Source organism: Pseudophaeobacter sp. C1-32P7, from assembly GCF_041008775.1.
Lineage (GTDB): Bacteria > Pseudomonadota > Alphaproteobacteria > Rhodobacterales > Rhodobacteraceae > Phycobacter > Phycobacter gallaeciensis_A.
On the sequence record NZ_JAXGFR010000003.1, the window covers coordinates 114,170 to 171,520 of the forward strand.

The following is a 57,351-nucleotide window of genomic DNA, read 5'->3' on the forward strand; positions in this document are numbered from 1 at the left end:
CTCGGGCGTCTGTTGCGCGGCGCGGGGCTGCTCCGGCATCACGGCGGCGGGCTGCGGTGCCTCCACCCCCACGGCGAGATTGGCAAAGGCGCTGCCTTCGGCAGCCAGCGCGGTTTCACCGCCCGCCTGCTCCACCGGTGCGGTATCGGTGAACACCACCGCACCAGCATGGGCCACGGCGGCCATGGTCAGCGCCAGAAGCGCGGCAAGGCGGGATTGGGGCACCCGGCTCATTGCAGCGCCCGTTCCGAAATCAGGATGACGCGCTTGGCGCCTGCCGCCCGCAGATCATTGCCGATGGACACCAGTTTCTTCGCCGGTAGGTCCCGGTCCGGCAGCACCCGCAGCGCGGCGCGCTGTTCCTCGGGCAGCTCAGCAACAAATGATGCCGCATCTGCTACCGGAGCGCCCCGATAGCTAAGCCGCCCGTCGGCGTGGATCACCAATGTATCCGGCGGCGCGCTGCCCTCCAGATCGGCAGTCTTGATCAGCGTTAGATCGCGGTCCAGCGGCGGCGCCAGGGTGCCTGCGATCATGAAGAAGACCAGCATCAGAAAGACGATATTGATCAGCGCGATGGTCGGCTCGCGCTCGCTCGGGATATGCCGCGTGATCCGCATCAGCCCAGCACCACCGTCTGCAGTCCCTCGACCTGCCGCAGGGCGGTCAGAAGATCCACCAGCCGCTGCGCGCTGGCCGTGTCATCGGGGCTGATCAGCACCAGATGGCCGCCGCCGTCCTGTGGCTGCAGCCGCACCAGATCGGCAATGCGGGCCAGATCCGCCTGTTGCCCGTTCAGCATCAGACGCTCGGCGCCGAGGGTCACAAACAGCTTCTGCCGGTCCTGGGCCTTAGCGCCCTGCCCGGCCGCCATCAGCTCCACCTCGCCGTATTTGGAGAAGGTCGAGGTCAGCATGAAGAACAGCAGCAGCAGAAAGATCACATCGATGAGAGAGGTCATCGACAGCCGTCTGCGCCGTTGTCCCTGCAACTTAACCGCCATGAGAAGCCTCAGCCTGTTCGGAGGGGCAGAACAGCACCCGCAGGGCACGGTTGGCAAAGACCCGTTCGCGCTGCATCCGCGCCGTCAGCCAGCTCAGCACCAACGAGGTCGGCATCGCCACGGCAAGCCCCGCCGCCGTGGTCAGAAGCGCCACCCAGATACCACCGGCCAGCAGCGCCGGATCCACCGAAGAGCCTGCGTTCTGCAATTTCTGGAAGGCTTCGATCATGCCGATCACGGTGCCGAAAAGCCCCATCAGCGGCGCCAATTGCGACACCATATCAAGCGCCCCAAGCCCCCGTTCGAGCCGGGCAAAGCAATCCTCGGCCTCGGCATCGGCGCGGTCGGACAGGGCCACATCCGCCGCAGTTCCGGGACCGGCGGCCAGCGCGAGGCGGAACACCGGCGCGAGATAGGATCGGCTGCTTTCCAGCTGCCGCAGGGCGCCATCGCGATCGCCATGGTCCCAGGCGGTGACAGCGGCGGACAGATGCGCGTGGCGGCCCACCCGCGCAGTGCGGTATTGCCAGATTTTGTAGAGCACCAGCGCCGCTGTCAGCACCGACACGCAGAGCAGCAGAAGAACCACCGGTCCGCCCAGATCCAGAACCCCAAGCAGCGCATCATGAAGCCACATCATCCCAGCAACTCCAGATCGGTGCGGCTGCTGAGCGTGATGCCCCTACTGCAGGCGGTCTCGGGCAGAGCAGCCCCGCCGGTGCAGGTGGTGGCTCCGTTGATTAGCACCCGACTGATGCCGTCGCAGGCATAGGGAAACTGGAACTGGCGCACCCGCATCCGCCCCGCAGGCAGGTCCTGGAAATCCAGCAACGTCAGCCGTGCCACCTGTCCTTTTGCATCGAACAGAACGGTTTCATAAACCGCCTGACCGATATCCTGCGCATGGCTGTTCTGCGCCACAAAGGACAGAAGGCAAGCCTCGCCGATCTGCTCTGCCGCGCTCAGCTCGATCGACACGGCCGGGTCTGCGGCCCGTGCCGCGCCACCCAACCCCGCCAGCAAAACCGCTGCCGGGGCCACCCATTTCCTGTTTACGCGTACCATATGGAACCTCTTCAATGTCCGTTGGGTCAGAAGGTTTTCGCCAGGGTCAGCTTGATGTTGCGCCCCGGTGCGGTGCGGGTCGCCAGCGCGGGCGTGTAGACTCTGTCAAAGGCGTTTTCGACGCCAAGCCGCACCTCGGCGCCACTGAGCGCGCCGGTCTGCACCCGGTAGGTGGCACGCAGGTTGCTGATGCCATACCCCTTGATCAGATCGCCGTTGTAATCGGTGAAGGATTTGCTGCCGACCAGTTCCCAGCTCAGATCCCAGGCCTCGCCGATCCGCTTGCCAAGGGTCAGGCGGGCGCTGTCGGCCGGAGTGTTGCGCCAGACGCCGCTGGCCCCGCCCGCCGAAACCGCGGTGTATTCGCCAACCGCCGCGTTGAAATCGGCGTAAAAACCGTTGTCCATGCTGTATGTGGCTTCGATCTCAATGCCTTCGCTGTTCACTTCGCGGATCGGGTTGAAATTGCTGTCCACGTAAGAGGTGATGTCCCAAAGCTTGCCTTTGAAAAGGTTCACCTTGGCCTGCAGGGCATCGCCCGCCGTGAACACGCCGCTTGAGGTATAGGAGGCGCCCAATTCAAAGGTATGGGACCGCTCCGGCTGGGTCATGTAGCGCGGCGTGCCAAGATCATCGATGATCGGCAGGTTCTCGGTATAGGCACCGCTGCCAAAGAGCGCCCAGCCAGAAGCGAATTCATAGCGCGCCGAAAGCCCGCCCATCAGCGCGGAGTTATCATAGGACGAGGATCCGTCGTGGGCCTCGATATCCTGGGTTTCAAACCGCATGGCTGGGGTAATGGTCCAGTGATCGCCGATACCGATGTCATCCACCGCGAACAAGGCCAGACGCCGGTCGGTGCCGCCGGGGGCCGAAGGTGCGTTCAGGCGCTCGCGCTGCATCACCTCAACCCCAAGCCGCAGATCGTGTGTCGCCATGCCGGTCACGAAATACATGCTGTTCTTCGCGGTCAGCTTGGTGATCTCGTAATCCTGATCCGCATCGGCCAGGGCAATGACGCCTGGCCCCGAAGAGGTGCCCTCCAGCGGGCTGGAACCGGGCACATAGGCGGTATCGATATGCTGTGTCGAGCGAGTCAGGTTAACGTCCAGATCGATCAGGTCATTGCCAACCGGGTTCCAGCGATAGCGCAGCCCGGCGACCTCGTTGCTGACCTTGCGGTCGACGTTGCCAAAGGAGCCGCCGGTGGTGCCGAAAGTATCGTAGGGGACGTCTTTTTCATCTGTTTCGGAATAGTTGTAGGAGGCGGTGATCGAATGATCGTTATTGTCGCCAAAGCTGTATTTCACCTTACCCAGATACGAGGGCATGCGGCTCTCGGTATTGGGCACGACCTGCCCGTTTCCGTCCTTGTAGGCGTCGACATCACGCAGGGTGTAATTGAACAGAACCTCCAGCCGCTCGGTAGGCTGCCAGGCCAGAATGGAGGACGTCACGAAGCCCTTTGCATTGCTCGAGGCGCCGATGGTCTGGCGAAACCGTAGACCGATCTCACCGCCGGTGAAATCCGCCGCATCCTTTGTATCAAGCTGTACCACGCCGCCGATAATGCCCGAGCCGTATTCGAAACTGCCGATGGTGCCCCGGATCACCGACACGCGTTTGTAGAGCTCGGGATCGGTGAACAGCTGCGTGCCGATCCGGTAAAGCTCCTCTGACCCGGTAGAGGCGCCGTCGATCATGATCTGCACCTTCTGGTCGGTGCCATAGCTGCTGGTGGCGCCAAAACCGCGGATATTGAGGCCCGATCCCTGCGGACGGCTGCCATTCACCAGCGTGACACCGGGCACCGAATCGATCAGCTCGGCCACGGATCCGGCCTGCCGGTCATCCAGCTCTTCCTGCGTGATTACCGTCTGCGGCGTCGCGGTTGCGGTCTGCACCTCGCGCTTGCCCTGCCCCAATTCAACGGTACCGAGAAAACCCTCGTCCTGCAGGTCCAGCGGCAGATCCTGCGCCTGCGCGCCCGCGTTCATTGTCAGCCCCAGCACTGACACCGTCCCCAACAGCCGCATAGACATACGCTGTTTGCCCATCACATTTTCCTTCGCATCTATTCGTATTCGAACCGAAGGCTTGCGTGGGGGCTGGCACGGTATTTCAGGATTGATCTTTGGCGAAATTCAAAATTCCGCTTGAGCCTGTTAGTAAAGATGATAAAAACAGTCAACATAAATTCCGACCCGCTGATCCCTCAGCCGCCAGCGTGATCTGCCCCGACCGGCAGCCACAGCCAGCCCTTTCCAAACGATATGCAGACCGCCTCCGAAAGGGCCCGACATGACCACTCCGACTCCTGTCTCCGCAGAGCAGATCCGCGCCGAACGTGCTGACCATGCGCAGCTGCGCGACCGCGATTTTGCTGACAAGTTCAACATCACCGAGGCGCAGCTTGTCGCCGCCTTCAGTGGCGCGGGTGTGACCCGCATTGAAGCGAACCCCGATGTCGTCTTTCCCCGGCTGGAAGAGCTGGGCGAGGTCATGGCGCTGACCCGAAACGATTCCTGCGTGATCGAAAAGGTCGGGCGTTACAGCCACTATCAGGGTGGCGTTCACGCCTCTCTGGTGCTGACCGAGGAAATCGACCTGCGCCTGTTCCCGCGCCATTTCGTCACTGCCTTTGCGGTGGAACGTGAAGGCAAAAACGGCACCGCCCGCTCGCTGCAGTTCTTTGATGCCGCTGGAGACGCGGTGCACAAGATCCACTTGCGCGAAGCCTCCGACCTGGCGGCCTGGGACCGGATCGTCGCCGATCTGGCGCTGCCGGAACAATCCGACACGCTGGAAGTCGCGCCCCGTACCCCGCCCGAGGGTGCCAAATCAGACCCGGACAAGGTCGATGTCCTGCGCGCCGAATGGGCCAAGATGACCGACACCCACCAGTTCCTGCGCCTGTGCTCGAAACTGAAGATGAACCGTCTGGGCGCCTATCGCATCGCCGGGGAGCCTCTGGCCCGTAAGCTGCCGACAGACACCGTCACCCCGATGCTGGAGGCCGTGCGCGAGCAGGAGATCGAAGTGATGATCTTTGTCGGCAACCGCGGCTGCATCGAAATCCACGGCGGCCCGGTCCGGAATCTGCGCGAAATGGGGCCTTGGCAGAACATCCTCGACCCCGGTTTCGACCTGCACCTGCGCCTTGACCACGTGGCCGAGGTCTGGGCCGTCAACAAGCCGACCAAGCGGGGCGATGCGGTGTCTTATGAGGCCTTTGATGCCGATGGCACCATCCTGTTCCAGGTCTTTGGCCGCCGCACCGACGACAACGACAGCCGCCCGGCATGGGATGCAATTGTTGCCGCGCTTCCCTCGCTCCAGGCTGAAACCCGGGCCGAGCCGGAGACCGTGTGATGTCTCTGCTCTCCCGTCTTTCCAAAGGCGCTGGCCTGTTCCTGCTCGGCACTCTTGCCGGGCAGATAGCCTGCGCCACCCCGGCAGAACGCGTTGTCAGCGTCGGCGGATCGGTCACCGAGATCGTCTATGCTCTGGGTGAAGGCCATCGTCTGGTGGCCCGCGACAGCACCTCCAGCTACCCGGCAGAGGCCGAGGCGCTGCCCAATATCGGTTATGCCCGCGCCCTATCGCCGGAAGGTGTCCTGTCGGTATCGCCCGATCTGATCATCGCCAGCGCCGGGGCCGGTCCGGTGGAAACGCTGGATGTGTTGAAACAGGCCGATATCGCCTATACCGAGGTGCCCGAGGTCTACTCTCCTGCTGGCGTGATCGCGAAGATCGAAACCGTGGCCGCCGCCCTTGGCGCCGAGGACAAGGCCAAGGCCCTGCTGGGTGACATTGCCCCCGATCTGGAGGCGGCCCATGCAGAGGCGCAGGCGCGCGCAGGCGATGCGCCGGTGCGGGTGCTGTTCGTGCTGTCCACGCAAGGCGAGCGGATCATGGCCGGAGGTCGCAACACCGCCGCCGATGGCATCATCCGCCTGTCGGGCGGCATCAACGCCATCGATGCCTTCGAGGGCTACAAACCGATGACGGATGAAGCGGTTTCCGCCACCGCCCCGGATGTGATTCTGGCAATGGACCGGGGCGGCGACCACGGCGTCGCGATGGAGCAGCTGGCCAGCCTGCCTGCGCTGATCCCCACACCAGCGGCACAGAACGGGCGGCTGGTGCGCATGGACGGGCAATCCCTGCTGGGGTTTGGCCCGCGCACCGCTGACACGATCCGGACCCTGTCAGAAGCCTTCTACGAGGGTCACGCGAAATGAGCCTGGCAGCAGAGGCGACAACCCAGAACCGAAGTCAGGCTCAGGGTCGGTCCACCGGGGCGCCGGTGGACCGTCGCCATCAGGCCCGGCGGCTGACGCTGGCGCTCGCGGCTCTGCTGCTGGTCACTTCGGTGAGCTCTCTGACCTTCGGCGCAGCGGGCACGTCGGTCTGGTCCGCCCTTGGGGATCTGATCGCGGGGCGCGAGCTGTCACAACTGGACCGGATCATCCTGTTCGACATCCGCCTGCCGCGCCTGTGCCTTGGCATCCTCGTGGGGGCTGCGCTGGCGGTCTCCGGCGCGGTGATGCAGGGGCTCTTCCGCAATCCGCTGGCCGATCCCGGTATCGTCGGCGTCAGCGCCGGAGCGGGCCTTGCCGCGATCACCGCCATCGTGCTGGGCAGCCTGCTGCCAGCCGCCTTGCGCGACACATTGGGCAACGGCCTCGTTCCGGTCGCGGCCTTTTTCGGCGGCTGGGGATCGACGCTGATCCTTTATCGCACCGCCACGCGCGGCGGGCAGACCTCGGTTGCGACCATGCTGCTGGCCGGTATCGCCCTTGGCGCGCTGGCCGGGGCGCTGTCGGGCATCCTGGTCTACATGGCCGATGACAACCAACTGCGTGATCTGACCTTCTGGGGCATGGGGTCGCTTGCGGGCGCCACCTGGACCAAGGTTCTCGCCGCCCTGCCGGTGATCGCACTGGCCCTGTGTGCCGCGCCCTTCCTTGCGCGCGGTCTCAACGGGCTGGCGCTGGGAGAGGCCGCCGCCGGTCACATCGGCATCCCTGTGCAACGGGTGAAGAACATCGCGATCATGGCTGTCGCCGGCGCCACCGGCGCTGCTGTGGCGGTATCGGGTGGTATCGGCTTCATCGGCATCGTGGTGCCGCATCTGCTGCGTCTGGCCACCGGACCGGATCACCATCCGCTTTTGCCCAATGCCGCCCTTCTGGGGGCCACGCTTCTATTGGCCGCTGACATGATCGCGCGGGTGGTCATCGCCCCCGCAGAGCTGCCCATCGGGATCGTCACCGCCGTCCTTGGCGCGCCGGTCTTCCTGTGGATCCTTCTGAAACGCCGCGCGGGCCTTGGCCTTTGATCGGACTAATACATGCAAGCCTTTGACATCACCGTAAAGCTAGGACAGCGCACCATCCTGCACGGGGTGGATTTTGCCGCTGAACCGGGACGCGTCACCGCCATCGTCGGCCCCAATGGATCGGGCAAGACCACGCTCTTGCGCGCCATGACCGGCGAGATCGCGCATACAGGCCGGGTGCTGCTCAATGGGCAGGACACCACCACACTGAAACCCTGGGAGCTGGCCGCGATCCGCGCGGTGCAGCCGCAAAGCACCAGCATCGCCTTTCCCTTTACCGTGCTGGAGATCGTGCGGCTGGGGCTCAGCGCCGGTCTGTCGGCGGGCGAAACCGACCTGCCGATGCAGGCGCTGGAGGCGGTGGATCTGGGGGGGGGTGCCGGGCGGTATTATCAGGACCTGTCGGGGGGCGAGCAGCAGCGCGTGCAACTGGCCCGCGTTCTGACGCAGGTCTGGCAGCCGGTGGTCGATGACACCCCGCGCTGGCTGATCCTGGATGAACCGGTAGCGAGCCTTGATATCGGCCACCAGTTCACGGTGATGGATCTGGCGCGGCGCTATGCGGCGGCGGGCGGCGGCGTGGTTGCGGTGATGCATGATCTGAACCTCACCGCCATGTTCGCCGATCACGTGGTGCTGATGCAGGCGGGCCGCATCGCTGCAACAGGCACCCCGACAGAGGTGCTGACGGACCAGGCGCTCGCCGAGGTGTACGGTTGCCCGGTGCCGGTCAATACCACCCCGTCCGGTGGTATACCCTTCCTGCTGCCACAGGCACGAAAGGCGCCGGTTTTTGCCTGAGAGCAAGGCCCTGCCAAAATCAGGTCAGACCGAAACCCCCTCCAGCAGGGCGTCACGCTCGACCGCGCCCTTGCGGCCCTCCAGCACCACCTCGCCCCGGCGCAGGACGACGAAACGATCAGCCAGCTCATAGGCGAAATCGAAGAACTGCTCGACCAGGATGATCGCCATGTCACCCTGCCCGCGCAGCAGTTTGATGACCTCGCCGATCTGCTTGATGATATTGGGCTGGATGCCTTCGGTCGGCTCGTCCAGCACCAGAAGTTTCGGCTTGGTGATCAGGGCGCGGGCAATGGCCAGCTGCTGTTGCTGCCCGCCGGACAGGTCACCGCCGCGCCGGGCGAGAAAATCCTTCAGGATCGGGAACAGCTCGTAAATGTGGTCAGGGATGAAATGCTCTTCCTTCGGCAGACAGGCAAAGCCCGTCTCAAGGTTCTCCTTCACCGTCAGAAGCGGGAAGATATCGCGCCCCTGCGGTACATAGGCGATGCCCGCACGCGCCAGTTGATGCGCAGGCACCACGCCGATTTCCTGCCCGTCAAACGTCATGCTGCCGCCCGACCGCGGGTGGGTGCCGGTGACCGCCTTCATCAGGCTGGTTTTGCCGACGCCATTACAGCCCATCACGCAGGTGACCTCGCCCAGATCGGCCTGCATGGAAATGCCATTCAGGATGCGGCTGCGGCCATAGTGGAGGGTGATATCTTTCAGATCCAGCATCGCTCAGCGCCCCAGATAAACATCGATAACTTCGGGATCGGATGTGACATGATCCAATCCCCCTTCGGCCAGCACCGCGCCTTCGTGCAGCACCGTGACCTTGCAGTTGAGGCGGCGTACGAACTCCATATCATGTTCGACGACGACCACCGCGCGGGTCTTGGCCGCCTCGACCAGCAGGTCTGTGGTGTGTTCGCGTTCCTCGGGCGTCATGCCCGCTGCCGGTTCATCCACCAAGAGAAGCCGCGGCTCCTGCGCCAGAAGCATGCCGATCTCAAGCCACTGCTTCTGGCCATGGGACAGCTCACCGGCGATCCGGTCCAGCTGGTCCGCAAGGCCAACCTCTGCCGCCAGTTCCTCGACCCGGGTATCGTCCGCGTCTGATGCCCGGAACAGCAAGACGGCGATGACCCAGCGATCCTTTTTCAGGGCCATCATCAGGTTGTCGCGCACCGACTGGTCCTCGAACACCGTGGGCTTCTGGAACTTGCGCCCAATCCCCTGCCGCGCGATCTGCGCCTCGTCCATGTCGAGGAGGGACAGGGATTTTTCGCCCCAGATCACCCGGCCTTCGTCCGGACGTGTCTTGCCGGTGACGATATCCATAAAGGTGGTCTTGCCCGCGCCATTGGGTCCGATCACCGCGCGCAGCTCGGCCTCGGCGATCTGGAACGACAGGTTGTTGATCGCCTTGAACCCGTCAAAGCTGACGGAGACGCCGGAGACTTCGAGAAGCGTGCTCATGTCCGGTCCTTTCGCTGCAAGAGGTCAAAGAGGCCACCGATGCCTTTCGGCGCGAACAGCGTCACCAGAACGAAGGAGAGGCCTAGGATCACCTGCCACCAGTCGACCCATTTGATGGTGTAGAATCCCAGCGGAATGTCAGGCGCCTGCCCGCCGGTGAACCATGTGGACACAAGCGAAACGAAGGCCGCACCGATCACCGCGCCGTAAAGCCGCCCGCGCCCGCCGATGGCGACCCAGACCGCCAGATAGATCGAGGCAACGGGGGCCATTTCCGCCGGGTTGATGATCCCCGCCTGCGGATAATAAAGCGCGCCCGCGATGGCGGCGATGCAGGCAGTGAGGGTGAACACCGCCAGTTTGAAGGTCTCAACCGGGTAGCCAAGGAAACGCACGCGGGCCTCGTTGTCGCGGATGCCGCGAATGACCGATCCGAACTTGCCCGAGACCACCCAGGCCGCCAGCATATAGCCAAGACCCAGTGCCAGCGCCGAGGCCCAGAAGAACCACATCGAGACCTCTGCCTGCGGTGCCTCGACACCCGGCAGGTTTTGCAGGCCCGACAGACCGTTGTTGCCGCGCAGGCCGGAATCGTTCTGAAAGAGGTAAAGCGCCAGCGCCAGCGTCATCGCCTGCGTCAGGATCGAGAGATAGACACCCGTGACCCGGCTGCGGAAGGCGAGCCAGCCAAAGATGGCCGCCAGAATGCCCGGCACCAGCACCACCAGCATCAGTTGCAGCACCAGACTGTCGGCGAACATCCAGACCACGGGGAATTCGCTGCTGCCGACCACGCCGAAGATCTGGCTGCCGATGCCATCGACCACCTCGGCCTCGGTCGGGGGGATGTCGCCCTGCGCCAGCGCCTCGGTGACGATCAGGCGGGTGCGTTCATACATCAGCCACATGCCGATCATGTAGCCACCAAGCCCGAAGAAGGCGAAATGGCCCAGCGAAAGGATACCGGTGTAGCCCCAGATCAGATCCATCGCGATGGCGATCAGACACAGGCACAGGGTCTTGCCCAGTGTTTTCACAAAACTCGTCGGGATCAGCCCAGCCCCCGGCCCTTCGGCAAACACAGTCACCAAGAGGGTGAACAGCGCGAGGATAGACAGGAAGACCAGAACCGAAGGGTTCTTTGCAATGAATGACTGTCGCATGGGTCAATCCCCCGCCGCGCGGCCCTTGAGGGCGATGATCCCTCGTGGGCGGAACTGAATGAAGATGATGATGAAGATGATCATGTAGGTCTGCGCCGCCAGCGTGTTGGATGGGTTCAGCCACTCGATCCCCTTTTGCAGGGAGCCGATCATCGCCGCACCGGCCAGGGTGCCGAAGATATTGCCGACACCGCCCACGACCACGGTCATGAAGCTTTGCACGATGTAATCCTGTCCAAGTTCCGACGTGACCTTGGCGAACAACCCAATGGCGACACCCGCGATCCCGGCAATGCCCGATCCCAGACCAAAGGTCAGCATGTTCACCCGTCCCGGATTGATCCCCATCGACGACGCCATGCGCGGGTTCTGCGTCACCGCGCGGGTCTCAAGCCCCAGCCGCGTGCGCCGCATGATGAAGAGGAACAGCGCCAGAAAGATCAGCGCCAGTACGAAGATCGCGATGCGGATATAGCTGATCGACACCACGTCGTTGATCATCCAGGCCCCATCTAGCCAACCGGGCGCCGTCAAGGGGCGGGCCTGCGTGCCGAAAATGTTCTTGGCCAGCTGCTGCAAAGCGATGGAAATCCCGAAGGTCGCCAGCAGGGTCTCAAGCGGGCGGTTATAGAGATGCCGGATCACCAGCCGCTCCATCGCGACACCGGCGGCAAATGTCACCGCAAAAGCCAGCGGGATGGCGACAAGGATCGAAACCGTATGATTGGGAATGATCTGCTGCACCACATAACCCGTGTAGGCGCCCATCATGATGAACTCGCCATGGGCCATGTTGATGACCCCCATCAGGCCAAATGTGATGGCAAGCCCGATAGCCGCAAGGAAATAGATCGAGGCGAGCGAGACCGCATCCAGCCCCAGATCCACCGCCTGGTTGAGCGCAACCTTGGTGCCGATCGTCTCCAGCGCCTGTTCGGCGGCATCGGTCACGGCGGCAGAGGGTTCGGCGTAGGTTTCAAAGAACACATAATGGCTGAGGGCGATGGTAATCGTCTCTTCGCCCACGAAAGGGTCCACCTTCCCGTCCGAGGCGAGGCTGTCGTATACCTTTTGCCGGATCATCTCGTTTGACAGCTGCGCCAGCGGCACGCCCGCGACGCGTCCACCCTCGATATGCTCGGCGAGGGTCTGGCGCAGGGCATCGGCAGTGGTGCGCGCGGGCACGTGGCCAGCGGTAACCAACATGTCATAGGCGTCGTTGCGGGATATACCATCTTCGCCGGGCGTCAGGGTGCGGGCGATATTGCGGTCCTCGGGCAGCTCCTCGGCAACCTCCACAGTAACCGCCACCAGCGGATTGAGGGCGGCGCGCACATCGACGCTGAGATCGTTTGAGACACCTTTGATCGCGTCGATCCGCTCTGCCTCATCGGCACCATAGGCGATGGTCAAAAGCCGCTCCAGCCGAGTCTTGCGGGCCTTCAGCGCCGGATCCTCCTCCCCCGGGATCGAGGCGCGCAGCGGCGCCAGCAGATCGGCGCCGGGGGCGCGTTCGATGGCCAGCAGTCCCTCGGCGCGGGTGGCAGGGTCAGGGTCGCTCAGTTGGAACTGCACCAGCGCGGTGGCGATCAGCGCCCGCACGCCACTGTTGGGTTTCAGCTGTTTCAATTCTTTCTTGGGATATTCTCCGGCAAGAGTGCCGTCATCCGGGCTGCTGAGGGCATAGGTCCGTTTGGCGACTTCCTCGCCCACAAAGAACAGACCGTCCTCCTTGCGTTGCCAGATGTCCTTGTTCTGCCAGGCCTCCAGAAACCCGCGGGCCTGCGGCAGGCCACTGTCGGCAATCGCGGTGATCACCGGTCCGATGGAGGTGCGGGAACTTTTCTCGATCAGCGCCCGGTTTTCCTGCAGCAGCTGCTGCAGCGGCCCGTCCCCCGCCGGGGTCTGGGCAAGGGCGATCTGACACGCGCAGAACAGCGCGAGGCACGCAAGGAATAGTCGTTTCATATCGTTGAGATCCGCTCTGAAAGATCCGCCTTGCGTGACCCACATGGGCAGGCCGCGCGGCGCGTCTGCCGAGGCGGGAACCCAACAAGGGCCCCCGCCGCGACTCTGTCTTCAAAGGTAAGAAGATCAGTAGTTCGAAAGCGTCTGAACGCAGGTCTCGGTCTCGGTGTTGTACATACCGCAGCCAAGATCCTTCCAGTCGGACTTCAGAACCGCCGATTCCGGCAGGAAGTCGGTCCATGCATCGCCCGGCACCGGATCGGTGGCGGAGATGATGTCGAACTGGCCGTCCTCCTGGATTTCACCGATCAGCACCGGCTTGGCCAGATGGTGGTTCGGCAGCATCACGGCGGTGCCGCCGGTCAGGTTCGGGAATTCCTGCCCGTACATGGCGGCGCGCACGGCATCGACATCAGCGCTGCCTGCTTCGGTCACGGCGTTCGCCCACATGTTAAAGCCGATATAATGCGCTTCCATCGGGTCATTGGTGACGCGCTCTTCGCCCATCAGCTCTTTCCACTTGGCGACGAAGGCTTCGTTGGCTTCGGTGTCCGCCGACTGGAAGTAGTTCCAGGCCGCAAGGTGGCCGACCAGGTTCGAGGTATCGAGACCCGAGAGTTCTTCCTCACCGACCGAGAAGGCCACGACCGGGATGTCATCGGCAGAGATGCCTGCCGCTGCCAGTTCCTTGTAGAAGCCGATGTTGGCGTCACCGTTGATGGTGGAGATCACACCGACCTTCTTACCGTCGGCGCCAAGCGCCACCACGTCGGCGACGATCTTGGACCAGTCGGAATGACCAAAGGGCGTGTAGTTCACGAAGATATCGCTGTCAGCGATGCCTTTGCCCTTGAGATAGCTTTCAAGGATGTTGTTGGTCGTGCGCGGGTAGACATAGTCGGTGCCCAGCAGCGCGAATTTCTCGACGCCCAGTTCCTCAAGGAAATAATCCGTGGCCGGGATCGCCTGCTGGTTCGGCGCAGCGCCGGTGTAGAAGACGTTCTTGGAGCTTTCCTCGCCCTCGTACTGGACGGGGTAGAACAGCAGGCCGTTCAGCTCTTCGATGACGGGCAGGACGGATTTCCGGCTCACGGAGGTCCAGTTGCCAAAAATCACGTCCACATCATGCACGGTCAGCAGCTCGCGCGCCTTTTCGGCAAACAGCGGCCAGTCGGAAGCGGGGTCAACAACGACCGCTTCCAGTTCGCAGCCCAGAAGTCCGCCTTTTTCGTTTTGATCGGCCACCAGCATCAGCATGGTGTCCTTCAGCGTGGTTTCGGAAATCGCCATGGTGCCGGACAGCGAGTGCAGAACGCCCACCTTGATGGTGCAATCCTCAGCAAGACCGGCGCTTGCGCTCAGGCCCAGTGCCAGCACGCTGGCCGCAGTTTTATTCAAGAAACTCATACTTCCCTCCAGACAGGGTCAGGCCCGTGCCATCTCTTCCCTTGCGAAAGAAGGGCGGCAGCACTAGGTCAGCCCCGCAACTGTTGTTGCAAATCGTGTGGCGGTCTAACCGAGGTCCAAATCGTATGGCCGCCACACTCCCACAGCCGATGCAGGTCTTGCGCCTCGGCCTCACTCAGGTTTCTGCACCGCGGCAAACTTGGCAAACGCTAGCCGCGGCGCATCCCTGCGGAATCCCCAAATGCACAAAAAGCAGGCGACCTTTTGCGGGATCGCCCATTTTTTGATCCTGAATGCTGGCGCTCCGCCCTTTTAGCGCCTGCAAAATGGTCATTGCGCCCGGCAAAGCGCACTCTTTGGGGCAGACGACAGCGTTCCGCCATGCGTCAGGGAGTGTCAAAGATCACCGAGGCCGCCATCATATCGCGCCAGACCGCCACCCCGGTTCCGACCGCACAGCCGCGCGCCGTGGGCCGCGCGCGGGTCTCGGTCCACCACAAGGACGGTGCGGTGCGCCTGAAGGATCTGCATCAGGCGGGCGCGATGAAGCTGCTGTTTCCGCAGGGCCGCCCGCACCCCGAGGCGGTGATGGTCAATACGGCAGGCGGAATCACCGGCGGTGACCGGTTTTCGGTTGCGGCCGCCGCACTGGACAACAGCCGCCTGACGGTCACCACCCAGGCCGCCGAACGCGCCTATCGCGCCCAGCCGGACGAGACCGGACGCATGGAAACCCGGCTTGAGGTCGCTGCAGGCGCCCGCCTCAACTGGCTGCCGCAGGAAACCATCCTGTTCAACGGCAGCCGCTTTGCCCGCCGCCTGCGCGTGGATCTGGCCGCTGATGCGCGCTTTTTGATGGTCGAACCCGTGGTGTTTGGCCGTCTCGCCATGGGTGAGGCGCTGACCTCGGCCCGGTTCAGCGACCGGGTAGAGATCCGCCGCGACGGTCAGATGATCTATTATGACGGGGTCGAGCTGCGCGATGACATCACCGCCACCCTGGACCGCCCTGCCGTGGCCGGGGGCGCCCGCGCCATGGCAGCGCTGGTCCTGGCCCATCCCCGGGCCGAAAGCTGGCTGGAGCCGCTGCGCGCGATGCTGCCGGGCACCGGTGGCGTGTCGCTGCTGGCCGAGGATCTGCTGGTGCTGCGGCTGCTGGCAGCGGATGGCTTCGACCTGCGCCAAACCCTTGTTCCCATTCTGGACCGCTTGCTGCCCGATGGCCTGCCGCGTGCCTGGAGACTGTGACAGAGAGACTGTGAGCCGATGAACCTGACCCCCCGTGAAAAAGACAAGCTGCTGGTGGCCATGGCCGCCGAAGTTGCCCGCAAGCGCCTGGCGCGCGGCGTCAAGCTGAACCACCCCGAAGCCATCGCCCTGATCACCGATGCGGTGGTCGAAGGAGCCCGCGACGGGCGCCCGGTTGCCGAGATGATGGAGGCCGGCGCCGCCGTCGTCTCACGCGATCAATGCATGGAGGGCGTGCCCGAGATGATTCACGAGGTTCAGGTCGAAGCAACCTTTCCCGATGGCACCAAGCTGGTGACCGTCCACAACCCGATCCGATAACACCCGACAGGAGAAACAGCATGAAACACCTGCCCGCTCTCGCATCCGCCATCGCGCTCACCGCTGGTCCGGCTCTGGCCCATGGCGGGGCACACCTGCATCCGCACGGCTCGGAAAGCTGGCTGCCCGTGATCCTGGCCGCGCTCACCGTTGGCGGCGCTGCCGCTCTGGCCTACGTGCGGTCGCGCAAATGATCCCCGGTGAGCTGTTTCCTGCGGCGGGGGAGCTGATCCTGAACGATGGCACCGAAGCGGTGACGCTGATGGTTGCCAATACCGGCGACCGCCCGGTGCAGGTCGGCAGCCACTACCATTTCGCCGAGACCAATCCGGCGCTGGACTTTGACCGTACCGCGGCCCGGGGCATGCGTCTGGATATCGCTGCCGGCACCGCCGTGCGGTTCGAGCCGGGCCAGCGCCGCGATGTGGCACTGATCCCGATCAGCGGTGCCCGCCGGATCTATGGTTTCAACCAAGAGATCATGGGGGATCTGTGATGCAGGAGGAAGGGCCTCGGCTGACCCTGGGTGGGCGCTGCTTCACCCGCCTATTCCCGCTCCCGCGCGTCACATCGCAGGTCTCGCGCTGTCCGAAACGTCGCAAACGCGCCCTCCCGTGGGGAGGGTCGGGCGCGGCCCGGCCTTGCGACCGGGCAGTCCCGTCAGCTCCTGAGATACGAGATTAACCGAGTCACCGCAGCGCGTGACCACCCGACCGGATAGGAACACCCATCATGCCCGCAAAACTTTCCCGCGCCGATTATGCCGCCATGTATGGCCCCACCACCGGGGACCGGCTGCGGCTTGCCGATACCGACCTGATCATCGAGGTGGAGCGTGACCTGATCACCGAAAACGCGGGCGAGAATGCGCCGCGCTATGGGGAAGAGGTGAAATTCGGCGGCGGCAAGGTAATCCGCGACGGCATGGGACAATCCCAGGCCACCCGCGCGGCAGGCGCCGTGGACACGGTGATCACCAATGCGCTGATCGTCGATCACACCGGCATCTACAAGGCCGACGTCGGCCTGCGGGACGGGCGTATTCACAAGATCGGCAAGGCCGGCAATCCGGACACCCAGCCCGGCGTCGATATCATCGTCGGCCCCGGCACCGAGGTGATCGCGGGCGAAGGGCGGATCCTGACGGCGGGCGGCTTTGACAGCCATATCCATTACATCTGCCCGCAGCAGATCGAAGACGCGCTGCATTCCGGCCTCACCACCATGCTCGGCGGCGGCACCGGGCCGGCCCACGGGACATTGGCCACCACCTGCACCCCCGGTGCCTGGCACCTGGGCCGCATGATGCAGGCAGCGGATGCCTTTCCGATGAACCTGGCCTTTGCGGGCAAGGGCAACGCCTCGCAACCTGCGGCGCTGGAAGAACAGGTGCTGGCCGGGGCCTGCGCCCTGAAACTGCATGAGGATTGGGGCACCACGCCGGCCGCCATCGATTGCTGCCTTGGCGTGGCAGATGCCATGGATGTGCAGGTGATGATCCACACCGATACGCTGAATGAGTCCGGTTTCGTCGAACATACCGTCGCCGCCATGAAGGGCCGTACGATCCACGCCTTCCACACTGAAGGCGCCGGCGGAGGCCATGCGCCGGATATCATCAAGATCTGCGGCGAAGAGCATGTGCTGCCCTCTTCGACCAATCCGACGCGACCCTTCACCGTCAACACCATCGAAGAACACCTCGACATGCTGATGGTCTGTCACCACCTCGACAAATCCATCCCCGAAGATGTCGCCTTTGCCGAAAGCCGCATCCGCCGCGAAACCATCGCCGCCGAGGATATCCTGCATGACATGGGCGCCTTTTCGATCATCGCCTCCGACAGTCAGGCGATGGGCCGGGTGGGCGAGGTGCTGATCCGCACCTGGCAGACCGCCGACAAGATGAAGAAACAGCGCGGCCGCCTGCCCGAGGAGACCGGCGACAACGACAATTTCCGCGTCCGCCGCTATATCGCAAAATACACCATCAACCCGGCCATCGCCCATGGGATCAGCCACGAAATCGGCAGCATCGAGGAAGGCAAGCGCGCCGATCTGGTGCTGTGGAACCCCGCCTTTTTCGGGGTGAAGCCTGAGATGGTGCTGATGGCAGGCACCATCGTCTGCGCCCAGATGGGCGATCCCAACGCCTCGATCCCGACACCGCAGCCGGTCTATTCGCGGCCCATGTGGGGCGCCTATGGGCGGTCGGTGGAAAACTCCGCCGTGACCTTTGTCTCTGAAGCCGCCCAGGCCAGCGGGCTGCGCGAAAAGCTGGGACTGGCAAAGCAGACCGTCGCTGTCACCGGCACCCGCGATATCGGCAAATCCGATCTGCGGCTCAACGCCGCCACGCCAAAGATCGAGGTGAACCCGGAGACCTACGAAGTGCGCGCCGACGGCGAATTGCTGACCTGCGCCCCCGCAACCGAGCTGCCGATGGCACAACGCTACTTTTTGTACTAAGGAGCGCAAAAAATGAGCATTTTCAGAACGTTGCACAGAGCGCATGGCAGCCATTCCAACTGGGGCCTAGCTAGGTCAGCATTCATGCCCTACCTTGGGTGTCACTGGGAGGAGATCACAACTCAAAAAGGAGTGACCTCCAATGGCATATGCCGCACAACACACCACCGCCTCCGCCAGCGAGAAATCCGTTCTGGCGATTCTGGCAGCACCCTTCGTCGCCTTTGGTCGCGTGATGATCGCGCTGGGCGAAGCCAACGCCCGCAGCCAGAAAGTTCAGCGCCTGATGGCCATGAGCGATGCAGAGCTGGCAGAGCGTGGCCTGACCCGCGACAAGATCGTTCATCACGTCTTCTCGGACGTCTACTACATCTGATTCCCGGCACCGCCGGTCTACAATCGCCGCGCCGGGGGCTGTCATGACCGCCCCCGCGCAGCTGCCCAACCTGATCGCACGCCAGTATCATGGCCACAGCCATCAGCCAGAGCCCCAGGACCGAGTGGTTCTGGATTACGAAGCGCGGTTCCTGCGCCGCAAGGTTCTGAGCACCGAAACCGGTGCCCGGCTGCTGGTGGACCTGCCGCAGACGACCTCGCTCGATCACGGCGGGGTTCTGATTCTCGAAGACGGCGGAGAGATCGCCGTCACCGCCGCCGCCGAGGCACTGCTGGAAGTGACAGCAGGCAACACGAGCGGCGCGGAACTGGTTCGGCTTGCCTGGCATATCGGCAACCGCCACACCCCCTGTCAGATCCAGCCCGAGCGCCTGCTAATTCAGCGCGATCACGTCATCCGCGCCATGCTGGAACGCCTTGGCGCCGATGTGCGAGAGGTTGAAGAGCCCTTCACGCCCGAAGGCGGCGCCTATGGGCACGGGCGCACCCATTCTCACGATCACGGTCATACGCATGATCATGGACATTCCCACGATCACAGCCACGGGCATGAGCATGATCACGGGCACAGCCATTCCCATAGCCACGATCACGCAGGCGGGCAGGCCCATGAGCATTGAACCCGGCGCCGTCCTTCTGATGCAGTGGCTCTCCCCGGCCTACCCGGTGGGCGCTTTTGCCTATTCGCACGGGCTGGAGGCTGCCTGCACCACCGGCCAGGTTACCGACGGGACCGGACTGGCGGACTGGCTGGGCGATCTGCTGCTCTACGGCAGCGGGCGCAGCGATCCGATCATTCTATCAGCTGCTTACCGCGCAGCGGATGATGTGGCCCTGTCCGAGGTGGACATGCAGGCGCGGGCCTTTGCCCCGTCGCGCGAACGCCTGGCCGAGAGCCTCAATCAGGGGCGTGCCTTTTGCCAGACCACATCCGGTGTCTGGGGCGATACCCTGCCTGACCTCACCTATCCCAGCGCCATTGGCCGTGCGGCGCGCCTGCACGGGCTGTCGCTGGAACTGACGGCGCATATGTTCGTGCATGCCTTTGTCTCGAACCTTGTGGCGGCCGGGCAGCGGCTGTTGCCAGTGGGCCAGCTGCAAGGTCAGCAGATCCTGACGGATCTCGGCCCGCTGATCCGGGAGGCCGCACAAAACGCCTGCGAGACTGATCTGGCGGCGCTGGCCGGGGCCAGCTTCGCCTCGGACATCGCCTCGATGACCCATGAAACCCAATACTCAAGGATCTTCCGCTCATGAGCAGTTTCAACGGACCTTTGCGCGTTGGCATCGGTGGGCCGGTCGGCGCTGGCAAGACCACGCTGACGGCGCAGCTGGCGCGCGCGCTGTCGCCGCATCACTCGATCGGGGTGATCACCAATGACATCTACACGCAGGAAGACGCCGAGGCGCTAATGCGCATGCAGGTGCTGCCGCAGGACCGGGTGATCGGCGTCGAAACCGGCGGTTGCCCACATACGGCGATCCGCGAGGATGCCTCGATCAACCTGGCCGCCGTCGCCGAAATGCAAGAGCGCCACGCGGATCTGGAGATCGTGCTGATCGAGAGCGGCGGCGACAATCTGTCGGCGACCTTCAGCCCCGAGCTGGCCGATGTGACGCTTTATGTGATCGATGTGGCCGCAGGCGAGGAAATCCCGCGCAAGGGCGGCCCCGCCATCACCCGCTCGGACCTCTTGGTGATCAACAAGACCGACCTTGCGCCCTATGTGGGGGCCTCGCTTGAGGTGATGGAACGAGACGCCGCGCGGATGCGGGGGGCGTTGCCCTTCGTCTTTGCCAGCCTGCGCCATGACAAGGGCGTGGCGGATATCGTCGCGCATCTGTGCAGCATCGGCGGCGTCCAGTCACCGCTGCTGTTGCAAGAAACCGCATGATCCGGGCGCGCAGGACAGAAGCTCCCGCGCCTGACCTCGCCTTTGAAAAAGGCGCGTTCCGTCTTGGGCCGGGCGCCGCGCTTTTGCGCGGCGCCCGGCCCAACTGCGAGGAGTTATTCAAGAATACCCCGCAGCAGGCGGGAGCATCCGCCGCGCCACCTGCAACACAAAGAGACCGATCCAATCTGCCGAATTGACGCAGCCACGGTGGCCTGAGATAACCCGTCCGAACCTATTGCGTGCGGACATATTTACGACTATCAACGTTAGCGCTAACGATTTGTGCAATTCGCATATGCCAGGACCGCGCCGGGAACAAGATCAGACTCTAATCAGACCACTTGCAAGGAACCTGTTGGAATGAGTGATATCTGGGCACAGCTGGCCCGACACAGAGCCGAAACCGCCAATACGCCGTTGCTTTCGCTGTTCGATGACGCGGGCCGGTTCGATGCTTTCTCTGCCGACAGTGATGACCTTCTCCTCGACTATTCCAAGACCTCGCTGGACCAAACGGCCCTGTCCCTGCTGATCGATCTCGCAAAGGAAACCGGTCTACCGGATCATATCGACGCCATGTTCCGCGGCGAGCGGATCAACGCGACCGAGGGCCGGGCCGTTCTGCACACCGCCCTGCGCGCACCCGCGGATCAGAAGATCCTGGTGGATGGCACAGACGTGATGCCTCAGGTGCAGGAGACCCTGCGCCGGATGGAAGCCTTTGCCGGAGCGCTGCGCAGCGGCGAGACGAAAACCGCGACGGGCGCGGCATTCACCGATGTGGTCAATATCGGCATTGGGGGCTCCGACCTTGGCCCGGCAATGGCAACGCTGGCCCTTGCGCCTTATCACGATGGTCCGCGCTGCCATTTCGTCTCCAACGTCGATGGCGCCCATATTGCCGATACGCTGAAGGATCTCGATCCTGAAACGACGCTGATCGTCATCGCCTCCAAAACCTTCACCACCACCGAAACCATGGCCAATGCCGAAACCGCACTGACTTGGCTGCGCGCGGCCCTGGGGGATGGCGCCACCGCGCATCTGGCGGCGGTCTCCTCGGCGCTGGACAAGACTGCCGCCTTTGGCATCCCGCCCGAGCGTGTGTTTGGCTTTGCCGATTGGGTTGGCGGGCGCTATTCCATGTGGGGGCCGGTCGGCCTGCCGATCCTGATCGCCGTGGGCCCAGACAATTTCCGCACCCTTCTAAGCGGCGCCGCAGCCATGGATGCGCATTTTCAGACTGCCCCGCTAGAGCAGAACCTGCCGGTCCTGCTGGGGCTGATCGGGATCTGGCACAACAACATCTGCGGCTATGACAGCCGCGCGGTGCTGCCCTATGACCAGCGCCTGTCGCGCCTGCCCGCCTATCTTCAGCAGCTCGACATGGAAAGCAACGGCAAGGGTGTGACCCTTGATGGCGAGCTGCTGACCCGCCACTCTGGCCCCGTGGTCTGGGGCGAGCCCGGGACCAATGGACAACACGCCTTCTATCAGCTGCTGCATCAGGGCACCCGCGTGGTGCCTGCAGAATTCCTGATCGCAGCCGAAGGGCACGAGCCCGAGCTTGCCCATCAGCACCGGATGCTGGTGGCCAATTGCCTGGCCCAGTCCGAGGCGCTGATGCGCGGCCGCAGCCCAGAGGAGGCGCGCCAACTGGCCGCCGAACGTGGCTTCGAAGGCGGCGATCTCAAACGGATGACCGCACATCTGACTTTTCCCGGCAACCGCCCGTCGGTCACTATCGCTTACCCCCGGCTGACGCCCTTTGTGCTGGGGCAGATCATCGCGCTCTTTGAACACCGGGTCTTCACCGAAGGCGCGATCTGGGGGATCAACTCCTTTGATCAATGGGGCGTGGAATTGGGCAAGGAACTGGCGCTCAGCCTGATGCCGATGCTCGACGGCGCCGACCCCACCGGCAAGGACGGCTCGACCCGGGGCCTGCTGGCAAAACTGACCTGACGACCGGTCCGACATCAACCCGACCCGCTGCAAGGATCTGACAGACACATGGTTTCCCGCGTTATCCCCGTTCAGCCGTTCGACCTGGTCCTGTTTGGTGCCACCGGAGATCTGGCCCGCCGCAAGATCCTGCCGAGCCTGTTTCACCGCTTCCAGATCGGTCAGTTCAGCGAAGACACCCGCATCATCGGCTCTTCGCGTGCCGATCTGGACCGGCCCGAGTTTCAGGAGCTGACCGCCGCCGCGATCCGCGAATTTGGCCAGCCCGGCGAGACCAACGAGGCGGATATCGCCGCCTTTATCAAGCTTCTGGATTATGTCGCGGTGGATGCGCGCGGCGATGGCGGCTGGGCCGAACTGGGCCAGCACCTGCGCGGTGATGTCACCCGCGCCTTCTACCTGTCGGTCGCCCCCAGCCTATTCACCGATATCGCAGACCGGCTCAGCGCCAGCGGTATGGTCACAGCCGAGAGCCGCATCGTGCTGGAAAAACCCTTTGGTCACGATCTGGCCTCAGCGCGGGAGCTGAACCAGGCGCTGCGGGCGCATTTCCAGGAAGATCAGATCTACAGGATCGACCATTATCTGGGCAAGGAAACCGTGCAGAACCTGATGGCCCTGCGCTTTGCCAACTCCCTGTTCGAACCGCTATGGAATTCCTCCCATATCGACCACGTGCAGATCACCGTCGCCGAAAGCATCGGGGTCGAGGGGCGCGGCGAATATTACGACAGGTCCGGCGCCATGCGGGACATGGTGCAGAACCACCTGATGCAGCTGCTGTGCCTCACCGCCATGGAGCCGCCAGCGCGGTTCACCCCGAACGCGGTGCGCGACGAGAAGGTCAAGGTGATCGAAGCGCTGGATCCGGTGGCCCCGGATGATATCGCCCGCGGCCAGTATCGCGGCCGCAACGGCGACAGCTACCGCGAGCATGCGGGAAATCCCGGCAGCACCACCGAAAGCTTCATCGCGATGAAGGTGCAGGTGGCGAACTGGCGTTGGGCCGGAACGCCCTTTTACCTGCGCACCGGCAAATGCCTGCGCGAACGCGTTTCCGAAATCGCTGTCTATTTCCGCGACCCGCCGCACAATATCTTCGAAGGCGCCGCAGGGGTGCACGGCAACGTGCTGGTGATCCGCCTGCAACCGGACGAAGGCATCACCCTGCGCACCACCATCAAGGATCCCGGCCCCGGCGGCATGCGCCTGACCGGCGCCAACCTCGACATGACCTTTGCCGACAGCCTGCCCGATGCGGGCCGCCCGCAGGACGCTTATGAGCGGCTGATCATGGATGTGATCCGGGGTAACCAGACCCTGTTCATGCGCGGGGACGAGGTCGAAGCTGCCTGGGCCTGGGCTGATCCGATCATCGCCAGCTGGGCTGAAAGCGAAACCGCGCCGCAGCGCTATGATCAGGGTGGCTCCGGCCCCGAGGATTCGCTGCTGCTGATGCACCGGGACGGGCGCCGATGGCGTAGTATCGGAGATTGACGTCCCCGACGCCACCGCCCCACAGCCCGCCCCGCGCAAGCCATTCGAAAGGCATCTGACATGAGCTTGAACCAGACACTTAAAGAGGTCACCGAACGGATCATCGCCCGCAGCGCGGAGACCCGCAGCGCCTATCTGGCGCGGATGCGCGCGGCACAAGGCAAGGGTCCGGCGCGGGCACATCTGTCCTGCTCTGGTCAGGCCCATGCCTATGCGGCGACCGGTTCGGATCAGGGCACGCTGGCCAGTGGCAGCGCCGGACATCTAGGGATCGTCACCGCCTATAACGACATGCTGTCGGCGCATCAGCCGTTTGAAACCTACCCCACGCTGATCCGCGATGCGGTCCGCGCCAGCGGGGGCACCGCGCAGGTCGCGGGCGGCGTGCCTGCCATGTGCGATGGCGTCACCCAGGGCGAGGCAGGCATGGAACTGAGCCTGTTTTCCCGCGACACCATTGCGCTCGCGACCGGCGTTGCGCTCAGCCACAATGTCTTTGATGCGGCGGTCTATCTTGGCGTCTGTGACAAGATCGTGCCGGGTCTGGTGATCGGCGCGCAAACCTTCGGCCATCTTCCTGCAGCGTTCCTGCCTGCCGGGCCGATGACCAGCGGGCTGGCGAATGACGACAAGGCCAAGATCCGCCAGAAGTACGCCGCCGGAGAGATCGGCCGCGATGAACTTCTGAAGGCCGAGATGGCCGCTTATCACGGCCCCGGCACCTGCACCTTCTACGGCACCGCCAACACCAACCAGATGCTGATGGAGTTCATGGGGCTGCACCTGCCCGGCTCCTCCTTCGTCAATCCCGGCACCCCCCTGCGCGAGGCGCTGACGGTGGAGGGCGCAAAACGGGCGCTGTCGCTCAGCGCGCTTGGCAACAATTATACGCCGGTCTGCGATGTCCTGGACGAAAAGGCTTATGCCAACGGCATCGTCGGGCTGATGGCCACCGGTGGGTCGACCAACCTGCTGATCCATCTGATCGCCATGGCCCGCGCCGGAGGAGTGATCCTTGAGTGGCAGGACTTTGCGGATCTGTCGGATGTGGTGCCGCTCCTGGCGCGGGTCTATCCCAACGGTCTGGCCGACGTGAACCATTTCCACGCGGCGGGCGGGCTTGGCTACATGATCGGAGAGCTTCTGAACGCGGGCTTCCTGCATCCCGACACCAAGACCATCGCCGGCACCGGGCTGGAACACTACACGCAGGAACCCTTCCTGACCGAGGATGGCCTGACCTTCCGCCCCGGCACCAAAACATCGCTGAACGACGCGATCCTGCGCCCGGCAAAGGCTCCGTTCCAGCAGACCGGCGGTCTGAAACGTCTGACCGGCAGCCTGGGCACAGCGGTGATCAAGGTCTCCGCCGTGGCCGAGGAACACCACGTGATCGAGGCCCCCGCCCGCGTCTTTCACGATCAGGAGGAGGCCAAGGCCGCCTTCAAGGCAGGCGAGTTCACCGGCGATGTGATCGTCGTTGTGCGCTTCCAGGGCCCCAAGGCAAACGGCATGCCGGAACTACACAGCCTGACGCCCATGCTGGGCATTTTGCAGGGCAAGGGGCACAAGGTGGCGCTGGTCACCGACGGGCGCATGTCCGGGGCTTCGGGCAAGGTGCCCGCCGCCATCCACGTGGTGCCTGAGGCGCTGGACGGCGGCCCCATCGCCAAGATCAGGGACGGCGATGTGCTGCGGCTCGATGCCACCACGGGCACGCTCAACGTGCTCACCCCCGGCGCGCTGGACCGCGAGGCCGCTACGGCGGATCTGTCTGCCTATCAGCACGGCACCGGGCGCGAGCTGTTTTCCCTGTTCCGCCAGGCCGTCACATCCGCCGATACCGGCGCCAGCGTTTTCGGAGACTGATCCCATGTCAATTTCACCAAAGGCGGCCAGCACCCGCACCCGCGAGATCTGCCAGATGGCACCTATCGTTCCGGTTCTGGTGGTGCATGACGCCGCCCACGCCCGCCCGCTGGCCGAGGCGCTGGTGGCAGGCGGGCTGCCCGCACTGGAGGTCACCCTGCGCACTCCGGCGGCCCTTGATGTCATCCGCGAGATGGCAAAGGTGCCCGGTGGCGTGGTCGGCGCAGGCACATTGGTCACCCCCGATGACGTTGCAGCAGCGGTCGAGGCTGGCGCGCAATTTGGCGTCTCGCCCGGCGCCACCGATCAGATTCTGGACGCCTGTGAGGCCGCAGGCCTGCCGATGCTGCCCGGCGCCGCCACCGCCTCCGAAGCGATGCGCCTGCTGGAGCGCGGCTATGACATGCTGAAATTCTTCCCCGCCGAAGCCTCGGGCGGGGCGCCCGCGCTGAAAGCCATCGGCGCGCCGCTGCCGCAGATCTCCTTCTGCCCCACCGGCGGCGTCAGCCCGGGCAATGTCCGCACCTACCTGTCGCTGCCCAATGTGGTCTGCGCCGGGGGCAGCTGGGTCGCCCCGGCAGACCTGATCGAGGCGGGCGACTGGGCCGGGATCACCGAACTGGCCCGCGCCGCGCGGCAACTGGCAGGCTGAGCTCCAGAACACCCACCGACAAAACAAGGAACCGAGAGCACCGGCCTTGACAGCCGGGGCCCGTTCCGCGATGTATCGCAACCAATTTAGAATTGGTTGCGACCCTCATCTTGCCATATGATGACGGGCGCGCGGCCGGACTTCCGACAGCACCCGCCCTGTAGCGTTCACCACCCGAAAGACGATCTCTCATGTTTGAACTCGAAACCCTCCTCCCTCTGGTCGCCGTTGCAGCCGGCTCTGGCATCATCGGTGGTATCCTTGCCGGCCTTCTTGGCGTTGGCGGCGGAATCGTCATCGTGCCCGCGCTTTACTTCGCCCTGTCGCTGACCGGGATGGAACCCGCGCTGACCATGCAGGTGGCGGTGGGCACCTCGCTGTCGACCATCGTCTTTACCTCGCTGTCCTCGGGCTATGGCCACTACAAGAAAGGCGCCATCGACATGGCGTTGCTGCGGCTCTGGGCACCGTCGATCCTTGTGGGCGTGGTCATCGGCGGCGTGCTGGGCGGTATCGTTTCGGGGCAGGTGCTGATCGCGGTCTTTGCCACGGTGGCGGTGATCGTCGCGCTCGACATGATCCTGCGCAAGGCCCAAGACAGCGACACCCCGCGCAGCTTTTCCAAACCGGTCTGGGCCGGGCTTGGCGTCGTGGCCGGGTCGATTTCGGCGATGATGGGTATCGGCGGCGGCACAGTTTGCGTACCGATGCTGAACTTCCTTGGCTATGACATCCGCAAGGCCGTGGGCACCTCTGCCGCAATAGGCTTTATCATCGGGGTGCCGGGCGCACTGATCTACATGGCGACCGGTTTCGGCTCTGAAGGTCTGCCGCCCTTCTCGCTCGGCTATGTGAACCTTCTGCTTGCGGCGGTGATCATCCCGCTCAGCACGACCTTTGCTCGGGTTGGCGTCAAACTGGCCCATAGCATCCCGCGCCGGGCGCTGCGCCTGTCCTTTGGGCTGTTCCTGCTGATTACCTCTGCCCGGATGTTCAAAGACCTGTTTCTCGGTTGATCCGATGTTGAACAGAGGCTGATCCTGCCATGACACCGTCCCCTGCCCCGCCTTCGGATACCGAGATCGCTGCGCGTCTGCGCCGGGAGATCGCCGAAGGCGCGCCGCTGAAGGATGGCCGCCTGCCGCCCGAACGGGAGCTGGCCCAGCGCCATGGTATCAGCAGGGCGCGGCTGCGGCGGGTGCTCGATCTGCTGGCCGCCGATGGCACGATCTTCCGGCGCCGGGGACAGGGCACATTTGTGCTACCGCCCCCGGCCACCGATGCCGCACGCCTGAAACCGCTGGCGCGGCGAGTGACTCTGGCCGAGGTGATCGAGGTGCGCCTGTCACTGGAACCCCGCCTTGCGGCGCTGGCCGCGACCCGCGCCACCCCGCAGGAGCGCGCGCAATTCGCCCAGATCGCTGCGGCCACCCAATCGGCAGAAGATCAGAGCAGCTATGATGCGGCAGATGATATCTTTCACTACAAGATCGCGGAAATGGCCCATAACGCGCTGTTCCTGACCATGTACGAGGCGATCCGGAGCGTACGCCAGGAGGCCAGCTGGATCCGCCCGCGGGCCGAAACCTATTCTGGCGCGGTATTCGAGATGCTGGCGCAGCAACACCAGGCGCTGGCCACCGCGATCATCGAAGGCGATGCACCGCGCGCGGCAGAGACAATGAAGACCCACCTGCACAGCGTATCAGAAACCCTGTCGCGGGCCGATCCGGCACCCTGATCCGGGGCGTTTATCCAGCCTTTGCCAGCGCCGGACCAGCACCACGCCAGCCAGGCAGCGTCTGATCCAGATATGCGGTCACTTCGGTCAACCCTGCAGCATCCAGCGCCACCTGCATCTGGCGCAAGACGCGGGGCAGGAAGTGCAGGTAGCCGGGTTTACCGTCGCGCTGATGCAGGCGCAGGAACACACCGGCAATACGGGTATGGCGCTGCGCGCCCAACAAGTGATAGCGTCGGGTGATCGGATCAGCGCCCCCGGCGCTCTCCGGCGCGGCGGCGATGTAGCGGTTCAGCATTGCCTGCTCCAACCCCGGTTCCAGATCGCGGCGCGCATCCTGCAATAGCGATACAAGATCGTATTCCGCAGGACCGGTCACGCCGTCCTGAAAATCCAGCAGTCCGCAGCGGCGCACTCCGTCGCGGTCGCTGAGCTCCATCAGGTTGTCGACGTGAAAATCGCGCAGCACCAATGTGCGCGGACCAGACAGCGACAGGGTCAGCGGCTCCCGCCACAGATCGTGGAACTCCGCGTCGAACGCCTCCGTGTCGATGTCCGGGCGCAGCGTCGGCGCGAACCAGTGGGAGAAGATCGACAATTCCTCCAGCAAGGTCGCCAGATCATACGCTGGCACCTGCACCGATGCGGCCTGCGGATGATGGTGCAGGTGCAACAGAGCATCCACCGCGAGGGCATAGAGCATGCTCTCGTCTCGCCCGGCAGCCAGCTGCACGCTATAGGTCTGGGTCCCGAAATCTTCGATCAGGGCCAGGCCGGTGTCCGGATCGGCGCCATAGACCTGCGGCGCGCTCAGGCCCAGTTCTGTCAGATGCCGTGCGAGAGACACGAAACCGGCAAACCCCGCCGGATCACTCGGATCCTGCATCAGCATCCTGCCGCGCCCGTCCAGCCGCATATACCGCCGCGCCGAAGCATCGCCGGGCAAGGGCAACAGGGTTGCATCCGCCTCTCCCTGCTTGGCCAGAAAGTCGGCGATGGTGGGATCCTGCTGAACGGAGGCAGAGGGCGGGGAAGACATCATAGGCAGGGCACCTTGCAGCAACAAAGGACGTGGGCCACAGGTCTGGAGGATTTTCGCCGCCCCGTCCAGCCATGCCGCCCGGTATGTGTGGTCAACCCCTAGCCCTGTTTCACAAGCCCGGTCACAAAACGCCGCACCAGCGGCGCCACCACCAGCACCACGCAGAAGGCCACTGGCCAGCTATAGAGCCAGGAGGTCAGCCAGGTATCAAAGGCCTGCGCGCTGAAACCGCGCGTCCTGAGCGTTGCCACCATAATCACGATGCCCGACATGATCCCGGACAACAGGAAGCCAAACAGAACAGGCGCGAAACGGGCGGGCAGCATGGAAGACTCCTTGTTCACATTCCGGCAGGAATATGTGGCAGGGAGCAACCAATTGCCAGACCGGGGCGCGGGATCGTAATCCCGCGTGAACGTACCTGGAGAATTCTGGTCAAAAAACGCTCAGAGCATCCAGCCGAGACTGTCTTCGGTGCGCAGGGTCGAAGGCGTGTATTCCGCGCTGACCCAACCCTTGTAGCCGCTGTCGTCGATGGCGGCGAAAAGCTCTTCGAAGTCGACGGGACCGGTGCCCGGCTCACAGCGCCCGGGTGCGGCGCCGATCTGCACGTGCACCACATGCTCCTTGAAGGTCTCCCAGACCTTCAGCGCATCGCCGTGGATCATCTGGGCGTGATAGGCATCGTATTGCAGCCCCACGTTCGGGCGGTTCACCGCCTGCAGAACCTCAGCCGCCAGATTGTAGTCGTTCAGGAAGTAATTCGGCTGGTCCCCGACATTCAGCGGCTCGATGGTAAACTGCTGCGTCGGCGCGCGATCAGCGGCCCACTGCAGGTTCTGGATAAAGGTCTGTTTCGCCAGATCGCCCGTCGCATAACCGGCCATGATGTGAATGGCGCCGGGGCGCAGGATCTCGGCGTAGCGCAGCACCCGGCGGATATCGCGCTGATACCGTTCCCCGCCGCCCGGCAGCGCGGCATAGCCGGGCATACCGCCAGTGTAATTCGGCGGCGGCGCGTTCATCAGCAACAGTTCCAGCCCGTTCGACACCAGCGCCCGCTGGGTTTCCTTGGCCGCCAGTTCATAGGGAAACAGGATTTCAACCGCGTCGAACCCGGCCTTGGCCGCCGCTGCGAACCGTTCAAGATAGGGCAACTCAGCAAAGAGCATTGAGATATTCGCGGCAAACCTTGGCATCGGAGCTCCTGTCGTTTGCCGCAGATTTAAGGCCTCGCAGACTCGGCGCCAAGGGCGGGAAAACGGTGCATTAAACGCAACCGCCACAATATTGCCACAAAATCGACTCTATTTTACCCAAAATGCCAGAACCTGCTAACGATAGCTTAATTCGCTCCCTGCGACGCGCCGGAAAGGCGGGAGATCTGGGGCGGTTTCAGCCTTGATCCAGCTCTGCCGATGGGATGACCGGGAAGAATTCCCCAGATGACCACAGGCCGAACCACCCGTCATGATGGCTACCCAGTTCGACCAGCCGGTAAAAGCTCTTGCGGTCGATCAGCGCCTCAAGCCCGGCCCGGATCATCACGTAAGGCGACGGCTCGCCAGTCTCGGGATCCCGCACCACCCGGATCGGATGGTCCGGCCCGGCCACGGCGCTGTCGCCGACATGAGTGGTAAAGGTCAGCACCTGATCTTCTCCCGCGCCAGAGGCTTCGAAATCGACTGCCACGAAAGGCGCATCATCCACGGTGATTCCGACCTTTTCGACCGGCGTCACCAGGAAATACTTGTCGCCTTCGCGTTTCAGGATTGATGAAAACAACCGCACGAGCTCAAACCTGCCGATGGGAGTGCCAAGGTAGAACCACGTCCCGTCCCGGGCGATGCGCATGTCCAGATCGCCGCAAAACGGCGGGTTCCACAGGTGGACCGGCGGCAAACCCTTGCCTTTCTTGGCCGCAGTGGCTGCGGCTGCTATGCCGTCGGCTGTCGGTGTCACGATGTTTTGTCCGCTCATTGTTTTTGCCATTTCCGTTGGGCGAGATACACTAAGACCATATATGCGCCGTGAAAGGAAAGTCATGTCCGAACCCGATGATCTGCTGGCCGACATCGAAGCGCTCGAAGCCAAGCTGCAACAGGCGCGGGAGTCGATCACCCGCCGTTTTATCGGCCAGGAGCGGGTCGTGGACCTGACCCTTGCCACTCTTTTGTGCGGCGGTCACGGGCTGCTGGTCGGACTGCCCGGCCTCGGCAAGACCCGGCTGGTAGAAACCTTGTCGACGGTGATGGGGCTGGATGGCAACCGGATTCAGTTCACCCCTGACCTGATGCCGGCGGATATCCTTGGCTCTGAGGTGCTGGACACCGCCGCCGATGGCAGCCGCGCCTTCCGTTTCGTGCCGGGGCCGGTGTTCTGTCAGCTCCTGATGGCGGATGAGATCAACCGTGCCAGCCCCCGGACCCAATCGGCGCTGCTGCAGGCGATGCAGGAACGCACGGTGACCGTCGCGGGTGAAGACCGGTCGCTTGGCACGCCCTTTCACGTGCTGGCCACCCAGAACCCGATCGAGCAGGAAGGCACCTACCCCCTGCCCGAAGCGCAGCTGGACCGCTTTCTGTTCCAGATCGACGTGCAATACCCTGACCGCAAGACCGAGCGGGACATCCTGCTGGCCACCACTGGTGCAAGCGAGGCCGAGGCGCATCAGGTCTTTACCGCCGATGAGTTGATCGCCGCCCAAAACCTGCTGCGGCGCATGCCGGTGGGCGACTCGGTGGTCGAGATGATTCTGGACCTGGTCCGCGCCTTCCGCCCCGAAGAACCGGGCGCCTCGCAGCGCGTCGTCGATACGGTCGCTTGGGGTCCGGGGCCGCGCGCGGCGCAGGCCCTGATGCTGGCGGTGCGCGCCCGCGCCCTGCTGCAGGCCCGGCTGGCGCCCAATGCCGAGGATGTGATCGATATGGCCCGGCCGGTTCTGACCCACAGGATGCAGCTCAACTTCTCGGCCCGCGCGCGGGGTGACAGCCTAGCCGATCTGATCGACAGCACCGCTGCCGATCTGACCCGCACCGGAGCCGCCGCGTGACCCAACCCGCCGCCTCTGACGCGTCTTCTCCCGTCGCCCCGGCCGCAGATCTGCGCCACCGGGCCGAAGGGGAGGCCAGCGCCCTGCCGCCGCTTCTGGTCGATGCGCAGATGCTGGCAGGTGCTGTCCTTTTGGGGGAACACGGGCGGCGGCGCGCCGGAACCGGCGATGATTTCTGGCAATACCGTCCCCTGCAACAGGGCGACAGCCGCCGCATGATCGACCATCGGCGTTCGGCCAGGGGCGATGTGCAATTCGTGCGCGAACGGGAATGGCAGATCGCCCAGACGGTGCATGTCTGGACCGATCTTGGCGCCTCGATGCGGTTTTCCTCCAGCCCCGAATTGCCGCAAAAGATCGACCGCGCGCGCCTGCTGGCGCTGGCGGTGTCGGTCCTGATGCTACGCGGCGGCGAACGCGTGGGCCTCACTGGCGGTAGATTGCCCCCGCGCAGCGGCAAGGCCCAGATCCTGCGTCTGGCCGAGATGCTGAGCCGCGAGGACGACGCCGATTACGCACCACCCGAGCACCGCGCCATGGTGCCCCATGCCCGCGCCCTGTTCATCTCGGATTTCCTTGGCCCCTTTGACGAATTGCAGCTGGCGCTGAGCAAGGCCGCCGACCGCGGCGTGCGCGGGGTGCTGTTGCAGGTTCTGGACCCAAGCGAGGAAAGCTTTCCCTTTGCCGGGCGCACCCGGTTTCACAGCATGACCGGCGGGCTGGTGCATGAAACGCTGAAGGCCTCGGCCCTGCGCGACCGCTATCTGGACCGCATGGCCGAACGGCGCGACGCGCTGGAAGCGCTGTGCCGCACCGCAGGCTGGCGGCTGGGTCTGCATCACACGGGTGACAGTGCCCAGGCGGCGCTGATGTGGCTCTATCACGCGCTGGAAAGGTCCTCCGCATGACCCTGATTGCCGGTATCGGATTTGCCTATCCCTGGCTGCTGCTGGGCCTGCTGGCTCTGCCGATCCTGTGGCTGTTGCTGCGCGCTGTGCCGCCTGCACCGCGGCGGCAGGCCTTTCCCGCCGTGACCTTGCTCTTGGGCCTTGGCGATGACGAAAGCCTGTCCGACCGTACCCCTTGGTGGCTGCTGCTGCTGCGGATGCTGGCGCTGGCGGCAGCGATCATCGGTCTGGCCGGTCCGGTGCTGAACCCGGAAGAGCGCGACAGCGGCAGCGGACCGCTGCTGGTGGTGCTGGATGCCACCTGGGCCGGGTCTGATGGTTGGGAGGAGACCCGCGATCAAATCACCGCGCGGCTGGAGGAAGCCGGGCGCGGCGACCGCACCGTCGCCGTCCTGCGGCTGAGCGATCCGCAACCGCTGCAATTCCTTGCGGCCAGCGACTGGGCTCGGCAGGTCGCCGGCCTCACCCCCAATCCCTGGCAACCGGCCCCGGATCAGGTGGATCAGGCAATTACGCATATTACCGAAGCCACAGAAGACTTTGACACGCTCTGGTTCAGCGACGGATTGGACTATCCCGGGCGGGAGCGGCTGACCGAGGCGCTGGCAGCCCGCGGCGCCCTGCAGGTGCTGGAGCAGCCCGGCGCCGCCTTTGCGCTGGCACCGCCCAGCTATGCCGATGGCGCGCTGGAGCTGACGGTGGAGCGTAGCCTGCCCGGCCCGGCACGGGATATGCTAGTGCAGGCCCGGGGCCGCGATCCCGGCGGCACCCTGCGCAGCCTCGCTCAGGCCACCGCCCGTTTCGATGCAGGCGCCACAAACGCCAGCGTCCGCCTATCATTGCCGTCCGAGCTGCGCGCCCGGATTACCCGGTTTGAACTGGTAGGCCAGCGCAGCGCCGGGGCCGTGGCCCTGGCCGATGACGGGTTGCGCCGCCGCGAGGTCGCGCTGATCGCCTCGGAAAGCGAAGACGAGGGCCTCGCGCTGCTGTCGCCGCTGCACTACCTCCGTCAGGCACTGGCGCCCACGGCGGACCTGCTGGAAGGCGCGCTCAGCGATCTGCTGCCCGCCAACCCCGATGTGATCATCCTCGCCGATGTCGCACGCCTGCCCCCGGCGCAGGAACAAGCGGTGATCGACTGGGTCGAAGAGGGCGGGTTGCTGGTGCGCTTCGCCGGCCCACGGCTGGCCGCCAGCGATACCGCCCGCAGCGAGGAAGAACCGTTGATGCCAGTGCGTCTGCGCCTTGGCGGACGCAGCATCGGCGGCGCCATGAGCTGGGGTGAGCCAAAGACGCTGGCGCCTTTCGAGGATGACTCTCCCTTTGCCGGGCTGCGCACCCCAGAGGAAGTCACCGTATCAGCGCAGGTGGTAGCCCAGCCGGACCCATCCCTCGCCGACCGGGTGATCGCCGCCCTTGGCGATGGCACCCCGCTGGTCACCCGCAAGCCGCTGGGACAGGGGCAGGTGGTGCTGTTCCATGTCACCGCCAATGCCGAATGGAGCAGCCTGCCGCTCTCTGGCCTGTTCGTGCAGATGCTGGAACGGCTGGCGGTTTCCTCGGCTGTCGGCACGCCCGAGGCAACCAGCCTGGAAGGCACGGTCTGGCGACCTGTTTCGGTGCTGGATGGATTTGGCCGCAGCCGCGAGGCAGGCACCCTGCCCGGTGTGCAAGGTCCCGATCTGGTTGCCGCCCCGGCAGGCCCAGCGCTGCAGCCCGGCCTTTATGATGGTGGCAATCAGACCCTCGCGCGCAACGTGCTGCGCGCGGGCGATAGCCTGACGGCGGCGTCCTGGCCTGCCTCGGTTCCGGTTTCCGGCTACAGCACGGCGCAGGAACGCCCGCTTGGTGGTGCCTTGCTGGGGCTGGCCCTTGTGCTGCTGGCGCTGGATGTGCTGGCAACCCTGCTGGTCTCTGGCCAACTGGCGCAACTGCGGCGCAGCACCGCCCTTGTTCCCTTGCTGGCAGCAGCGGCTCTGGCACTTGGCGCCCTGTCGCCACGCCCAACCCTGGCGCAGGAAAGTGGCGCCGCCGATCCGGTCGCGCTTGCGGCCGAGCTGACCCTGGCGCATGTGCTGACCGGCAATGCAGAGGTAGACCGGATCGCCCGGGCCGGTCTGCAGGGCCTGTCGGACACGCTGTTCTTCCGCACCTCGGTCGAGCCATCAACGCCCGCAAGCGTCGATCTGGAACGGGACGAGCTGGCGTTCTTCCCGCTGCTTTACTGGCCGGTGACGGCGGATCAGAAAATGCCCTCGGCCGCGGCCTATACAAGGCTCAACGCCTACCTGCGCAGCGGTGGCATGATCCTGTTTGACACCCGCGACGCCGATCTGACCGCTGTCGGCGCCACCAGCCCCGAGGCGCGACGCCTGCAACAGCTTGCGCTGGGGCTGGATATTCCGCCGCTGGAGCCGCTGCCGCCGGACCACGTGCTGACCCGCACTTTCTACCTGCTACAGGACTTCCCCGGCCGCCATCCGCGCGGCCCGCTTTGGGTCGAAGCCGCGCCGCCCGATGCAGAGCAAGACGAAGGCATCCCCTTCCGCACGCTGAACGACGGGGTGACACCGGTGGTGATCGGCGGCAACGATTGGGCCTCAGCCTGGGCGGTGGACAGCAATGGCCGCCCGCTGCGCCCGGTCGGGCGCGGCTATGCCGGTGAGCGTCAGCGCGAGCTGTCGCTGCGCTTTGGCGTCAATCTGGTGATGCATGTGCTGACGGGCAATTACAAATCCGATCAGGTCCATGTTCCGGCGCTGCTGGAACGGCTGGGGCAATAGGGGCCACGACGATGACGCAGACGATCCTGTTCGACCCGCTGCTGCCCTGGCCCGTGATCTGGGCGCTCACCGCCGTGACGGTGCTGGGCCTAGCGCTGGCCATCTGGGCGCGGATGCGCGGCTGGCTGCTGCGCGCGGGCGCCGCCCTTGGCCTGCTGGCAATGCTCGCTGGACCAGTGGTGCAGAACGAAAACACCGCCCCCTTGAGCGATATCGTGGTGGTGGTCGCCGATAAAACCGCCAGCCAGAGCCTGCCTGCCCGGCCCGAGCAGATGGCCGAGGCCGAAGAAGAGCTGAGACAGGCTCTGGAGGCCCGCCCCAATACCGAAACGCGCTGGGTCACCCTGCCGGATGCCGCCGATGACAGCGGCACCGCCCTGATGCAGGCGGTTTCCGATGCGCTGGCCGATGCGCCGCGTGGCCGGATCGCTGGGATCATCGCCCTGTCGGACGGTCAGATCCACGATGCCGATCAGGCCCCCGAGCTGCCTGCGCCGCTGCACCTGTTGCTGACCGGCAAGGACAGCGACTGGGACCGCCGCCTTGTGGTGCGCAACGCGCCCGCTTTTGGCATCATCGGAGAACCCGTCACCCTGACGCTGCGGATCGAGGATCAGGGCGCCGCGCCCGACGCCGCCGCAACCGCGCCGCTGGAAATTGCGATCGATGGCGCCGAGCCGAAACGGTTCACCCTCCCGGTCGGTGTCGATTTCGAACTGCCCATCGCCCTGCCGCATGGCGGGCGCAACGTGATCGAATTCTCGGTGCCCGAAGCTGCCGGAGAGCTGACCACCCGCAACAACACGGCGCTGATCCAGATCAACGGCGTGCGGGACCGCCTGCGCGTGTTGCTGGTGTCAGGAGAGCCGCACCCCGGCGGGCGCACATGGCGCAACCTGCTGAAATCGGATAGCTCGGTGGACCTGGTGCATTTCACCATTCTGCGCCCACCGGAAAAGCAGGACGGGGTGCCGGTGGATGAGCTGAGCCTCATCGCCTTTCCCACGCGCGAATTGTTTCTGGAAAAGATCGACGATTTCGACCTGATCATCTTTGACCGCTACAAACGGCGCGGCATCCTGCCTGCGATCTATCTCGACAATGTGGCCGATTACGTGGCCAAGGGCGGCGCCGTGCTGATCGCGGCGGGGCCGGATTTCGCCAGCGCCGCCAGCATCTATCGCAGCCCCCTTTCGGCGGTCCTGCCCGCCAGCCCCACGGCGCGGGTCTTTGAACAGCCCTATCTGCCCCAGGTCACCGATCTTGGCGCCCGCCACCCTGTCACCTCGGGACTGAAACGAGAGAGCACAGACGGGACGTGGGGCCGCTGGCTGCGCCAGATCGATCTGCAGGAACCGCAGGGACATGTTCTGATGGAGGGTGTCGAGGACCGGCCGCTGCTGGTGTTGAACCGCGAAGGCGAGGGACGCGTGGCGCTGTTGGCCTCGGATCATGCCTGGCTCTGGAGCCGGGGCTATGAAGGCGGCGGGCCGCAGCTGGAACTGCTGCGCCGCCTGGCCCACTGGATGATGAAAGAGCCAGAGCTGGAGGAAGAGGTTCTGACCGCCGAGGCCACCGGCCAGAAGATGCAAATCACCCGGCGCACGCTGCAGGACAGCATCGGCGCCGTCACCATCACCGCGCCGGATGGGTCCGAGACGGTACTGGACCTGCAGGAACGGGCCCCCGGTGTCTGGCAGGGCAGCTATACAGGCGCCGAGATCGGCCTGTACCACCTCAGCGAAGGCGACGCCTCAGCCGTCATCGGGCTGGGTCCGGCGGCGCCCCGGGAGTTCGGCGAAACCGTCGCCACCGGCGAGGTGCTGCGCCCGGTGGTCGCCACAGCGCGGGGCGGTATCCTACGGCTGGAGGACGGTCTGCCGCGCCTGCGCGATGTGCGCGAGGGGCGCCCGGCCGCCGGACGTGGCTGGATCGGTCTGACCCCGCGCGAGGCCTATGAAACCCTGTCGGTGTCACAGCATCCACTGCTGCCTGCATGGCTGGTGCTGCTGGTTATTGCCGCGCTGATCACCGCAGGCTGGCTGCGCGAGGGACGCGGCTGACCCGGACCGCAGATCTGCTGTCAGTCGATTTCGATCGCGGCCCGGGCCGAGCGGCCCGCCGCATCAACCACCACCAGATCGGAAAAACCAAGGCCGGGACTGGGGATTTCGAACTCCCGCGCCTGCTGCCCCTGCAGCACCGGTTTTCCATCCGCCAGTACCACGAAAGGCGCAGTGCCGCCGCGCAATTTGACCGGCAGCCCGCCGCCCTCCAGCGCCAGCCGGGCGCCATTCGGGGGGAACAGCATCTGCGGCGCATTCTCTGCCGGTTCGAATACCGCGTCCCGTGCCCGGAAGCGGCGTAGCGGCGCGGGCAATTCCGCCGCCGACAGGATCAGGGTCGCGGCGGGCGGCGGTGGCAGCGCGTCAAAATCGGGTTTCAGCAGACCAAAGGCCTCGAACAGCACCGGCGCTGCCAGATCACCGCCAAAGGCCCCCGGCACCGGGGTGCCATCCGCCCGGCCCATCCAGACGCCGATCACATGGCGCCCGTCCCAGCCCAGCGCCCAGGCATCGCGGTGGCCATAGGACGTGCCGGTCTTATAGGCCAGAACACCGGCCCGTGCCCCGGGTGGCGGCGCCAGCCCGCGCAGCACATCGCCCAGCTGCCAGGCCGCAACGTCCGATATCATCCGGGGGCGATCCTGCTGCGACGCCCCCCGCAGCACCCGCAGCGCCGGTCCCTGCCCGCCCGCGGCCAGCCCGGTATAGATCTGCACCAAATCCTGCAACGAGGTGCCAAGCCCGCCGAGGCTGATCGCCAGCCCCGGTTTGCCACCGCCGGGCAATCGGGGGCTGGCACCGCCCCGGCGCAGGGCCGCCATCAGATGCGCCGCCCCCAGCTCGCGGGTCAGCTTTACCACCGGGATATTCAGGGACAGCTGCAACGCCTCGCGCACCCGCAGATCGCCACGAAAGACTCCATCAAAATTCTGCGGCGCGTAGCCGTCGAAATCCACCGGACCGTCATGGATCAGCGTCTCGGGGTGCACCAGCCCGCGATCAAAGGCCAGCCCGTAGACCAGCGGTTTAAGCGTCGAGCCCGGAGAGCGCAGCGCCTGTGTCATATCGACAAATCCCTGCCGCCCCTGATCGGCGTACCCGGGGGATCCGACCGAGGCGAGCACCTCTCCGCTCTGGTGATCCACTACCATCAGCGCCGCCGAGAGCCGCGCGCCGCTGCGCCGCGCCGCCGCCTGTACCAACTGCTCCATCCGCTGTTGCAGATCGGCCTGCACCGTCAGGGACAGGCGCCGGGCGCCGGGATTTGCGGACAGGGCGCGGTCGGCCAGATGCGGCGCCAGCCGGGGCATCGCAGCCATCTGCCGGGGCAGGCGCGCCTTGGTTGCGATCTTGGCGCTTTCGCTGTCCAGAACACCATCAGCAACCATCCGCGACAGCACCTGCGCGCGTGCTTGTCGCGCGGCCTCGGGCGCCCGATCCGGGCGGCGGCTTTCCGGGGATTGCGGCAGCGCCACCAGCAACGCCGCCTCTGCTGCCGTCAACCTTCGCGGTTCCTTGCCCAGCCAGACGTAACTGGCGGCCCGCAGCCCTTCGATATTGCCGCCATAGGGCGCATGGGTGAGATAGAGCGTCAGGATCTCAGCCTTGCTGAGGCGCCGCTCCAGCGCCAAGGCCACCCGGATCTGCCGCAGCTTGCCGGACCAGCGCCCGGTCGAGCCATCCTCCAGCAGACGCGCCAGCTGCATCGTCAGCGTCGAGCCGCCCGAAACCACCCGGCCATGCCACAGCGCCTGCGCACCCGCACGCATCAGCGCCAGAACATCCACCCCCGGATGCGACCAGAACCGGCGGTCCTCATAGGCGATAAGCATCTCGGTGAACCGGGGATCCACCTGATCGAGCTGCAGCGCCATGCGCCAGATGCCATCCCCAACCGGGTAGACCCGCAACAGGCGGTCCTCGCGGTCCATTACCTCGACAGAGGTTTCGGCAAGGGTCAGCGGCAACTCGGTATCGGCGACCCAATCGTCGAACAGACGCCAGCCGATGCCCAGCAGCAGTGCAAGCGCGGCAACGGCCCACAGACCCCGCCGCCAGAAGGTCGGACCACGGGCATATTCACCGCGCGCTGACCGAGTGGTAAGCGCGCGCAAGTATGCCCGCCAACTGCCGGTCACCGGATCTGCACGCGGCCTGCGGCGGTGCGGGCGCGGTAGGCCGGACGGTACATATCCTCGACCGAAGCTGCCGGGTGATGGAAGCTGCCCGGCGTCACAGCCCGCGTGACATAGGCCAGCGTCACGGTTTCGGTGCCGCCGATATCTACCGCTGCCAAGAAGCGGTCAGAGCGGAACTCTGCATGGGTTGCCTGATCCAGCTTCAGCCAATCGAGATCGCGCAGATCGCCCGAGCGCAACAGGTTCGGATTGTCGATCTCAAACCCCGCCGGAAGCGGATCATCCACCATTAGCCGGGCACCGGTGCCTTCATGCGGCACTACGCTCAGCACGGTCACGAAACGCGCCCCGGTTTCAAAGCTCAGCTCTGCGATTGGTTCGCCCTCCAGCGTGTAATAGCTGCGGTTCAGCGTGTAGCCATAGCCGCCCGCCTCGGGAGCGACTACGGGCACGCCAAGAGTGGTCAGGGTGATCTCGGTGCTGCGCCCCGAAGCTGCTGAAATGGATTTCCCCGTGGCTGCGGCGCTGCCATCCAGCACCTCGACGAAAGGTCCGGCAACGCTTTGACCATTGACCAGCAGACCGCTGTCTTCGGGGCTGGAGACCAACGCCTGCGCCGCCAGCAGAGTCCATGCGGCCTCCTGCGTGGACATCCGGCTGCCATCCTCGGTCACCCGGGCCATCAGGTATTCCTGACTGACCGCTGCGCTTCCGGCCTCACTTGCCAGCGCCAAGACCGCGGCGGCATCGCGGCGATGGGTGCCGTAGTCGACCCGCCAGACCGGGGTTTCTGCGCCGCTGCGGCCCAGCATCTGCGCCGCCCGCCCGAACATGCGGTCGGCGCGGGGTTGATCGCCATAGGCCGCCAGCGCAGCGCCCAGCTGCGCCGCCGCCAGCGGGGTGGCGAAATCGCCTGCCTTCACATCGGCATAATAGCGCAGATCGCCCATGGCGGCGGCCCCTTCGCGGGCCAGCACCATCAGCGCATAGGCAATGTCCTCGCCTCCATTGTCGAAATCGGGGGCGTAGTTGATCCGGTTGCGCAGATTGTCCATCGCCTGGGCAAAGGCCTGATCGGGCACCGCATAGCCCTGCGCCCGGGCGCGGGACAGGAAATCGCTGGCATAGGCATCAAGCCAGAAATCACCGCTTTCGGCGCGCCACAGGCCAAAGGCACCGTTGCTGGCCTGCCGCGTCAGCACCTTGCGGATCGCCGCATCAATGCGCGCCTTCACAGCCGGTCCATTGCCCAGCCCCGCCGCCTCGGCCACCGAAGAGAGATAAAGCAGCGGCATCGCCGTCGAGGTCACCTGCTCGGTGCAGCCATAGGGGTAACGATCCAGCTGCGCCAGAAGACCTGGCACGTCGAACTTGGCCAAAGGCCCGGCAGAAAGCACCGCCCGCGCCGAGCCGGGCCGCAGCCCGGCAAAGACGTCGGCGCTGAACTGGAAACTGTCGCCGCCCGATAGCCGGAAGCGTCGGGTCTGCGCCACGACGGGGTCATTGGCCCGCACCGGCATTCGCAGCCGCTGCACCAACGGCAGCCCAGCGGGCGTCGTAAGGGTTAGCTCGATCTCGGGATCGCCCACAGCCTGCGCCGTCAGCGGCAATTCGAGCACCGCCTTGCCCTGCTCGGCCAGCGTTACCGCGCCCGGAAGGGGGCCAAGCTCCAGCCCCGTGCCGATGGCACGCGCCGACAGGGCCATCTCGCCCGCCGGTCCATCCGCATGCACGATCTCGATCCGGGCGCGGCTGCTGTCGCCCGGCGCAAGGAAACGCGGCACGGTCGCGGTCACCACCACCGGATCACGCACCAGCATGTCTGCCTCGGCCTGCCCGACCGCACGCTTTGACCAGGCCACTGCCATCAGCCGTACGGTGCCGTTGAAGGCAGGCAGATCGACCGGGAACAGCGCCTCGCCATTGGCGTCCAGCTGCAAGGGGCCAGAGAAGACCGCCACCAGATCCTGCGTGGGCGGTGGCGATTGCATGCGCATGCCGTTATCCGCATCACCGCCCGAACGCACCTGCCCCATCGCGCCATTTCCGGGATCAATCAGACGCCCGTAAAGATCGCGCAGCTCCATCCCCAGCCGCCGCTGACCATGGTAATGCGCGGAGGGATCGGGGCTTTTGAAACCGGTGAGGTTGAGAATGCCGAGATCAACAGCGGCAACCGTTAGCCAGACCTCTTCTCCCGCTGCGGCCCCATCGACCCGGACCCGGGCCATTTCGGTGCCGCGCGGACGGGCGACCTCAGGCACATTGATAGCAACCGACAGCTCCTGCCCCGGCTGGCTCACACTGACATGCGCCAGACCCAGCGCCCGCGCCGGTGTCCGGCTAGCCTTGCCGGTAACGGGCTGCAGCACGGTTGCCGTCACATAGGCGCCGCTGCCCCAGGCTTCGGTCACAGTGAGGGGGATCGTGCTTTCGCCTGCGGGCACTTCGACGGCCATGCGGTCGATCAGATGGTTGGACACCACCGAGATCAGCGCCGTCCCTCCAGCCCGGGGTACGATACGCAGACGGGCGGTATCGCCGGGCTGATAGCTTTCCGCATTCAGCGACAGCTCCAGCCGGTCCGGGGTCGCGGCGCTATCCGCCGGGGCATACCAGCCCGCGTAGAAATCCAGCGCCGCCGTCACCGGCGTACCGTCCAGACGCTCGATCACCAACTCATACCGGCCCCACTCCACCTGCTCGGACAGGTTCACCGGTTCCTGCCCCAGCGTTGTCTCGCCGGTGGCGATGCGGGTGCGGCGGGTGGTCGGCTCCCAGTTCCAGTTGCCGTAAAGCTGATACCACTGATAGCGCGTTTCGACCCGGTTCAGGGTCCATTTCACCTGCATCGGCAGGGGGCTGAGGTCAGGGCTGAGGGCGATCACCTCGAACCCGGCCTCGCTGCCCTCGCCCACCACATCATCGAACAGGGGACGAATGCCGATCACCGGGGTTGCGGGCCGCACCGGCAAGGTCAGCTCGCGCTCGACCGGGCGGGCGGCGCCATCCATGACGCGGGTCACGATGGTCGCCTGCATCGGTTTGCCCATCGTCGCCGCCGCTGGCAGCGACACCACGACCGAGGCTTGCCCCGCCGTATCCGTTTTATCGCCGCCGAAATAAGCACGCTGCGGGCTGCCGGGCGCGTCATAGCGACCAAAGCGATAGCCGGGCCACGCCGCAACCGTGTCGCTGGCGCTGAGCCGCAGATCGCCGTCGATAGTCAATCCCGACCCCGGCGCGCCGAACAGGTAGCGGGCCGAGATATCAAGCTGCGCCGCCTCGCCCGGCACCAGTGCCGCAGCATTCGCGACAGTCTGTGTGAAGTCGATCCGTTCGGGCAGGAAATCCTCGACCAGGAGCTGCCGGGTGGCCAGCGCAGGGGCCTTGGGATCCGTTTTCAGGTCCAGACGCCAGGTGCCGCGCGGTGCGGACTGACCGATCGGTAGGTTGAACACATGCCCCCCGGCCTGTCCACCGTCTGATACCTGACGGCTGTACTCGACCCCATCGGGGCGGTGCAGGATTGCGGTCACCGGCAGGTCGGTGATGGCGCGGGCACCGCTGTCGCGGGTCAGGGCGGTGACATGGATCACCTCCCCGGCCCTGTAGGCACCACGATCCGTCGCCAGGAAGACATCCACCGGCCCCGGCGCGGGACGACCTTCGACCCCGCGATCCGACAGATCGAATGCTGCATCCTTTAGAGATAGAAAGGAAAAATCTTCTTCCCCCTGCTGCGCCATGACCATTGCCGGGGCAGCGGCGCCGCGCCCGCGCGACAGGCCCGGATCAAACCGGACATAGCCAGTGGCATCGGTCCGCGCCTTGGCCAGCACCGCGTTTGCATTTGAAATCAGCGTCACTTCGACATCCGCACGCGGCTTGGCGTCGGTGAGACCCTGCACCTGAACATGCAGCCCGTCCGCGCCGGACATGGTGCTGAGGCCCAAGTCCGTCAGCACAAACCACTGGGTCGCGCCGGGGTCCTCATACGGGTCGGCGCCGGGCACACGGGCCGTCAGCGCATAAATCCCTACCGGTCGGTCAGCCAACACATCGACAAGCGGAATCCGGGTGGTCATATCCTGGTTCAGCGCATCCTGAACGCTGGCCGTACCGGTCCAGACCTCCTGCCCGATGTCCGAGGCAAAGTATTCATCCTGCCAATGGGACAGCGGGCGGCCGAAATAGCCTTCCTGCAAGGTGCGCAGCAGGTTGCGGTCGCTGACCTGCCGCAGTTGCAGCGCGACTTCGCGCAGGTTCACGGTCTCCACCGGCAGCGCCACCTGATCAGATTTCGCCAGCACATAGGCCCGGCCCGGGAAACGGACCGATGGAGTTCTGTCGCGCACGTAATGGGTCAGTTCGACCTCTTTGCTCAGGACCTCACCACTGGCCGCAGGCAGACCGCGCCGCAAAGCGATTCGGTAACGCTCGCCATGTTCGGCGCCATCAAGGCAAAGCTGACGGCCACTGGCTTCGGCAGCCAGTTCGGCCCCGGCCCCCTTGACGTAATCGCCATAATCCACACCGCTGCGAGCCAGATCTTCGGAGAACTCCACGCAGATACGCGGCGCGGCGCTGTCGCTTTCTACCGTGCTGTCGGTGACGCGGAAGCCATATTTTCCGATAGCCTCATCCAGCAGCGCCGCAGTGTCGGCACGGGGCGCAAGATCCTGCGCCAGACGCAGCACCGAAATCATGTCGCGGCCACGCCCCAGACTTTCCAGCGCCCGCCCGGCCGTCACCAAAGCCTCCGCCTGCAAAGGTGCGGCCTCGGCCCGCAGGTATCCGTTCAAGGCCGCAGCCAGCGCCTGCTGGCGTTTGGCGTTCTTGTTCTGCTTGCTCTGGTCTGCGATTCGCAGCCACAGGGCGGAAACCTCGGTCCACAGGGCCGGATCATCGTTCACAGCGACTGCCGCGCTGAGCCAGCCAAGCGCGCTTTGCACCCCGCCTGACCGCGCCTGACCGCGCCCGGCGCGGATCATATCTTCCAGGGTTTCACCGCGGGATGGGTAGCGCAGACCAATCTCCCGGGCCTGCCGCAATGCCGCCTGCAGATCGGCGGGGCGCAGACGATCCAGCCGCCCTGCCCGTTGGGAGGCCGCCGCCTGCTGCGCCGCAGATATTGGGCGTTTCAGCGCCGAAATCGCACCGGTGTAGGGCGTGGCCTCTTTCATTTCGGACTTTGGAAAACAGGCGTTTGCCTTGTTGTTATAAGAAAATCCGGCACAGGCCTGCTGCGCGCTGCAGGCCCTTTGGCAAGCGTTCAGATCCGTATCGAACAGGGCCTGCAGATCGGATCCGTAATAGTCAGTATCCGCAAAGGACTGGTACCGCACCTGTGGCAAAACGGGATCCGGCCCCGCCTGCACCGACGCAGCAGAAAAACCGAGAAATGAAAGCAAAACAATAAGAAACCGATCCAACATGGCACCCTCCGAACTGAGGTTAAGCTTGCACGCACTTAACGCCATAGCAAGGTTTCCCGTCGTAACACCAATCATGGCCAATTTGCCGCCCGAGTTCAGGCTCGGAGTAAACACGCCATTTAATTGAGGATGGAGCTAGCAGGGATGAACCTTGCCGAGAAACTCGCTGAGGAACGCCGGGCACGCCTGGCGGCAGAGCGGCTGCTTGAACTGAAGCAGGCCGAGCTGACCGCAGCGAATCGCAAACTCGGGCGTCACGCGCTGGCTCTGACCCGGCAGATCGGCGTGACCCAGGCCGAAGTCGCCAACGTGCGCGACGAAAACGCCAAGGTGAAATCCGACCTCAGCATGGCCAACGAAAAGATCGAAAAGGCCGAACGTCGTCTGTGGCATTCGATCCAGGCCTTTCAGGACGGCTTTGCCTTCTTTGATTCCGACAGCAAGCTGATCGGCGCCAACACTGCCTATCTGAACATCTTTGACGGGCTGGAGGAAATCACTCCCGGAGTCTCCTATGTGCGGATCCTTCAAATCCTGACAGACGAAGGTCTGGTCAATACCGAAGAGCTCAAGCCGGATCACTGGCGGTCGATGATGACCGATCGCTGGATGTCTCTCAAACCAGAGCCCATCGTGATCCGGATGTGGGACGACCGTTATCTGCGGCTGTTCGATCAGCGCGGACAGGGCGGCGATGTGGTCAGCCTTGCGCTGGATATCACCTCCTCGGTCCGTTACGAGGAAGAGCTGCGGGCCGCCCGCGAACGCGCCGAATCCGCCAACCGCGCCAAATCCGCCTTCCTCGCCAATATGTCCCACGAGATCCGCACGCCGATGAATGGCGTCATCGGCATGGCCGAACTTCTCAGCGACACCGAGCTGAGCGAGGAGCAGCGTCTTTACGCCAATACGATCAAGAACTCAGGCGAGGCGCTGTTGGTCATCATCAACGACGTGCTCGATTATTCCAAGATCGAAGCGGACAAGTTGGCACTGCACCCCGAGGCCTTTGACCTGGAGCGCAGCATCCACGAGGTGGTCATGCTGCTGCAACCCACGGCCCGGGATAAAGGCCTGGCGATGCTGGTGGATTACGACATCTTCCTGCCGACCCGTTTCGTGGGCGATCCCGGCCGTATTCGTCAGGTTCTGACCAACCTGGCCGGCAATGCGCTCAAGTTCACCAAGGAAGGTCATGTCACCCTCCGGGTCACCGGTGTAACCAACCCGGACGAGAACCAGTGCTGGATTCATGTCACCATCGAAGACACCGGCATCGGCATTCCTGCAGAGAAGATCGAGCACATCTTTGGCGAGTTCAACCAGGTCGAGGATGAGCGCAACCGCAAATTTGAAGGCACCGGTCTGGGTCTTGCCATCTCCAAACGCCTGATCGGCATGATGCGCGGCGAGATCTGGGTTGAAAGCGAGGAAGGCCAGGGATCCTGTTTCGGTTTCCGCCTGCCGCTTCCGATTCCGCAAGGGGCGCATACCTCGGTTCCCGAGATGACACCCGGCCTGAAGCGGATCCTGCTGGTCGACGATCTGCAGCTCAACTGCGAAATTCTGCAACGCCAGCTGAAACTGCGTGGCATCGATGTGACCACCGCCCATACCATCGCTGACGCCATGGATGCGATGGCCGCGGACATCGATCTGGTGATCTGTGAACATGGCCTGCCTGGCGGTGGCGGCGTGCAACTGGCCCGTGATCTGCGCAACGGCAAATGGAACGACGTGCCCCTCCTACTCCTCAGCTCCAACCCGCACACGGTGCAGGACGCCGACGTAGAAGAGCTGAAGCTATATATTCTGCAAAAGCCCACGCCGCGGGATGAGCTGTTTGAAAAGCTAAACGAGATCGCGGCCGCCCTGCCCGGAGCGCAGCCTGCAGCGCCGGACGCGGAACCGGGTGCCGCTCCCGGGGAGTTGACCCTGGAAGAGGCCTATGCCGCCGACAACGCCAAGGTGGTGTCCCCCGACGGTGAAGGTGCTGTTCTGGACCAATCCGAAGATCTGGCCTCGGCCCCCCGGCAGATGCGGGTTCTGGCTGCCGAGGACAACAAGACCAACCAGCTGGTGTTCCGCAAGATGGTCAAACATATCAATATCGACCTGCGCTTTGCCAATAACGGGGTCGAGGCCGTTGCGGCCTATCAGGACTTCGAACCGGACCTGATCTTCATGGACATTTCCATGCCGGTGATGGATGGCAAGCAGGCCACCATGGAAATCCGCAAGATCGAAGAGGAAACAGGCCGTCACGTGCCCATCGTCGCCCTGACCGCGCATGCCATGGCTGGCGATTCCGAAGGCATCCTAGCGGCGGGCCTGGATCATTATCTGACCAAACCTCTGCGCAAGGCGCTGATCCTCGAACGTATCGGTGAATACGCCCCGCAGGATGCCCAGCCGATCGATCTAAGCCCAGCCGCCTGATCCACCTCCACGACAGCGCCATGTGCAGATACCTTGTAGCTGCGAACGGCTCTGGGGCGGCACAAATGGGGCGGGCGGAGCTCAGCCGCGCAGGAACACCGGCTTGTCCGGCTCCGACAGCTCCGGTTTGTAGACGTAACCTCCGGTGTCGAAATCCTTCAGCGCCTCGGCATCGTTCAAACGGTGCTGGATGATATAGCGCGCCATCGCACCGCGGGCCCGTTTGGCATAAAAACTGACGACCTTTGGCGTGTCGTTCTTCATCTCCATGAAGACAGGCGTGATCACCTTCGGCTTCAGCGCTTTCAGATCCACTGCGCCGAAATACTCCTGGCTGGCGCAGTTCACCAGAATATCGCTGCCGGTTTCTTCGGCCTGGCGGTTCAGGGCTTCGGCGATCTGGCTGCCCCAGTATTCATAAAGGTTCTTGCCGCGTTCGTTTTTCAGCCGCGATCCCATCTCTAGCCGGTAGGGTTGCATCCCGTCCATCGGCCGCAGCACCCCGTACAGCCCCGACAGAATGCGGAAATGATCCTGGGCCCAGGCCATTTCCTCGGCATCGAGCGATCCGGCCTCAAGCCCCTGATAAGTGTCGCCAGCAAAGGCCAACGCGGCGGGGCGCAGGGCCTCAGACGCCGGGGTTTCCTCAAAACTGCGGAAGCGGTCGTAGTTCAGCTTGGCCAGATCCTCGCTGATATGCATCAGCTTCATCAGCTCGGCCACCGACAGCTCCCGCGCCACGGCGTTGAGGCGCACCGCGTCCTCCTGAAAGGCAGGCGCGGTCATCTCCATGTCGCGTTCGGCCCAGTCCAGTTTTTTCGCAGGGGAAACCACAACCAGCATCTGTCATCCTCACTCTTTTAATCTGGGCCAGACTTAGCCCGCGCCGCGCAAGACGTCCAGAAACGCCGCCGCGAAACGTTCCGCGCGGCGCTCTCCCAGTAGCCGTTCCAGACCCGCCTCATCGCCCGGGCGCATCTGTGCCACCTTGGCCAGCAGCGAGGCCGAGCAGCTGAGCGGTTTCAGCGTGCCGCATTCCCCCCGCGCCAGCTGCCCCTGCGCCTCCAGCAGCGCATCGTACAAAGACCCCGCCCCGTCCCGTGTCGCCAGTTTGCGCCGCTGCGGGTGCATCTGTTCCACGGCGCCGGTGATCACGCTCAGGAATTCATCGCCATATCGGTCCAGCTTCTTGGCGCCGACACCGCTGATGCGGGCCATCTGATCCAGCGTTTCGGGCCGCTGTTCAGCCATCTCGATCAGGGTACGATCCGGGAAGATCACATAAGCAGGCACCTTCTGCGCCTCGGCCAGCGCCCGGCGCTTTGCCTTCAGCGCCGACAAGAGCGGCGCGTCCTCGTCCGAGACCAGCGCCTTCACGGCCGGGCGCCTGTCAGCGGTCTTGATGGTATCCTTGCGCAACTCGATCCCGGCCTCGCCGCGCAGCACCGGCAGGGCCGCATCGGTCATACGCAGCGCGCCGTGGCGCTCGGGGTCCGGGCGCACCAGATCGTGCCCCATCATCTGCCGGAACACCGCCTGCCACTGGCCCTTGGCGTATTCCTTGCCGCAGCCAAAGACCGACAGCTCATCATGGCGTTTGGCCCGCACCCGGTCGGTTTCGGTCCCGCGCAGGATGTCGATCAGATGCCCAGCGCCATAGGTTTCCTGCGTGCGCAGGATCGCCGACAGCGCCTTGCGCACCGCCGTGGTGCCGTCAAAGACCTCCACCGGGTTGTCGCAAAGATCGCAGTTGCCGCAGGGCTCTGCCGTTTCGCCGAAATAGGACAGAAGGTTTTGACGGCGGCATTTCAGCGCCTCGGCCAGCCCCAGCAGGGCGTTCAGCCGCGCATGATCCGCAGCGCGGCGTTCCGGCGGCGCCATGCCTTCATCGATCTGGCTGCGGCGCAGGCGGATGTCCTCGGGCCCGAACAGGGTCAGGGTTTCCGCAGGCGCGCCATCGCGGCCCGCGCGGCCGATTTCCTGATAATAGGCCTCGATGCTTTTGGGTAGATCCGCATGGGCAACCCAGCGGATGTCGGGCTTGTCGATGCCCATGCCAAAGGCCACCGTCGCCACCACAATCAACCCATCCTCGCGAGCAAAGCGGGTTTCCACGATGCGCCGGTCCTCGGCCTCCATGCCACCGTGGTAGTGACAGGCCACATGGCCCTCTTCGCGCAGCGCGGCGGCCAGCGCCTCGGTCTTGGCCCTTGTGCCGCAATAGACGATGCCGGACTGCCCTTTGCGGGCGGCAGCAAAGCCAAGGATCTGACGGCGCGGGCTGTCCTTGGTGCCAAAGGCCAGATGGATATTGGGCCGGTCAAAGCCGCGCAGGAAGGCGCGCGGCGCCTGTCCATCGAACAGCTTCTGAACGATCTCTTCCTGGGTTTCCTGATCCGCCGTCGCGGTAAAGGCCGCCAGTGGCACGCCCAGCGCCTGGCGCAGCTCGCCGATGCGCAGGTAATCGGGACGGAAATCATGGCCCCACTGGCTGACGCAATGCGCCTCATCCACCGCGATCAGGCTGACGCCGATGCGCCGCAGCATCCCCATCGCCGCCCCCGAAGCGAGCCGTTCCGGCGCCATGTACAAAAGCTTCAGCCGCCCCGCCTCGATCGCCTCCCAGACAGCCTCGGTCTCTTCCTCGGTATTGCCCGAGGTGAGCGCACCGGCGGCAACCCCAGCTTCCTGCAAGGCGCGCACCTGATCACGCATCAGGGCGATCAGCGGCGAAATCACCACCGTGACCCCATCGCGCATCAGGGCAGGCAATTGGAAGCACAGGGATTTACCGCCACCCGTCGGCATGATGGCCAGAACGTTTTCGCCTGCGGTCACCGCATCGACGATCTCTTCCTGTCCGGGGCGGAAGGCATCAAAACCGAAAATATCGCGCAGCAGCGGGGTCGCCTGTGGCAGGTCTGTCGTCTGCGTCATCAAAGGGAGGGCCTCAAGGGAGTGTCTGCTCGGATTTGGCACACAATCCCACAGGAGGAATCGGGCGGCAAGAGGCCGCCCAGTTAAATCACCGGTCTATTCCGCGAACATGGCGCACCGAACAGGCGCTGCCCGGCCTCACGGCCAGGCCAGACCGGATCAGTAGAACATCATCATGTTGTTCTGGATGATGATGCGCAGCGCATAAACCGCGATCAGCACCAGAAGCGGCGCCAGATCGATCCCCTGCATATTGGGCAGCAGGCGACGGATCGGCGCATAAAGGGGCTCAAGGATGCGGTTGAGACCATACCAGATCTGCGCCACGAACTGCTGGTTCAGGTTCAAGACCTGGAAATTGATCAACCAGCTCATGATCACATGCGCGATGATGAAGAACCAGACGATGTCCAGGATCAAAAGCAGGATTTGAAACAGCGATAACATCCTATTCCCCTATGTTAGCCAGCGTAACAGGTAAGCAGCCGGGTGCAGATGCGCAAGGCTTCCGCGAGGTTGCGGTTGACGGGCGGTAAATGGGTGGCAACACGGGCACATCGCAAAGGAAAGACCGCCATGTTTCCCATCGTCCGCCTGCTGAAAGATCTGTTTGTCGCCAGTCGCATGAACCCCCTGCCGCTCACGGCCGTGCACCGCTCCAGCCATATCTGCTGGCCCTGGGATCTGGATATCTGGCTGGAGCTGAACAACGGCCGTGCCATGACGCTTTATGATCTGGGGCGCACCATGCTGGCGCAGCGCGTCGGGCTGATCGGCGCGCTGCGCCAGAACCGTTGGGGGATGACCGTGGCGGGCACCTCGGTGCGCTTCCGCCGCCGTATCCGGGGCTTTGAACGCTTCGAGATGCGCAGCCGCGCGGTGGCCTGGGACGACAAGTTCATCTATCTGGAGCAATCCATGTGGAAAAAGAACGGCGAATGCGCCAGCCACGTGATGCTGCGCACCGCCGTCACGGATGCAAAGGGCATCGTCCCCCCGACAAAGGTGCTGGCGGCCGTCGGTCAGGGGGACGCCGAAACCCCGACAATGCCCGAGTGGATCGCAGCCTGGTGTCAGGCTGATGCCACACGCCCCTGGCCACCGATGGCTGAGACGCAGGATGGGCTTGCTTCGTAATGCCAGCACCTGTCTTATCGGCAACAACAAAAGGTCGGGGGGATGGGCGACATGTCTGAGGTGTCACAGAAAAAGCGGATCTGGGGGTGGTGGTTCTTTGATTGGGCCAGCCAGCCCTATCACACGCTGCTTGTAACCTTTGTCTTTGGCCCCTTCTTTGCGGCCGTTGCCGCGCAGCATTTTCTGGGCCAGGGGCTGGCCGAAGAGGCCGCCAAGGCGCAGGCACAGACCATCTGGTCCATCGGCATGACCGTCACCGGGCTGCTCATCGGCTTTGGCGCGCCATTTCTGGGCGCACTGGCGGATATTTCGGGGCGCAAGATGCCCTGGATCATGGTGTTTTCCATGATGTACCTGATCGGCGCCTGGGGACTTTGGTACATGGATCCGGCAGGCAGCAACCTGTGGTGGATGCTGATCAGCTTCGGCTTTGGCTTTATCGGCGCTGAATTCGCCCTGATCTTCGTCAACGCGCAATTGCCGTCGATGGGCAGCAAGGAAGAGGTCGGCGCCATCTCCGGCTCTGGTTTCGCCTTTGGCTATCTTGGCGGGGTGATCGCGCTCTTTATCATGCTGCTGCTGTTCGTGGAGCAAGGCAACGGCAAGACCCTGATCGGTCTTGATCCCATTCTGGGGCTTGATGCCGAAGCAAAAGAGGGGACCCGCGCCGTCGGCCCGGTGACCGCCATCTGGTTCGCCGTCTTCATGGTTCCCTATTTCCTGTGGGTGCATGACAACCACGCCACCGGTCAGCGTGGCAGCATGGGCCGGGCGGTTCGGATGGTAATCAATCTGGTGGCCGGGCTGCGCCACCGCGCCAGCCTGACCAGTTACCTCGTCTCCTCGATGCTTTACCGCGATGCGCTCAATGGGCTTTATGCCTTTGGCGGTGTCTATGCGAGCCTGGTTCTGGACTGGTCGATCACCAATATCGGTATCTTCGGTATCATCGCCGCGATCTCGGCGGCCCTTTTCAGCTGGCTGGGCGGCAAGGCGGACAAACGCCATGGTCCCAAGCCGGTGATCATCGTCGCCATTCTGGTGCTGATGCTGGTCTGCATTACCGTGGTCTCCATGTCGCGGGAGCAGTTCTTTGGCGTCGCACTATCCGAAGGTTCTTCCCTGCCCGATGCCGTATTTTTTGGCTGCGGCGTTCTGATCGGCGGTTTCGGCGGAATCCTGCAATCCGCCAGCCGCAGCCTGATGGTGCGCCACACGGATCTCGCCAAAGCCACGGAAAGCTTTGGACTTTATGGGCTTTCCGGGCGCGCGACTGCTTTCCTCGCGCCCGCGCTGATCGGCATTGCAACCACAATCACCGGCAGCGCCCGACTTGGTATCACTCCCGTCATCGGGCTTTTTGTTCTAGGCTTGATTCTGTTGAAATGGGTTGAGGCCGAGGGAGACCAGACGTGAGACTGCTGTTTGCAACGCTTGTCGCGATTGCCGGGCTGATCGGGCCAGTTGCGGCGGAAACCCCGGCCAAGCAACTGTTCGGCGCCAAGGCGGTCGGATCCCAGCAACGGCCTGCACCGCTTGGCTCTTATGCCAAGGGCTGCGTCGCGGGGGCCGTGCAGCTACCCGAAACCGGCCCGACCTGGCAGGCCATGCGCCTGTCCCGCAACCGCAACTGGGGCCACCCCGAAACGGTTGATTTTATCCGCGACCTCAGCACATTCGCGGCCCGCCAACCGGGCTGGAAGGGGCTTTATATCGGCGACATCAGCCAGCCCCGCGGCGGCCCGATGCTGTCCGGCCACCGCAGCCACCAGATTGGCCTTGATATCGACATCTGGATGCGTCCGCCGGACCGGCTGAACCTCAGCCGCGCCCAGCGCGAAAAGGTCTCCTCGATCTCCATGCGCCGGGCCAAGGGCGCCTTTGTGAACAGTGACTGGACCCGTCAGCATCACGAGATCCTCAAGGCCGCCGCCAGCGACAAACGCGTGGCGCGGATCTTTGTCTTTCCCGGCGCCAAGGTGCAGATGTGCAAGGATGCCAAGGGCGACCGGCGCTGGCTGCGCAAGATCCGCCCCTGGTGGGGACATCACTATCATTTCCACGTGCGGCTCAACTGTCCACGCGGCGCACGCGGCTGCGTCGATCAGAACCCGCCCCCGCGCGGCGATGGCTGCGCCGATGCGCAGAAATGGGTCGATGACATCCTGAACCCGCCGCCGCCCAAGCCGCGCGATCCCAATGCGCCAAAGCCCAAGCCGCGCCGCGACTACACGATGAAGGATCTGCCCCGGCAATGCGCCGCAGTCCTGCAATCAGATTAAGCCTTGCCCTCATGGCTGCAGCTGCGCTGGCCGTGGCGACCTACGCAGGCGCCCGCGCCGGGCGGGTGTCGGCTGAGGCGCGGCTGATCGGCAGCTATACCTGGGCGCCCCCGGTGCAGCCCGAAAAACCCTGGTTCGGCGGCTTTTCCGGCATCGAGATGGGCAAGGACGGCCGCTCCATGATCCTGCTCAGCGACCGGGCGCATCTGGTGAGGGCCCGGATCAATCGTACAGAGGGCAGGATCACCTCGGCGCGCGTCACCAAAAGACGCAGCCTGCGAGCCTCGACCGGTCGTATCCTGCAAGGGCGCATCGTCGACAGCGAAGGGCTGGCCGTTGCCCCCGATGGCAGCCTTTATATATCCTTCGAAGGGGTGTCGCGCGTGGCGCATCACCAGCGCGGTGGCAGTCGGGCGGAGGTCCTGCCCCGCCCCAACGCTTTCCGACAGATGCCCGCCAACAAGGCGTTGGAGGCGCTGGCCATAGACGGCGCCGGTCACCTCTACACCCTGCCGGAAAACGCCCCGGACAAGGACGGAAACCTGCCGGTCTGGAAGTGGGACGGCAGTGAATGGAGCCAGCCGTTCAGCCTGCCCCGGCGTGGAAGGTTCATGCCGGTGGGGGCGGATTTCGGCCCCGACGGGCGGTTCTACCTGCTGGAGCGGAACTTCCTGTTCTTCGGCTTCCGCAGCCGCCTGCGGCGCTGGGATATCACCGAGGACGGGCCGCAGAACGAAACCACCCTGCTGCAGACCGCGCTCGGCGCCCACGACAATCTCGAAGGGGTGTCAATCTGGCGCGACGCAGCGGGGGTCTTGCGCGCAACGATGGTCTCTGACGATAACTTCCTGTCAGTGCAGCGCACCGAACTTGTGGAATACAGCCTACCCGATTGACCCCGGCTGCTGCCGCATACCACTGCGCGACAGGACGCGCCCGCAGCGTGCCCTGTCTTGCCAATAGCGTCAAAAAGGACTAACTGGCCCGATCCTTAGCGCAGTTGCCCTGCGCCGGGTACATTCCACAAGTCTCCGCTACCTTGTCAAAACGGACCAGTTACATGACACGTTCCTATTTTCCCGGCATTCTTGCCATGGCCGCCGTCGTTGTGGCCTCCAACATCCTGGTGCAATTCCTGTTCGGCCAATGGCTGACCTGGGGCGCCTTCACCTATCCTGTCGCCTTTCTCGTCACCGATGTGATGAACCGCGTCTATGGCAAGGGTCCGGCGCGCCGGGTGGTTCTGGCCGGTTTCGTCGTCGGGGTGATCTGCTCGCTGATCGGCACTCAGATCATGGGCGAATTCGGCCCGCTGGTGACCCTGCGCATCGCGATTGGCTCGGGCCTTGCCTTCCTCACCGCGCAATTGCTGGATATCTCGGTCTTTTCCGCCCTGCGGGGTGGCAAATGGTGGCGTGCGCCGCTGGCCTCGACCCTGGTTGGCTCCAGCGTCGATACCGCGATCTTCTTTTCCGTGGCCTTTTCCGGCACGCTCAGCTGGATCGAACCGGCCAATGACGTCTCCTGGGCCGGTGAAATGCTGCCGCTGCTGGGCAGCGGTCCGGTGGCGCCGCTCTGGGTCTCGCTCGCCCTGGCAGACTGGATGGTGAAACTGGCGCTGGCGCTGCTGGCGCTGATCCCCTTCCGGCTGATCGTCAAACGGCTCACTGCGGTCCCCACCCTGTAGGGATCGCCCAAAAGGGCCACCTGCCAAGAAATCAGACACGCTTCGCCGCCTTTTCCCGATTGCCGCAATTTTTGTTTGGCAGATCGGAAATTCCGTGCAACGCTCATTGGTAACGGAAACAGAAATGTAAAGGAGGTGATCCAGTGTCAAGAAAGGTATTGGCGCAAGGTGTTGGAACAACCGGAGGGTCCGCCTGCTGAGGCAGCCCTTTGCTGTGTGGTCCTATCGGCTGGCCTGCAATATGCAGATCTAACCGACCCGACCTCCTGAAAACTTTCGAAGGGCCGTCCCGCAAGGGGCGGCCCTTTTACCTTGCCGCCTTTTACCTTGCCGCAAGCCGCTGTAGGCTTTGGCCGTTATGATACGGATCGACAACGATATCGCCCTGCAGGACTGGGAAATCACCGAAAGCTTCATCCGCGCCTCTGGGCCGGGTGGGCAGAACGTGAACAAGGTGGCCACCGCCGTCGAACTGCGCTTCGAAGCCGCGCGCTCGCCCTCGCTGACACCGGCGGTCAAGGCGCGCCTGAAACGTCTGGCCGGGCGGCGCTGGACCAAGGAAGGCGCCATTATCCTGCATTGCGACGAAACCCGCTCGCAGCAGCGCAACCGCGATATCGTGCGCGACAGGCTCGTTGATCTGGTGCGCCAGGCACTGGTGGCGCCGAAACGGCGGATCGCCACCAAACCGACACGCGGCTCGGAGCGCCGCCGCCTGGAGGCCAAGAAACAGCGCGGCCAGATCAAGGCCGGCCGTGGCAAGATCGACCCGGACTGATCTCGCATTGCACCTGCCCAAATCGCTGTTAAAGCTATCAAAACGAGATTTGGGAGATAACGAATATGCGGCTTGCAGGAAAAACAGCGATTGTCACGGGTGGTGCCTCGGGATTTGGCGCGGGCATTGTAGAAAAGTTTCTGGCCGAAGGGGCCAAGGTGATGATTGCGGACATCAACGGGGATGCCGCAGCCGCCATGGCGGCGGATCTGGGCACGAATGCCATCGCGCAGGCAGTGGACGTTGCGGACGGTGGATCGGTCGATGCCATGGCAGAGGCCGCCCTGACCGCCTTTGGCCAGGTGGACATTCTGGTCAACAATGCCGGTGTAACACACCTGCCAACCCCACTGGATGAGGTGTCAGAGGAAGATTTTGACCGGGTGTTCAACGTGA

51 protein-coding genes (2 of these 51 only partly in view) are annotated in these 57,351 nt (G+C 64.4%); 31 read left to right on the forward strand and 20 right to left on the reverse strand.

All coding sequences use genetic code 11. From position 1 onward, the window contains the following. The 6 genes in view from SM763_RS05505 to SM763_RS05530 are tightly spaced (at most 26 nt apart) and all read right to left on the reverse strand, a layout consistent with a single transcriptional unit that may run on beyond the window. On the reverse strand, positions 1-234 hold the start of the coding sequence (locus tag SM763_RS05505; RefSeq protein WP_368997914.1) for an energy transducer TonB. Its footprint begins 768 nt before the window's first position; 234 of the gene's 1,002 nt are visible here — the first part of the coding sequence; the start codon lies at positions 232-234; the stop codon falls past the left edge of the window. Then, complete coding sequence (locus SM763_RS05510; protein WP_368997915.1) at positions 231-620, reverse strand: ExbD/TolR family protein; 390 nt, start codon at positions 618-620, stop codon at positions 231-233. Before SM763_RS05510 ends, SM763_RS05505 begins: the two co-directional genes overlap by 4 nt. Further along, positions 620-1,003, reverse strand: a complete 384-nt coding sequence (locus SM763_RS05515; protein ID WP_368947810.1) for an ExbD/TolR family protein — start codon at positions 1,001-1,003, stop codon at positions 620-622. The genes SM763_RS05510 and SM763_RS05515 overlap by 1 nt, the downstream gene beginning before the upstream one ends. Then, positions 993-1,643: a MotA/TolQ/ExbB proton channel family protein gene (locus tag SM763_RS05520; RefSeq protein WP_368997916.1), complete on the reverse strand. Its 651-nt coding sequence runs from the start codon at positions 1,641-1,643 to the stop codon at positions 993-995. The genes SM763_RS05515 and SM763_RS05520 overlap by 11 nt, the downstream gene beginning before the upstream one ends. Beyond that, positions 1,640-2,068, reverse strand: a complete 429-nt coding sequence (locus SM763_RS05525) for a hypothetical protein (RefSeq protein WP_368997917.1) — start codon at positions 2,066-2,068, stop codon at positions 1,640-1,642. The genes SM763_RS05520 and SM763_RS05525 overlap by 4 nt, the downstream gene beginning before the upstream one ends. Positions 2,069-2,094: 26 nt before the next feature. Beyond that, entirely contained in the window at positions 2,095-4,125 is a 2,031-nt protein-coding gene (locus tag SM763_RS05530) for a TonB-dependent receptor domain-containing protein (protein WP_368997918.1), read from the reverse strand. Between the two features lie 244 nt (positions 4,126-4,369). Between SM763_RS05530 and SM763_RS05535 the strand changes: the two genes are divergently transcribed. From SM763_RS05535 to SM763_RS05550, 4 genes are read left to right on the forward strand one after another with little or no spacing between them, the layout of a single operon-like run. After that, positions 4,370-5,440 carry a hemin-degrading factor gene (locus SM763_RS05535; RefSeq protein ID WP_368997919.1) on the forward strand — a complete coding sequence of 357 codons (1,071 nt, stop codon included), beginning with the start codon at positions 4,370-4,372 and terminating at the stop codon, positions 5,438-5,440. Next, complete coding sequence (locus tag SM763_RS05540; protein ID WP_368997920.1) at positions 5,440-6,312, forward strand: heme/hemin ABC transporter substrate-binding protein; 873 nt, start codon at positions 5,440-5,442, stop codon at positions 6,310-6,312. The genes SM763_RS05535 and SM763_RS05540 overlap by 1 nt, the downstream gene beginning before the upstream one ends. Further along, positions 6,309-7,412: a FecCD family ABC transporter permease gene (locus SM763_RS05545; protein ID WP_368997921.1), complete on the forward strand. Its 1,104-nt coding sequence runs from the start codon at positions 6,309-6,311 to the stop codon at positions 7,410-7,412. Before SM763_RS05540 ends, SM763_RS05545 begins: the two co-directional genes overlap by 4 nt. A 12-nt stretch (positions 7,413-7,424) precedes the next feature. After that, the gene (locus SM763_RS05550; protein ID WP_368997922.1) at positions 7,425-8,213 is read left to right on the forward strand and encodes a heme ABC transporter ATP-binding protein; all 789 of its coding nucleotides are present in this window, start codon (positions 7,425-7,427) and stop codon (positions 8,211-8,213) included. Between the two features lie 24 nt (positions 8,214-8,237). On the opposite strand, the gene urtE is transcribed toward SM763_RS05550, so the two are convergent. The 5 genes from urtE to urtA form a co-directional block, all read right to left on the reverse strand. Next, positions 8,238-8,933 (reverse strand): urea ABC transporter ATP-binding subunit UrtE, encoded by a 696-nt coding sequence (gene urtE / locus SM763_RS05555; protein ID WP_274829482.1) that lies wholly within the window; start codon positions 8,931-8,933, stop codon positions 8,238-8,240. 3 nt (positions 8,934-8,936) lie between these two features. After that, the gene (urtD, locus tag SM763_RS05560; RefSeq protein ID WP_368997923.1) at positions 8,937-9,677 is read right to left on the reverse strand and encodes an urea ABC transporter ATP-binding protein UrtD; all 741 of its coding nucleotides are present in this window, start codon (positions 9,675-9,677) and stop codon (positions 8,937-8,939) included. After that, positions 9,674-10,840 carry an urea ABC transporter permease subunit UrtC gene (gene urtC / locus SM763_RS05565; protein ID WP_065272257.1) on the reverse strand — a complete coding sequence of 389 codons (1,167 nt, stop codon included), beginning with the start codon at positions 10,838-10,840 and terminating at the stop codon, positions 9,674-9,676. Before urtC ends, urtD begins: the two co-directional genes overlap by 4 nt. A 3-nt stretch (positions 10,841-10,843) precedes the next feature. After that, positions 10,844-12,808 carry an urea ABC transporter permease subunit UrtB gene (gene urtB, locus SM763_RS05570; RefSeq protein ID WP_368997924.1) on the reverse strand — a complete coding sequence of 655 codons (1,965 nt, stop codon included), beginning with the start codon at positions 12,806-12,808 and terminating at the stop codon, positions 10,844-10,846. A gap of 126 nt (positions 12,809-12,934) precedes the next feature. After that, entirely contained in the window at positions 12,935-14,215 is a 1,281-nt protein-coding gene (gene urtA, locus SM763_RS05575) for an urea ABC transporter substrate-binding protein (RefSeq protein WP_065272255.1), read from the reverse strand. 393 nt (positions 14,216-14,608) lie between these two features. Between urtA and SM763_RS05580 the strand changes: the two genes are divergently transcribed. The 15 genes from SM763_RS05580 (at position 14,609) to SM763_RS05650 (ending at position 28,268) form a co-directional block, all read left to right on the forward strand. Then, positions 14,609-15,463 carry an urease accessory protein UreD gene (locus tag SM763_RS05580; protein ID WP_368997925.1) on the forward strand — a complete coding sequence of 285 codons (855 nt, stop codon included), beginning with the start codon at positions 14,609-14,611 and terminating at the stop codon, positions 15,461-15,463. An 18-nt stretch (positions 15,464-15,481) separates the two neighbouring features. Further along, a complete protein-coding gene (locus SM763_RS05585) occupies positions 15,482-15,784 on the forward strand; it encodes an urease subunit gamma (protein ID WP_065272254.1) in 303 nt (100 codons plus the stop codon). Positions 15,785-15,804: 20 nt separating this feature from the next. Beyond that, on the forward strand, positions 15,805-15,978 hold the full coding sequence (locus tag SM763_RS05590; protein WP_165832673.1) for a hypothetical protein: 174 nt from the start codon (positions 15,805-15,807) through the stop codon (positions 15,976-15,978). Beyond that, positions 15,975-16,280, forward strand: a complete 306-nt coding sequence (locus SM763_RS05595) for an urease subunit beta (protein ID WP_368997926.1) — start codon at positions 15,975-15,977, stop codon at positions 16,278-16,280. Before SM763_RS05590 ends, SM763_RS05595 begins: the two co-directional genes overlap by 4 nt. 236 nt (positions 16,281-16,516) lie before the next feature. Further along, the gene (gene ureC, locus SM763_RS05600) at positions 16,517-18,253 is read left to right on the forward strand and encodes an urease subunit alpha (RefSeq protein ID WP_065272252.1); all 1,737 of its coding nucleotides are present in this window, start codon (positions 16,517-16,519) and stop codon (positions 18,251-18,253) included. 142 nt (positions 18,254-18,395) lie between these two features. Further along, positions 18,396-18,629: a hypothetical protein gene (locus tag SM763_RS05605; RefSeq protein ID WP_368997927.1), complete on the forward strand. Its 234-nt coding sequence runs from the start codon at positions 18,396-18,398 to the stop codon at positions 18,627-18,629. Positions 18,630-18,672: 43 nt separating this feature from the next. Continuing rightward, positions 18,673-19,269, forward strand: a complete 597-nt coding sequence (gene ureE, locus SM763_RS05610) for an urease accessory protein UreE (protein WP_368997928.1) — start codon at positions 18,673-18,675, stop codon at positions 19,267-19,269. Further along, complete coding sequence (locus SM763_RS05615) at positions 19,259-19,906, forward strand: urease accessory protein UreF (protein ID WP_274835406.1); 648 nt, start codon at positions 19,259-19,261, stop codon at positions 19,904-19,906. The genes ureE and SM763_RS05615 overlap by 11 nt, the downstream gene beginning before the upstream one ends. Continuing rightward, the gene (ureG, locus tag SM763_RS05620) at positions 19,903-20,544 is read left to right on the forward strand and encodes an urease accessory protein UreG (RefSeq protein WP_065272248.1); all 642 of its coding nucleotides are present in this window, start codon (positions 19,903-19,905) and stop codon (positions 20,542-20,544) included. Before SM763_RS05615 ends, ureG begins: the two co-directional genes overlap by 4 nt. Before the next feature lie 360 nt (positions 20,545-20,904). Then, complete coding sequence (gene pgi / locus SM763_RS05625; protein ID WP_368997929.1) at positions 20,905-22,509, forward strand: glucose-6-phosphate isomerase; 1,605 nt, start codon at positions 20,905-20,907, stop codon at positions 22,507-22,509. A 48-nt stretch (positions 22,510-22,557) separates the two neighbouring features. Beyond that, positions 22,558-24,006: a glucose-6-phosphate dehydrogenase gene (zwf, locus tag SM763_RS05630; RefSeq protein ID WP_368997930.1), complete on the forward strand. Its 1,449-nt coding sequence runs from the start codon at positions 22,558-22,560 to the stop codon at positions 24,004-24,006. A 60-nt stretch (positions 24,007-24,066) separates the two neighbouring features. Beyond that, complete coding sequence (edd, locus tag SM763_RS05635) at positions 24,067-25,875, forward strand: phosphogluconate dehydratase (protein WP_368997931.1); 1,809 nt, start codon at positions 24,067-24,069, stop codon at positions 25,873-25,875. 4 nt (positions 25,876-25,879) lie between these two features. Next, a complete protein-coding gene (locus SM763_RS05640; RefSeq protein ID WP_368997932.1) occupies positions 25,880-26,527 on the forward strand; it encodes a bifunctional 4-hydroxy-2-oxoglutarate aldolase/2-dehydro-3-deoxy-phosphogluconate aldolase in 648 nt (215 codons plus the stop codon). A gap of 191 nt (positions 26,528-26,718) precedes the next feature. Beyond that, positions 26,719-27,543, forward strand: a complete 825-nt coding sequence (locus SM763_RS05645) for a sulfite exporter TauE/SafE family protein (protein WP_274837944.1) — start codon at positions 26,719-26,721, stop codon at positions 27,541-27,543. A 29-nt stretch (positions 27,544-27,572) separates the two neighbouring features. Continuing rightward, positions 27,573-28,268, forward strand: coding sequence for a FadR/GntR family transcriptional regulator (locus SM763_RS05650; protein ID WP_368997933.1), 696 nt, complete (start codon positions 27,573-27,575; stop codon positions 28,266-28,268). A gap of 10 nt (positions 28,269-28,278) precedes the next feature. On the opposite strand, the gene SM763_RS05655 is transcribed toward SM763_RS05650, so the two are convergent. The 4 genes from SM763_RS05655 to SM763_RS05670 form a co-directional block, all read right to left on the reverse strand. Continuing rightward, on the reverse strand, positions 28,279-29,310 hold the full coding sequence (locus SM763_RS05655) for an aminoglycoside phosphotransferase family protein (RefSeq protein ID WP_368997934.1): 1,032 nt from the start codon (positions 29,308-29,310) through the stop codon (positions 28,279-28,281). A 98-nt stretch (positions 29,311-29,408) separates the two neighbouring features. Continuing rightward, positions 29,409-29,636, reverse strand: coding sequence for a DUF2798 domain-containing protein (locus SM763_RS05660; protein WP_368997935.1), 228 nt, complete (start codon positions 29,634-29,636; stop codon positions 29,409-29,411). A 120-nt stretch (positions 29,637-29,756) separates the two neighbouring features. Then, entirely contained in the window at positions 29,757-30,509 is a 753-nt protein-coding gene (locus SM763_RS05665; protein WP_274867774.1) for a hydroxypyruvate isomerase family protein, read from the reverse strand. A gap of 196 nt (positions 30,510-30,705) precedes the next feature. Next, on the reverse strand, positions 30,706-31,290 hold the full coding sequence (locus tag SM763_RS05670) for a DUF1285 domain-containing protein (RefSeq protein ID WP_274829464.1): 585 nt from the start codon (positions 31,288-31,290) through the stop codon (positions 30,706-30,708). Positions 31,291-31,354: 64 nt separating this feature from the next. On the opposite strand from SM763_RS05670, the gene SM763_RS05675 reads away from it, so the two are divergent. From SM763_RS05675 to SM763_RS05690, 4 genes are read left to right on the forward strand one after another with little or no spacing between them, the layout of a single operon-like run. After that, entirely contained in the window at positions 31,355-32,362 is a 1,008-nt protein-coding gene (locus SM763_RS05675) for an AAA family ATPase (protein ID WP_368997936.1), read from the forward strand. Continuing rightward, positions 32,359-33,270, forward strand: a complete 912-nt coding sequence (locus tag SM763_RS05680) for a DUF58 domain-containing protein (RefSeq protein WP_274837940.1) — start codon at positions 32,359-32,361, stop codon at positions 33,268-33,270. The genes SM763_RS05675 and SM763_RS05680 overlap by 4 nt, the downstream gene beginning before the upstream one ends. After that, positions 33,267-36,053, forward strand: a complete 2,787-nt coding sequence (locus tag SM763_RS05685) for a DUF4159 domain-containing protein (RefSeq protein WP_368997937.1) — start codon at positions 33,267-33,269, stop codon at positions 36,051-36,053. The genes SM763_RS05680 and SM763_RS05685 overlap by 4 nt, the downstream gene beginning before the upstream one ends. A gap of 11 nt (positions 36,054-36,064) precedes the next feature. Beyond that, entirely contained in the window at positions 36,065-38,116 is a 2,052-nt protein-coding gene (locus tag SM763_RS05690) for a hypothetical protein (protein ID WP_368997938.1), read from the forward strand. A 20-nt stretch (positions 38,117-38,136) separates the two neighbouring features. Here the strand turns inward: SM763_RS05690 and pbpC are convergent, their stop codons facing one another. Further along, positions 38,137-40,164, reverse strand: a complete 2,028-nt coding sequence (pbpC, locus tag SM763_RS05695; protein ID WP_490363267.1) for a penicillin-binding protein 1C — start codon at positions 40,162-40,164, stop codon at positions 38,137-38,139. 89 nt (positions 40,165-40,253) lie between these two features. Then, entirely contained in the window at positions 40,254-45,695 is a 5,442-nt protein-coding gene (locus tag SM763_RS05700) for an alpha-2-macroglobulin family protein (protein WP_368997939.1), read from the reverse strand. A 144-nt stretch (positions 45,696-45,839) separates the two neighbouring features. On the opposite strand from SM763_RS05700, the gene SM763_RS05705 reads away from it, so the two are divergent. Beyond that, the gene (locus SM763_RS05705) at positions 45,840-48,134 is read left to right on the forward strand and encodes a response regulator (RefSeq protein ID WP_368997940.1); all 2,295 of its coding nucleotides are present in this window, start codon (positions 45,840-45,842) and stop codon (positions 48,132-48,134) included. Positions 48,135-48,215: 81 nt separating this feature from the next. Here the strand turns inward: SM763_RS05705 and yaaA are convergent, their stop codons facing one another. From yaaA to SM763_RS05720, 3 genes are all read right to left on the reverse strand, one after another. Beyond that, entirely contained in the window at positions 48,216-48,977 is a 762-nt protein-coding gene (gene yaaA, locus SM763_RS05710) for a peroxide stress protein YaaA (protein ID WP_368997941.1), read from the reverse strand. Between the two features lie 33 nt (positions 48,978-49,010). After that, positions 49,011-51,071, reverse strand: coding sequence for a DNA helicase RecQ (gene recQ, locus SM763_RS05715; protein ID WP_274829456.1), 2,061 nt, complete (start codon positions 51,069-51,071; stop codon positions 49,011-49,013). Positions 51,072-51,230: 159 nt separating this feature from the next. Further along, complete coding sequence (locus tag SM763_RS05720) at positions 51,231-51,518, reverse strand: YggT family protein (protein ID WP_065272230.1); 288 nt, start codon at positions 51,516-51,518, stop codon at positions 51,231-51,233. A gap of 129 nt (positions 51,519-51,647) precedes the next feature. On the opposite strand from SM763_RS05720, the gene SM763_RS05725 reads away from it, so the two are divergent. From SM763_RS05725 to SM763_RS05755, 7 genes are all read left to right on the forward strand, one after another. Next, positions 51,648-52,208, forward strand: coding sequence for an acyl-CoA thioesterase (locus SM763_RS05725; RefSeq protein WP_368997942.1), 561 nt, complete (start codon positions 51,648-51,650; stop codon positions 52,206-52,208). A gap of 51 nt (positions 52,209-52,259) precedes the next feature. After that, positions 52,260-53,624, forward strand: a complete 1,365-nt coding sequence (locus tag SM763_RS05730; RefSeq protein ID WP_368997943.1) for an MFS transporter — start codon at positions 52,260-52,262, stop codon at positions 53,622-53,624. A 5-nt stretch (positions 53,625-53,629) separates the two neighbouring features. Beyond that, positions 53,630-54,490 (forward strand): penicillin-insensitive murein endopeptidase, encoded by an 861-nt coding sequence (gene mepA / locus SM763_RS05735; protein ID WP_274831758.1) that lies wholly within the window; start codon positions 53,630-53,632, stop codon positions 54,488-54,490. Continuing rightward, a complete protein-coding gene (locus SM763_RS05740) occupies positions 54,463-55,386 on the forward strand; it encodes an esterase-like activity of phytase family protein (RefSeq protein ID WP_368997944.1) in 924 nt (307 codons plus the stop codon). Before mepA ends, SM763_RS05740 begins: the two co-directional genes overlap by 28 nt. A 164-nt stretch (positions 55,387-55,550) precedes the next feature. Next, complete coding sequence (locus SM763_RS05745; protein ID WP_274837931.1) at positions 55,551-56,177, forward strand: queuosine precursor transporter; 627 nt, start codon at positions 55,551-55,553, stop codon at positions 56,175-56,177. A 358-nt stretch (positions 56,178-56,535) separates the two neighbouring features. Continuing rightward, complete coding sequence (gene arfB, locus SM763_RS05750; RefSeq protein WP_368997945.1) at positions 56,536-56,955, forward strand: alternative ribosome rescue aminoacyl-tRNA hydrolase ArfB; 420 nt, start codon at positions 56,536-56,538, stop codon at positions 56,953-56,955. Positions 56,956-57,020: 65 nt separating this feature from the next. After that, positions 57,021-57,351: the 5' portion of an SDR family oxidoreductase gene (locus SM763_RS05755; RefSeq protein ID WP_368997946.1), read on the forward strand. Its footprint extends 416 nt past the window's final position; only the first 331 of its 747 coding nucleotides appear in the window; it begins with the start codon at positions 57,021-57,023; the stop codon falls past the right edge of the window.

What these genes read in the sequence shown, in the direction of transcription:
- SM763_RS05730 (WP_368997943.1), top strand. Translation starts at nt 52,260, where the DNA reads ATGTCTGAGGTGTCACAGAAAAAGCGGATCTGGGGGTGGTGGTTCTTT.
- SM763_RS05535 (WP_368997919.1), top strand. Translation starts at nt 4,370, where the DNA reads ATGACCACTCCGACTCCTGTCTCCGCAGAGCAGATCCGCGCCGAACGT.
- SM763_RS05705 (WP_368997940.1), top strand. Translation starts at nt 45,840, where the DNA reads ATGAACCTTGCCGAGAAACTCGCTGAGGAACGCCGGGCACGCCTGGCG.
- SM763_RS05660 (WP_368997935.1), bottom strand. Translation starts at nt 29,636, where the DNA reads ATGCTGCCCGCCCGTTTCGCGCCTGTTCTGTTTGGCTTCCTGTTGTCC.
- SM763_RS05665 (WP_274867774.1), bottom strand. Translation starts at nt 30,509, where the DNA reads ATGCCAAGGTTTGCCGCGAATATCTCAATGCTCTTTGCTGAGTTGCCC.
- SM763_RS05675 (WP_368997936.1), top strand. Translation starts at nt 31,355, where the DNA reads ATGTCCGAACCCGATGATCTGCTGGCCGACATCGAAGCGCTCGAAGCC.
- SM763_RS05740 (WP_368997944.1), top strand. Translation starts at nt 54,463, where the DNA reads ATGCGCCGCAGTCCTGCAATCAGATTAAGCCTTGCCCTCATGGCTGCA.
- edd (WP_368997931.1), top strand. Translation starts at nt 24,067, where the DNA reads ATGAGCTTGAACCAGACACTTAAAGAGGTCACCGAACGGATCATCGCC.
- SM763_RS05510 (WP_368997915.1), bottom strand. Translation starts at nt 620, where the DNA reads ATGCGGATCACGCGGCATATCCCGAGCGAGCGCGAGCCGACCATCGCG.
- SM763_RS05595 (WP_368997926.1), top strand. Translation starts at nt 15,975, where the DNA reads ATGATCCCCGGTGAGCTGTTTCCTGCGGCGGGGGAGCTGATCCTGAAC.
- SM763_RS05585 (WP_065272254.1), top strand. Translation starts at nt 15,482, where the DNA reads ATGAACCTGACCCCCCGTGAAAAAGACAAGCTGCTGGTGGCCATGGCC.
- SM763_RS05645 (WP_274837944.1), top strand. Translation starts at nt 26,719, where the DNA reads ATGTTTGAACTCGAAACCCTCCTCCCTCTGGTCGCCGTTGCAGCCGGC.
- SM763_RS05650 (WP_368997933.1), top strand. Translation starts at nt 27,573, where the DNA reads ATGACACCGTCCCCTGCCCCGCCTTCGGATACCGAGATCGCTGCGCGT.
- SM763_RS05670 (WP_274829464.1), bottom strand. Translation starts at nt 31,290, where the DNA reads ATGAGCGGACAAAACATCGTGACACCGACAGCCGACGGCATAGCAGCC.
- SM763_RS05545 (WP_368997921.1), top strand. Translation starts at nt 6,309, where the DNA reads ATGAGCCTGGCAGCAGAGGCGACAACCCAGAACCGAAGTCAGGCTCAG.
- SM763_RS05605 (WP_368997927.1), top strand. Translation starts at nt 18,396, where the DNA reads ATGGCATATGCCGCACAACACACCACCGCCTCCGCCAGCGAGAAATCC.
- arfB (WP_368997945.1), top strand. Translation starts at nt 56,536, where the DNA reads ATGATACGGATCGACAACGATATCGCCCTGCAGGACTGGGAAATCACC.
- SM763_RS05550 (WP_368997922.1), top strand. Translation starts at nt 7,425, where the DNA reads ATGCAAGCCTTTGACATCACCGTAAAGCTAGGACAGCGCACCATCCTG.
- SM763_RS05745 (WP_274837931.1), top strand. Translation starts at nt 55,551, where the DNA reads ATGACACGTTCCTATTTTCCCGGCATTCTTGCCATGGCCGCCGTCGTT.
- SM763_RS05700 (WP_368997939.1), bottom strand. Translation starts at nt 45,695, where the DNA reads ATGTTGGATCGGTTTCTTATTGTTTTGCTTTCATTTCTCGGTTTTTCT.
- urtA (WP_065272255.1), bottom strand. Translation starts at nt 14,215, where the DNA reads ATGAGTTTCTTGAATAAAACTGCGGCCAGCGTGCTGGCACTGGGCCTG.
- SM763_RS05655 (WP_368997934.1), bottom strand. Translation starts at nt 29,310, where the DNA reads ATGATGTCTTCCCCGCCCTCTGCCTCCGTTCAGCAGGATCCCACCATC.
- SM763_RS05530 (WP_368997918.1), bottom strand. Translation starts at nt 4,125, where the DNA reads ATGGGCAAACAGCGTATGTCTATGCGGCTGTTGGGGACGGTGTCAGTG.
- recQ (WP_274829456.1), bottom strand. Translation starts at nt 51,071, where the DNA reads ATGACGCAGACGACAGACCTGCCACAGGCGACCCCGCTGCTGCGCGAT.
- ureG (WP_065272248.1), top strand. Translation starts at nt 19,903, where the DNA reads ATGAGCAGTTTCAACGGACCTTTGCGCGTTGGCATCGGTGGGCCGGTC.
- ureC (WP_065272252.1), top strand. Translation starts at nt 16,517, where the DNA reads ATGCCCGCAAAACTTTCCCGCGCCGATTATGCCGCCATGTATGGCCCC.
- pgi (WP_368997929.1), top strand. Translation starts at nt 20,905, where the DNA reads ATGAGTGATATCTGGGCACAGCTGGCCCGACACAGAGCCGAAACCGCC.
- SM763_RS05520 (WP_368997916.1), bottom strand. Translation starts at nt 1,643, where the DNA reads ATGATGTGGCTTCATGATGCGCTGCTTGGGGTTCTGGATCTGGGCGGA.
- SM763_RS05540 (WP_368997920.1), top strand. Translation starts at nt 5,440, where the DNA reads ATGTCTCTGCTCTCCCGTCTTTCCAAAGGCGCTGGCCTGTTCCTGCTC.
- SM763_RS05525 (WP_368997917.1), bottom strand. Translation starts at nt 2,068, where the DNA reads ATGGTACGCGTAAACAGGAAATGGGTGGCCCCGGCAGCGGTTTTGCTG.
- ureE (WP_368997928.1), top strand. Translation starts at nt 18,673, where the DNA reads ATGACCGCCCCCGCGCAGCTGCCCAACCTGATCGCACGCCAGTATCAT.
- urtC (WP_065272257.1), bottom strand. Translation starts at nt 10,840, where the DNA reads ATGCGACAGTCATTCATTGCAAAGAACCCTTCGGTTCTGGTCTTCCTG.
- urtB (WP_368997924.1), bottom strand. Translation starts at nt 12,808, where the DNA reads ATGAAACGACTATTCCTTGCGTGCCTCGCGCTGTTCTGCGCGTGTCAG.
- SM763_RS05690 (WP_368997938.1), top strand. Translation starts at nt 36,065, where the DNA reads ATGACGCAGACGATCCTGTTCGACCCGCTGCTGCCCTGGCCCGTGATC.
- urtD (WP_368997923.1), bottom strand. Translation starts at nt 9,677, where the DNA reads ATGAGCACGCTTCTCGAAGTCTCCGGCGTCTCCGTCAGCTTTGACGGG.
- urtE (WP_274829482.1), bottom strand. Translation starts at nt 8,933, where the DNA reads ATGCTGGATCTGAAAGATATCACCCTCCACTATGGCCGCAGCCGCATC.
- SM763_RS05590 (WP_165832673.1), top strand. Translation starts at nt 15,805, where the DNA reads ATGAAACACCTGCCCGCTCTCGCATCCGCCATCGCGCTCACCGCTGGT.
- SM763_RS05685 (WP_368997937.1), top strand. Translation starts at nt 33,267, where the DNA reads ATGACCCTGATTGCCGGTATCGGATTTGCCTATCCCTGGCTGCTGCTG.
- SM763_RS05640 (WP_368997932.1), top strand. Translation starts at nt 25,880, where the DNA reads ATGTCAATTTCACCAAAGGCGGCCAGCACCCGCACCCGCGAGATCTGC.
- SM763_RS05615 (WP_274835406.1), top strand. Translation starts at nt 19,259, where the DNA reads ATGAGCATTGAACCCGGCGCCGTCCTTCTGATGCAGTGGCTCTCCCCG.
- SM763_RS05725 (WP_368997942.1), top strand. Translation starts at nt 51,648, where the DNA reads ATGTTTCCCATCGTCCGCCTGCTGAAAGATCTGTTTGTCGCCAGTCGC.
- yaaA (WP_368997941.1), bottom strand. Translation starts at nt 48,977, where the DNA reads ATGCTGGTTGTGGTTTCCCCTGCGAAAAAACTGGACTGGGCCGAACGC.
- SM763_RS05720 (WP_065272230.1), bottom strand. Translation starts at nt 51,518, where the DNA reads ATGTTATCGCTGTTTCAAATCCTGCTTTTGATCCTGGACATCGTCTGG.
- SM763_RS05515 (WP_368947810.1), bottom strand. Translation starts at nt 1,003, where the DNA reads ATGGCGGTTAAGTTGCAGGGACAACGGCGCAGACGGCTGTCGATGACC.
- zwf (WP_368997930.1), top strand. Translation starts at nt 22,558, where the DNA reads ATGGTTTCCCGCGTTATCCCCGTTCAGCCGTTCGACCTGGTCCTGTTT.